Here is a 57,671-nt window from a genome sequence, read left to right on the forward strand (position 1 = left end):
ATAGCCACTCGCTATGCAAAAAATAGCGCGTCTTTTCTTGCCGCAGTGCAAATCCGTTGCCTTGTTCTTTGGCTGAAAATCTCATGACGACATCGTCTAATGGAACATGCCGTGAATAAATCACAGCAATTAGGGCAAAAGGGTAAAGTAAAACTCATCCCGATAGATGGCGCTATTCCGGCATACATTAAAATGGGATTTTCTTCTACCGATTCGGGGTACTTGGTGCTAGATCCTGCCAACAGTAATAAATGGTGTGTTAGCAATGGTTGCTATAAGTATATATGCTGAGTGAATATTTTGGGTATTGCAAACTCGGTTTTTTGTTGGAAATTGTATCCTGCACACTAAAAAACCGAGTTTCAATAACACTGAAACTAATCTGTGGCACCCTGCAAAATAAACTCCCGCAGTAGCTTGTTCAGTTCAATATTGACTTTAGGTGGCGTTAGCTTTATGCCTAATTTATCTTCTAGATAGGCCTTAGCTTTGGCTTTATCCACCGTTGCCTTAAGCGCATCAAAGAAACTCAGTCCTGTCTATTCTATTCCCCCTGGCTGAACAAGATAGAACACTTATGGCACACGTTACATGAAACAGTAACGCGTAACCATTGTTGCCAATATAGGTGGCAACTCATTAGAAATACGGAGATTTTTTTGAGCGTGGGGTAAGAAGAGTTTTTCAGATAACCATGTGATAGGTGGTTCACTATTATGAAAACCTATTTAACCTGATATATGGACACCCACTTGAATTAAGTCGGTGTCATATATCGGGTTAATTAACCTCTTTCACTTCAACCCGTAACTCTTTTGGTACTTCGAAAACGATGTTTTCTTCTCGACCATGCAGTTCATTAACGGTTTTCGCACCGAAAGTTTTCAGGCGTTCAATCACCTGCTGTACCAGAATATCGGGCGCAGATGCCCCCGCCGTGACACCCACCGCGCTCATACCTGTGACCCACGCTTGCTGGATATCATCGGCAGAATCAATCAAATAAGCCGGTTTACCGACGCGCTGGGCAAGTTCAGCCAGACGATTTGAGTTGGACGAGTTTTTAGAACCGACGACCAAAACCACATCTGCCCCTGATGCCAAATCACGTACGGCTTCCTGACGGTTAGTTGTGGCATAGCAAATATCATCTTTGCGTGGGCCGACAATATTGGGGAACCTTGCATTAAGCGCATCAATCACTTCTGAGGTGTCATCGACAGAAAGGGTTGTCTGGGTCATAAAGCAGAGGTTATTTTCATCCTTGACTTGCAGTTTCCACACATCTTCCGGTGATTCCACCAGATACATGCCCCCGTTGGGGTTATTGTATTGCCCCATTGTGCCTTCCACTTCGGGATGGCCGGCATGCCCGATTAAAATCGCCTCTTTGCCTTTGCGGCTTGCCCTTGCCACTTCCATATGAACTTTGGTAACCAGCGGGCAGGTCGCATCAAACAGCATGGTTAGGTTTCGGGAGCGGGCTTCTGCACGAATGGCCTGGGAAACACCATGTGCAGAGAAGATTAAAATAGCACCATCAGGCACTTCTGATATTTCTTCAATGAAAATAGCGCCCCGCTTCCTAAGGTTATCAACCACATAACGGTTATGTACCACTTCATGGCGAACATAAATCGGCGCACCGTACAATTCCAGTGCGCGTTCTACGATGCTGATAGCACGATCAACACCCGCGCAGAAACCACGCGGGTTAGCCAGCAATATTTGCATGGGTTTCCTCCAACTGAGGGTCAACTTCCAACACTTCAATCTCAAAAGTGATGATTTGTTCAGCCAGCGGATGGTTAAAATCAACAGTAATGGAACCTTCAGCCACTTCTTTGACAAAGCCAGGCATTTCACTGCCGTTTATGGCCGTAAATAACATGATGGTTCCCTCTTCTGGGATACCGACGCCGGAAAAATCACGAGGCGTGAAGTACTGGACTAAGTCAGGGTTGTATTTGCCAAAAATAGCTTCTCCAGCCAGCGTAAATTGGTGTTTATCACCGGCTTTTAAACCAAGAAGTTGCTCTTCCAGTGGGGCTGAGAGACTGCCATCACCGAGGCGGAATAAGGCGGGCTTACCTTGACTGTAAGTCGAGTCTGCCGTAGAGCCATCATCCAGCTTTAGGGTGAAATGTAATAAAACTGCACTGTGCGCTTGCACCTGCATCGACATGTTGCTCAAACCTTTTAATTAAAAATGATTGCAAGTATACCAATCCAACTTCAAGTTGCAGTTTGCAAGCCAATGAGAGTGCTTATCTCTCCCCGCTACGCGGGGAGAGATAAGATGCATCTTGAAAGGCGACTGGTATAGATGAAATTATCCGCCCCAGTTAACAAGACTGGGGCAGATTTTTATCACGCTTTCAATGACTGGTTTTCGAGGCGGATTGTTTGCCCTTACCATCAGGGCTAATAAAGCTCTCTATGATAATGAGCGCCGCCCCGATGCAAATTGCAGAATCTGCAATATTAAAGGTCGGCCAGTGCCACTCCCCGACATAAAAGTCGATGAAATCGACAACAAAGCCATGTACCAGCCTGTCGAACAAATTTCCCAAAGCCCCACCAACCACTAAGGCGTAGGCAATATTGCTCAGTTTTTGCCTGGCGCTGGAACGATACATCATGACCAGCAGTACAACTGTAATGGCAACCGCCACCAAGGCAAAGAACCAACGCTGCCAGCCACCCTTATCAGCCAGAAAACTGAAAGCTGCCCCTAAATTCTGGGCGTAAGTCAGATTGAAATAAGGTATCAATGGAATGGATTCATACAGCGTGAAATGCTGCAACACTAAGTGCTTACTTCCCAAATCCAGTATTAATACCACAACAACCAGCCAAAGCCAGCGAAGTCCGGTGGAACAAATGGGTTTACTCATCAGGCAAATTTACGCTCTTCACCGTTACCGGCAACGTTAGTGACACAGCGGCCGCAAAGTTCTGCGTGTTCCGCCACCAGCCCCACGTTTTTAGCATAGTGCCAGCAACGTGGACATTTTTCTCCATCGGCTTTGCGCAAGGCCACTTTCAAGCCTGCAATTTCGCTTTGCAGCGCATCCTCACCCGCGGCGGCGTAAGCAGCAACATCAACCTGGGAAGTCAGCAGTACAAACCGCAGTTCATCAGACAACTTGTTGAGTTTTTCCGCCAGGGCTTCATCGGCATAGAGTGTCACTGCCGCTTCCAGTGAACTGCGGATATGTTTGTCGGCACGAGCCTGCTCCATAACCTTGTTCACTTCACCACGTACGGCAAGCAGATCTGCCCAGAAAGTATCGTTCATATCTTCGCCATCTGCCAGACCAAACAGCCCGTCATACCACTCTTCGGTAAAGACATATTGAGCGTGTTTACCGGGCAGTTCGCGCCAAATTTCATCAGCAGTAAACGACAGGATCGGCGCCATCCAGCGAACCAATGCTTCTGCGATATGGAACAGTGCTGTCTGGCAGCTACGACGAGCGATGCTGTCACTTTTTGCGGTGTACTGGCGATCTTTGATGATATCCAGATAGAACGAACCCATTTCCACGGAACAGAATTGCATCAAGCGTTGCACTACAGAGTGGAAATCATATTCCTCATAGTGTTTGAGGATATCTGCCTGAGCTGCCTGAGCACGACCGACTGCCCAGCGATCCAGAACAACCATATCCTCCGCTTTTACCCTGTGCTCTTCTGGGTTGAAACCGTTCAGGTTTGCCAGCAGGAAGCGAGCGGTGTTGCGGATACGACGGTAAGCGTCAGCAGAACGTTTAAAGATCTCGTCAGAAACCGCAATTTCACCGGTATAGTCGGTGGAGGCCACCCACAACCGCAGAATATCGGCACCCAATTTATTCATCACATCTTGCGGACTAATGGTATTGCCGATGGATTTGGACATTTTACGCCCTTGTTCATCAACGGTGAAACCATGAGTCAGAACTTGGCGGTAAGGGGCTTTGCCTTTAATCGCCGTGGATAGCATCAATGAAGACATGAACCAGCCACGGTGCTGGTCAGAACCTTCCAGATAGAGATCGGCGGAATTGCCGTGGAATTCTGGACGTGCATCCACAACCGAAGAATGGGTACTTCCTGAATCAAACCACACATCCAGCGTATCAGGCGCTTTGATGTAATCGGCTGCTTCATCACCTAACAGCTCTGCTACGTCCAGATCCCACCATGCCTGAATGCCATCGACTTCGATGCGCTTGGCGACTTCTTCAATCAATTCAACAGTGCGAGGATGCGGCTCTTGTGTCTCTTTATGAATGAACAGAGACATTGGCACGCCCCAAGTACGCTGGCGAGAGATACACCAGTCTGGACGGTTTTCGACCATGGATTCAATACGTGCCTGTCCCCAACCGGGTATCCACTGAACGCCTTTGATCTCTTTCAGGGATTGGTCGCGCAAACCATTTTTGTCCATGCTGATGAACCATTGCGGCGTTGCACGGAAGATGATCGGTTTTTTGTGGCGCCAGCAGCAAGGGTAACTGTGTTGGATTTTTTCCAGATTCAGTAATGCCCCTTTCTCTTTTAGCAACTCAACGATGGTGTCGTTAGCTTTGAAGACAAATTGTCCATCCAAAGCAGGGTGAGTGCCTGAGAGGAAACAGCCATTTGGACCAACGGGGTTGGCGATTTCAAGGCCATATTTTAAGCTGATTGCGTAATCGTCTGGACCGTGGCCACCCGCGGTATGGACTGCCCCTGTACCGGCTTCGAGGGTGACGTGATCACCGAGGATAGCAGGAACATCATAGCCCATGAACGGATGGTTAAAGCGAACCCGTTCCAGAGCGGCACCCGTGCAATCACCTAACACTTGCCATGAAGTGATACCGGCGCGCTGCATCACGCCCTCGACCAGTTCAGCCGCCAGAATGACGCACTCGTCATGGATTTTGACCAACTGGTAGGTTATTTCCGCACCCAAGGCAATCGCCCGGTTTGCCGGCAATGTCCACGGAGTGGTAGTCCAGATGACTAACGAAACCGGCAGCCCTTGTGGTTGTACACCAAATTTGGCGTACACGGCATCGGCATCAACGGCCGTGAAGCGCACGTCGATGGAAGGGGAGGTTTTATCGTAATACTCCACTTCCGCTTCGGCGAGGGAAGAGCCGCAATCCGTACACCAGTGAACGGGTTTTACGCCTTTCAGCAAATGCCCATTTTTGATAATACGGCCGAGTGCACGGATGATGTCAGCTTCAGTTTTGAAGTCCATGGTCAGGTAAGGTTTATCCCAATCGCCCAGTACACCCAGACGTTTGAAGCCCGCCTTCTGTGTTTCGACCTGAGTCATGGCATATTTGCGGCACTCAGCACGGAATTCAGCGGCGGAAAATTTTTCCCCTGGCTTACCGATAATCTGCTCAACCTTGAGTTCAATAGGCAAACCGTGGCAGTCCCAACCTGGAATATAAGGCGAATCGAAACCTGATAGTCCTTTGGACTTAATGACAATATCTTTGAGAATTTTATTAACTGAGTGACCAAGATGAATATCGCCGTTTGCATAGGGAGGGCCATCATGCAAAATAAACGTTTTCTTGCCAGATTTTGCTTTTCTAATTGCCTGATACAAACCTTCTTTGTACCAACGTTTTAACATATCTGGTTCGCGCTTAGCTAAATCCCCGCGCATAGGGAACCCTGTTTCTGGTAAATTCAGGGTGTCTTTGTAGTCACTCATTATAGATTCTCAGTTCCAATTTTCCGCTAAATACATGATTCGGATCGCTGTAAGAGATAGTTCCTCGCAGCAACCACATCTTTTGCGATTTGCTGCTTAAGCGCATCAAGCGAAGCAAATCGCTGTTCACTACGCAATTTTTTGCGTAATACGACATCAATATGACGCCCATACAGATCCATTTGGGTATCAATCAAATGCACTTCAAGTTGCAGGCCGTGACCTGCAACGGTGGGGCGATGACCTATGTTAGCAACACCCGGCAGGGGGGTATCGCCCAGTCCGTGGACTTCGACAGCATACACGCCCTGAACAGGCGCAACTAAACGTTTCAATGGTAAATTCGCAGTAGGGAAACCGATGGTGCGCCCCAATTGCTTACCGTGAACCACTCGGCCACTTATGCTGTAAGGATGCCCCAATAATATTTCGGCCAAAGCCAGATCATCATCGTGCAGTGCCTGACGAATAGCTGTACTGCTGATCCGAAGACCGCTGTCACAAAAACTGTCTGTGCTGGCGACATCAAAACGGTATTGTTTACCGGCTTGCTGCAAATAGTGGAAATCCCCGCGGCGATTTTTGCCAAAACGGAAATCATCGCCTATTGCCAGAAACTTAACACCCAGTTTTTCAACGAGCAACTGGGAAACAAAGGTTGCAGGAGAGTTGGCTGCAAAATGTTTGTCAAATTTCACACATAACAGATAATCAACGCCATTTTTGGCCAAATACTTTATCTTATCTCTCAGCCTGGTTAGGCGGGCTGGCGCTTTATCTGCCACAAAAACTTCCAGAGGCTGCGGTTCGAAAATCATGACCATCGTCGGTAATCCGAGACGCTGCCCTTCTTGCTTCAAGTGTTTTAATAAGGCTTGATGCCCACGATGGACACCATCAAAATTACCAATCGTCAGCACGCAACCATGGTGACGCGCCCGGATATTGTGTATACCGCGAATTAGCTCCATAGCTGGCTCAATACCGTGGAAATTGCCGGATTATACCTTGTACAAAGCTCAAGGTTAACCCACGATCACAAAGGGTTTTAATTAATAACCTGATTCATACAATAAAAATAGGCTAGATGCCCGAAAAATATTTAATTTATCGCATTTCTCTGTGATTCATTCAGTTTTTTATCGTGAAAGACTATATTCCCTCTGAGTAAGCTGATAAAATCCCGCACCATCACAACGTAAGCAGCGTCGCAGTACAACGACGTTTATTTGCACAAATCCATTGACAAAAGAAGGTTGAACAGGCATATTCCTCGGCCTTTGAATTGTCATCGATAGAATATATTTGGGAGTTGGACCTTGGCTAATATCAAATCAGCTAAGAAACGCGCCATACAGTCTGAGAAACGCCGTCAGCACAATGCAAGCCGTCGTTCCATGGTGCGCACTTTTATCAAGAAAGTATACGCGGCTATCGCTGCTGGCGATAAAGAAGCTGCACAGAAAGCATTCAATGACATGCAACCAATTGTTGATCGTCACGCCTGTAAAGGTCTGATCCACAAAAATAAAGCAGCACGTCATAAATCTGCTCTGGCAGCACAAATCAAAGCAATGTAATTATTGGTTTTGATTATGCTAAAAAAACCGGCTTTAAGCCGGTTTTTTTGTTCCTGTTAATTTCCGTGGGCTGATTTTGAAACAACGGTTTTTACGTACCCTTAACGCAATTTTTCAGGGCGGCTTTTTGGTGGCGAGCGGAATAAAGCAGAGAAATCGTTGTTACACACACGCTGGACAGCCGGATGTTGGATCATGCGTTCTGCAAAGATGACATAATATTCTTCCTGTACCGTATCCAATCGACCTATCTCAACAATATCGCTATCCGCGAAGATATCATTAGCATAAAAAGTGGGCGCGATGAAAATGGCATTGTGATACATACCGAATGCTTTCATCAATGCTGCGTCGTCAAATTCCCCTAGCACTTCAACAGCAAGGTTTTTATTGCGTATCCATGTCAGCAGCTTTCTGCCGAGCATTGAACGGCGGCCTGGGATCAACAAACGTCGCTCTTCCAGACACGCTGGAAACGGTTTTTGCGGGATGGGTTGACGGCAGTAGAAACTGATACTGCATTCCCCTAGCTTCACTGAAAACAGCCCTTCTTGTTGGGAAGAGTCAACCGGGCAATCAGACAGGATCATATCCAGCTTATGTTGGCTAAGTTGTTCAAGCAGCATTTCATGTGTCGATTCAAAACAACGCAAGTGGATTTTTTCGTGTTCCACAACAGTTGTTTCCAGCACTTTACTCACTAAACGTTTGGACAGCGCGTCAGCGACACCTACGTCAAACAGCAAGTTTGATTCTCGGCTGTAAGTCACGATGTCCATCATTTCCTGGCTGAGCGTAAACATCTTATCCGCATAGCGGAAAATTAATTGCCCCAGTTCTGAGGGCATTAAACCTCTTCCCTGGCGTTTAAATAACTTCCCACCCAGACGCTCTTCCAACGCTTTTATCTGCCCTGTGATGGTTTGTGGTGTCAGATATAGCGCTTCCGCTGCCCCCACAACCGATCCTTCCTTGCAAACATGCCAAAAATAATAGAGATGGTTAAAATTTAAATGTGAAACCCGCATATATTTATCCTTGTGTATTGCCTCACATCTGTACAACAGCCGTGACCATACATTTCAGGTCGCCAGATTAATGGCGTGCTCCTATTTTTTATTGGTGTGAAATATTCGGGCTACAACCGGTAAAAGTGCTATACCGCGAATATTAAGAGGATGAATTACTTCGGAATTTGCTGCTAATTTTGTGCTTAAATTAGTCTATTCATGTGCGTTTGGCTATCCTTTTTTCTTCGGTAATAGCTTATTCAATAATCCATATCCCATGATGGCCGCCGTGGTTGAACCAATCAATATTCCCAGACGAGAGTAGGTACTGAATGCTTCACCCAGCCCTTCAAATGCCAGACCAGAGATAAAAATAGACATAGTAAAACCGATCCCACACAGCACAGAAACCGCGAAAATTTGTCTCATGCCAATTTTTTCTGGCAACTTGGCCATGCCCAGTTTTACGGCACCCCAGCTAAACAGGAAAATGCCCACTGGCTTGCCAATAAACAGGCCAAGTGCAATACCTGTAGGCAAGATGCTGGTTAAGCCATCGAATGTGACACCGTGTAATGCAATACCCGCATTGGCAAACGCAAACAGGGGCAAAATTAAATAAGCGACCCACGAATGCAATTCATGCTCCAGGGTTTCAGAAGGGGATTCGCCTTTTTCATCCCGAAGGGGGATCAAAAACCCGACAATCACGCCAGCCAATGTGGCATGGATACCAGATTTCAAGATACACACCCATAAAACCCCGCCGACCATCAGGTAGGCGGACGTTTTAGCTATTCCTTTCCAATTCATCCAGGCCAGCAGCATCACCATGATGGCGGCCAGGCTTAATGCGGCTAAAGATACTGTTTTGGTATAGAACAAAGCGATAATGATGATCACACCTAAGTCATCAATAATCGCCAGCGCAAGTAAGAATACTTTTAATGCCGTAGGAACGCGTTTCCCCAATAATGCCATGACCCCTAAGGCAAAAGCGATATCTGTTGCGCAGGGAATCGCCCAACCTTGTCGTGTAACCTCGTTGTCGCCATTAAACACCAGATAGATTAGCGCAGGAACCAACATCCCCCCAAGCGCGGCAATGGCGGGAAAAATGGCTTTGTCACGACCAGCAAGCGAGCCTTCCATGAGTTCCCGCTTGACTTCCAGACCGACAATGAGAAAAAACACCGCCATTAACCCATCATTTATCCAGAGTAATAATGGCTTGTTAATTTCTAATGCTGCGAATTGCACCGCAACAGGAAGATTGAGGAATTGATGATAAATACCTTGCAATGGCGTATTCGCCATAACCAGCGCAATAATGGCTGCAAGAATGAGCAGAAGTCCCCCGGCAGCCTCTAACTTCAGGAATTGGCGAATAATTGCAGTCATAAATAAATTAACCTATGAAATTGATCAAGGTCATGGATGTTATGATAATTATGGTATCGGAAAAAGCAGATTATTGGTGCTGGATAGATCGGCATATTCGAATTGTAATATAATGTAATAATGTTTTTTGAAATATTGATAAATTACACTGTATAACAGAGTCAATTTTAATCATTATTTGTGCTAACGATATGAGTAAAAATACCCCATGACAACGTTACTTTTCCTGTTTGTCCTTGGCGCTGCTTTGCTACATGCCAGTTGGAATGCTTTAGTTAAGATTAGCGCAGATCGATTTTTAGGTATTTCAATTATTGTCTTTTTTGCCGGAATTATCGCAACCTTGGGGTTAATTTGGGTCGGATTGCCGACATTATCCTCTTTGCCGTGGCTAATCTTATCGGCGGTTTTACACACGGCTTATTGCCTGTTTTTAAGCCGTTCTTATGCTACGGGAGATTTGGGGCAAGTGTACCCCATTGCCAGAGGCTGTGCGCCACTCATTACCGCTTTATTGAGTTGGATAATTTTGCAGGAAACGTTGCCGCCTTTCGCTATGCTGGGAGTGGGGTTGATTATTGTGGGGATTCTGTTAATTGCTGTTCCACAAGGGAAAAATTCTCTTCACCTGGATCGCAAAACGTTAATTGCAGCAATCACAACATCTGTATTTACCGCAGGTTATACCTTATCTGATGGTGCAGGCTCCCGTGCCAGTGATCATACCTTGACCTATATCTTATGGCTGTTTGCGATTAATGGCTGGAGCATGGGTGTGATTATGTATTTCAAATATTGGAGCACGGCCGGAAGGAAGTTGCTCCAATACTGGAAGAAGGGATTGCTGGGCGGGCTGATGCAATTACTCAGTTATGGCATCGTGATTTGGGCGATGAGTTATGCCCCTATCGTGCTGGTTGCCGCATTGCGAGAAACCAGCGTGTTATTTGCGATGTTATTGTCTGTCGTCATCTTGCGAGAACCGTTTAACAAAATGCGATTATTGGCTTGTGTTGTGATTGTAGCTGGGGTGATTGGGACGAAGTTAGGATAGTGCTTTATTAAAATGATAAATCCCGCCTGATTATCTTTTTAGTTATTGATAATCAGGCGGGATTTATGAGAGATCTCACAAAAGTATTAAATTACTTAGTCAGATCATCAAAAAATTTCTTCACGCCATCAAGGAAACTCTTGGAGCGAGGGCTATTGGTTTCACCGCTTTTTCCACCAAAAGATTCACCCAGTTTACGCATCAGCTCTTTTTGTTCTTCATTCAACTTAACCGGTGTTTCTACAACGACACGGCACAGTAAGTCGCCCTGAACACCGCCACGGACGGATTTAACCCCTTTACCTTTCATGCGGAACAGCTTGCCTGTCTGGGTTTCCGCAGGGATTTTCAGGCTGACGCGACCATCAAGGGTTGGGACTTCAATTTCGCCACCCAGTGCTGCGGTTGCGAAGTTGATCGGCACTTCGCAGTAAAGATTGCTGCCATCGCGCTCAAAGATATGGTGCGTTTTGACCTGAACCTGAACGTACAAATCGCCGGCCGGTGCTCCGTGTTCACCCGCTTCACCTTCACCGCTCAGGCGAATGCGATCGCCAGTATCAACGCCCGACGGAATTTTAACGGACAGGGTTTTATATTTCTCAACCCGGCCATGTCCATGACATTTACCGCAAGGCTCTTTGATGATTTTGCCGCGGCCATGACAATGAGGGCAAGGCTGCTGAACGGTGAAGAAACCCTGACGCATATGTACTTGGCCTGCACCGTGACAGGTTGAGCACGTTTCTGGGCTGGTGCCCGCTTTTGCACCACTGCCATGGCAGCTCTCACAAGATTCCAGTGTTGGAATGCGGATCTCTTTGGTCACACCCCGGACAGCTTCTTCCAAAGTTAATTCCATGCTGTAACGCAGGTCTGAACCACGGCTAGGACGCTGCTGACGACGGCCACCACCGAAAATATCTCCGAAAACGTCACCAAAGATATCGCTAAAGTCAGCTCCGCCACCGAAACCGCCGGCACCGCCACCCATACCGCCTTGTTCAAAGGCAGCGTGACCATATTGATCATAAGCGGCACGTTTCTGAGGATCTGTCAGGATCTCATACGCTTCTTTAATTTCTTTGAATTTACTTTCTGATTCTTTATCACCCTGGTTGCGGTCAGGGTGATGTTTCATTGCCAGCCGTTTATAGGCTTTTTTGATCTCTTTTTCGTCTGCGGTTTTGGAAACGCCCAAAACTTCGTAATAATCTTTTTTTGCCATTGTATTGTCTACCCTTAACACGCACGCACGGGCGTAGAGTTACCTCAACGCCCGTGCCAGTTAACAAGTAACAGGCGCCCTGTTACTTTGCCCGCTAAGGGCTATTATTTTTTGTCTTTCACTTCTTCGAATTCAGCGTCTACAACGTCGTCTTCTTTCTTCGCGTTGCTTGCGCCAGCATCGGCAGCACCAGCCTGGGCTTGCTGTTGGGCAATTTCCAACAGTTTCTTGGAGGCTTCAACCAGGGCTTGGATCTTCGCTTCGATTTCAGCTTTGTCTTCGCCTTTTGCCGCAGTTTCCAGTTCAGACGTTGCTTTCTCGATGGCTGCTTTGTCGTCTGCAGTCAGTTTGTCGCCAGCTTCTTCAACTTGTTTACGAGTACCGTGGATCAGTTGGTCGGCCTGGTTACGGATCTGAACCAGCTCTTCAAACTTACGGTCAGCTTCTGCGTTTGCTTCTGCATCACGTACCATCTGTTGGATCTCTTCTTCGTTCAGACCAGAAGAGGCCTTGATGGTGATGTTCTGCTCACGGCCAGAGTTTTTGTCTTTTGCAGAAACATGCAGGATGCCGTCAGCATCGATATCGAAAGTGACTTCGATCTGTGGCGTTCCGCGTTGCGCTGGCTGAATGCCATCAAGGTTAAACTGACCCAGAGATTTGTTATCGCCGGCACGTTTACGCTCACCCTGAAGTACGTGGATAGTCACCGCAGATTGGTTATCTTCCGCTGTAGAGAACACTTGACTATGTTTAGTTGGGATAGTGGTGTTCTTAGAAATCAGGGAAGTCATCACGCCGCCCATGGTTTCAATACCCAGGGACAGTGGCGTAACGTCCAGCAGCAGAACGTCTTTCACGTCACCTGCCAATACACCGCCCTGAACTGCGGCACCGATTGCAACGGCTTCGTCTGGGTTCACGTCTTTACGTGGCTCTTTGCCGAAGAAATCGGCAACGGCTTTCTGTACCATTGGCATACGAGTCTGACCACCCACCAGAATCACATCGTTGATGTCAGATACAGACAGGCCTGCATCGTTCAGTGCAACTTTCAGTGGCTCGATTGAACGCTTAACCAGATCTTCAACCAGCGATTCCAGTTTTGCACGAGTCACTTTGATGTTCATGTGCTTAGGACCGGTCGCATCGGCGGTGATGTAGGGCAGGTTTACGTCAGTCTGTTGTGCAGAAGAAAGTTCGATTTTCGCTTTTTCTGCGGCTTCTTTCAGACGCTGCATTGCCAGTGGGTCATTACGCAGGTCGATGCCTTGTTCTTTCTTAAACTCGTCAACCAGATAGTTGATCATGCGGCTGTCGAAGTCTTCACCACCCAAGTGGGTATCCCCATTGGTTGCCAGAACTTCATACGTTTTTTCGCCATCAACTTCATCGATCTCGATGATGGAGATATCGAAAGTACCACCACCCAAGTCATAAACCGCGATGGTGCGGTTGCCCACTTCTCTGTCCAAACCGTAAGCCAGAGCAGCCGCCGTTGGTTCGTTGATGATACGCTTAACTTCCAGACCGGCGATACGGCCCGCATCTTTCGTTGCCTGGCGTTGTGCATCGTTGAAGTAGGCAGGAACGGTGATAACAGCTTCGGTTACGGGTTCACCCAAGTAATCTTCCGCTGTTTTCTTCATTTTTTTCAGAACCTCAGCAGAGACCTGAGGTGGTGCTATTTTTTGGCCTTTCACTTCCAGCCACGCATCGCCGTTATCCGCAGCCATGATTTTGTATGGCATGATAGATTCATCACGCTGTACTTCTTCATCCTGAAAACGACGGCCAATCAAGCGCTTAATAGCAAACAGCGTGTTTTGCGGGTTAGTAACAGCTTGACGTTTAGCTGGTTGACCAACCAGAGTTTCACCATCCTGAGTATATGCGATGATGGAAGGTGTAGTACGGTCACCTTCGCTGTTTTCAAGCACACGCGTGGTTGTGCCGTCCATAATTGCTACACAAGAGTTGGTAGTTCCCAAGTCGATACCAATGATTTTACCCATCTAAACGCCTCCACAAAGAATTCATATATTCGGTCAAGTTACTAGGCTATATGAGGACGAATGTTTGCTTTTCAATGGCTCTGTATGCCAGAAATTCCTCATTTGTTTTTCAGCCAGTGCTGAAATATTCACTAGTAACTGTAGTTGAGACTTAGATGGGGTCATTCATTTCAGCATCAAGGGGGAAATTGAAAAAAAATTGAGATTTAATAAAAAAATTTTTCGAAGGCCATTGTGTAGTTGATGTCATCACATTATGATTCGCCGCCTTTTGTGGTTTCTTGGTGCTGGAAAGCACCACGATAACTTTTCTAATATTTTGTTTTATTTGTATTTTTAGGGGAATTATGCATTCTAATCAGTTGGCTAACCCAGGCCCACTGGGTTTAATGGGTTTTGGCATGACAACCATTTTGTTGAATCTGCATAATGCAGGTTTTTTCCCATTGGCATCAGCTATTTTGAGTATGGGAATTTTTTATGGTGGTTTGGCTCAGGTGCTGGCTGGCATCTTTGAGTACAAAAAAGGAAATACTTTCGCTGCAACCGCATTTACCTCTTATGGTCTGTTCTGGTTGAGCCTCATCGCGTTGCTTTTCCTGCCGAAAATGGGCTTGGCTGACGCGACTAGCCAGGAGTTCCTTGGCGTTTATCTCGCCCTATGGGGAATTTTCACGCTATTTATGTTCTTTGGTACGTTGAAAGCTAACCGTGTCCTGCAATTTGTGTTTGGCAGCCTGACGCTGTTGTTCGCATTGCTGGCCATTGGCAATATCACTGGTAATGCCAACATTTTGATCTTCGCCGGTTTTGAAGGCGTTATCTGCGGTGCGAGTGCTTTCTATCTGGCAATGGCAGAAGTTCTGAATGAACAATATGGCCGTACTGTTTTGCCAATTGGTGAAGTGAAACACGCTTAACCACGTTGAGGCAGGATGAGTGATTTATGCTCATCCTGTACTTTATGACAGAAAATTAATCCCTAATTTCCCCCACTGCTTTTTCAGATAGATTTTTTCCGCAAGTAAATCCCCAATACAAGGCCAACCGCCGATAAGACCAACATATAGTAGGCAGGAGCCAGTGGGGTATAGGCCAGCAATAAGGTGACGAAGATCGGTGTCAGTCCACCAAAAATGGCATAGGCCACATTGTATGAAAATGAGATGCCACTGAACCTGACTTCTGGGGGATAGCTATTCACCATGACAAAAGGTGTTGCGCCAATCACGCCGACGGTCAAGCCAGTGAGGGAATAGGTACTGAATAGCTTAAGTGGTTCATGGCTGATGTTGTGATAGAAAAACCAGGTTGTGGCGGCTAATAGAATGCAACCGACCATCAGTACGATACCGGCTCCCCATTTGTCGCATAAATATCCTGCGGTGATACAGCCAATCGCTAATGAGATGATCGCCAGACTGTTTGCTTGCAAAGTCAGTGATTGTTCCAGATGAAATACCGTTTGCAGATAGGTTGGGGTCATCAGGATGACAACAACAATGCCAGCGGAAAGGAGCCATGTCAGCAGCATGGAAATAGAGATGGCGCACTTGTGATGGGCGATGACGGATTTTAGGGGCAGCTCTTCGGCCAACGCTTTACGTTGCTGCATTTCCTTGAAGACAGGGGTTTCATGCAGCCAACGGCGCAGGTACATGGCACATAAGCCGAAAATGCCCCCTAAGAAAAAGGGCAGACGCCATGCCCAATCCAGGACTTCGTGTTTGGCATAAATAGAGGTAATAATGGTCGCGACGAGAGAGCCGAATAAAATCCCCAGACTCAATCCTGCCGTCAAAATACCACAGGCAAAGCCAATGCGTTTATGGGGAACATGCTCTGCCACAAAAACCCAGGCGCCGGGCACTTCTCCACCAATGGCGGCACCTTGCATGATCCGCATCAGCAATAGCAGTATCGGCGCAGTGATGCCGACGGTATCGTAGGTGGGCAACATGCCGATGGCCAGTGTGGGAACGGCCATCATCAAGATACTGAGTGAAAACATTTTCTTACGGCCAATGAGATCACCAAAATGCGCCATGATGATCCCGCCTAAAGGCCGAGCCAAATAACCCGCCGCAAAAATACCAAAGGTCTGTAGTTGCCTAAGCCATTCGGGAATATCCGCGGGGAAAAACCGTTCTCCAAGGGCAACAGCGAAAAAGACAAAGATAATAAAATCGTAAAATTCCAGAGCGCCGCCTAAGGCAGCCAGGGACAGAGTTTTATAATCCTGTTTATTTAACGGGCGATTGTGATGTTGTGACATAAGTTACCGATTTATAGTTATAAAATGGGTTTTTGGTGATTATTTCCAAATGTTCTGGTCAGACCCAAAATAGATGAAAATAAAACTTATGCTATATTAAAAGATATTTATTCTGCAATTTTTAATGGCAGCCTATTTTAGTGATATGTAGTTTATACGAATCCAACGTCAAGTTGCAGGTTGCAAACCCATGAGAGTATTTATATCTCCCCGCGGCGCGGGGAGATATAAGACGCATCTTGAAAGGCAACTGGTATAGATTCGAACAGAGGAAGCGTTTATCGCTATATATCAGGGAAAATTTGAAATAGGAGAGTACTCAGCCCAATGATTGGATAACGTTCATATCGAAATTTTATCAATGAAAGGACGGAATACTCTTGCACATCGCGATTAACCCCAGAACTGATTCGGGAGATGTTGTTTCAGCAGTGAAATGACGGTGTCAATATCCGGTAATGAGGGATGCCCAACCATGCGTTGGAGTGAAGCATCAAAATTTTCGTGCCACACGGGTTCAATAACGTGATAGCCATCATCACCTAATTGCGTGATATTGCGGCGTGTTGCTTTTTTTTCCCACATCACGTGCCCCATAACAGGAAAAAACAGCACAGGAAATGTGGAGGCCAGAATGACGGTGGTTAACCGATTGGTTGCGCCCCCACAAGCAACAGTTGCAAGCGTGTTAGCCGTGGCAGGCAAAACGGCCATGATGTCATGATCGGCGACAATGCGTGAAGGTTTGTCTGTTGGCCAATCGTGTGGCATTTCTCCGCTAATAACCCGATCGGCATAGAGGGCTACCGTTGAGGCGGGTAAAAAAGAGGTCGCAGGGTTTGTCATCAGTACCGTCAATGTGCAGTCGATCGTTGCCTTAATTGTTGAAAGATATTTGGGTAGCAGGGTGATATCCACAGATCCGGTTGCCCCAATTAAGATCCGAGGTTTTATCTGTGAATTTCTTTCATTGTTTTTCATCGGTCAATAAGCCTCTTATTATAAAAATAGATGATTAGCGATACTCGTTAGCGTGCTCCAGTAACCTGTCTAGTGGCACTAAGTAAGTATCCCGCCCATGCTCTTGCCATTCCCGCGGATAGCCTAAAGAGACCTCCAAATGAGCAACATCTTGAATATATTCGAGATTGGGAATATGCAAGTGCCCATATACCACCATACGAACCCCTTTTCTTGATGCCCATTGGTGCGTTTTTTCACTGCCACACCAAATGGAAAATTCGCTATTGCGTAGGGAGGCAAGCGGCTGACGGATAATGGGAAAGTGGCTGACAAGTACGATATCTTCCCCCTCTGGGATCGCGTTTAAGCGTTTTTCGGTATATTGGATACGCTCCCGACACCAATCGATAATATTTTTGTGAGGATAGGTTTTCAGGAAGAATTCGTCAGCACTCATGACACCACAACGACGGGCACGTGCTATGGCTTGTTCCGCCGTATAGTCATCATGTTTTCTGAATGAATAATCGTATAGGGTAAAAACAGGGGCAATGGTAACAGTCGTACCATTCCCCCTGCGGTAATGACGGAACTCATCTTCAGGAGTGAGTACATTATGCTGTCGGCAAATATTGACCAGATGTTCATAGCGTAGTACGCCAGGCAACTTTAATGGATCTTTGGGTGTACACCAGAGTTCATGATTTCCTGGCGTCCAGACCACTTGGGCAAAACGTTGGGAAAACGTCCTGATGACCCAGGTAAAGTCTGACTCCCGCTCTGCAATATCGCCTGCCAGCAGCAGCCAATCATCAGGTGTTGATGGCCTGAGTGATTCGACTATCGCCCTATTGGTCGCGTGAGAGACATGCAAGTCACTGATCGCCAACAGCATAGGCTCACCTCTTTATCGTTAAATTTCACCGAAAATTAAGGGGTTCCTGGAGGGGCTTCTCCCCATCCCCATTTGGGTACTGTTTCACGACGTGAAGGGGAGGCATCGGGTTGAGAATTGGCTTCAGCCCGGCGTGAACCCCATTCGATATAACCGGCAAATGCGGCACGAAATTCGGGATCAGAAGGCAACCCGATTTCATCGGCAGACGCCATCAACAACTCTACCCATCTTTTTCTCTGTTCTGGTTGGATACTTCGGCCTCTGTGGCGGCTTAGCATGACTTTGAAGCCACCACGATCTTCGGTATAGCGACTCTCTCCGCCGAGCACCTCTTCCAACCACATGGCGACATGACCAGGATGATCGGATTTCATGTTTTTAAACAGCGGGGCAAGCAGTTCATCTTTTTCAACCTTGGCATAAAAGGTGGACATGAGTTTCATGAGCACCTCGCGACCGCCCATCCATTCAAATAAGGTCGGTGTTTCATTTGCCATAACATAACCTCTCATAAATATATTAATGATGTTGCGATTCCAGGTAATGGCCAGTTGTTGATATCCATTACCCCAGCTCCAAAGACGCAATGGCCTTGACCTTATCCAGCCGCCCCTTTGGGATGAGATTGCCTTTGTACATTCTGTAGGTGTTAAACAGCCCGTTTAGGCCATATTCGTTAGCCAGTTGAAGAAAGTCGTTGTTATCGGTTTCGGGAACATCGGCCGATACCGGTAAACCATCCGGGATCTGCGCAAATGCGGTAAGGGCTAACGTCTCAACCGCGTCAGGGTCATCGGCAAGAAAAGGGCCTATTCGGTAGCCATTTTGGGATCGCCTCAGGCCGATGACGCCGGTGATCCCCGCCCTGGAATAAGTGCAAAATCCATAGCGTTCTTTGCCCCAAAACCAATTCGCCAGTAATGCGCTGCGATCAACGCCAGTGCATTCAGCGTCATACTTAATGACTTCATCAATATTGGCTGGGGTGATCAGAATGGCACCTTCTGGCGGTCTGATTTTGGGCTTGATGACACCTGAAAGCCGGACATTGCGGTAATGGATAACAAACCCTCTTTTTTCATAGAGTTCTGTTCTGTCCCAGTTACCATCACAGCCAATGGTGCGATGTTCAGCATGATCTATCGACCATTTCCATATCTTTCCTGCACAAACATGATGGCGGAATTCCGGTCGTATGATGAAATTGCCACCGAACGAATAAGCATCTGAATAATTCACCATTGACATGGAAGCGATAGGTTGAATGCCACGATAGGCAATAAAAAAAGCCGTTGGATCTACGTTAAAAAAACGGGCTGCATCGTCCGTATTCATATCCCAGTTTTCGGCATTTGCCCAAGTGAGAACGGTCGCGTTCCACTGACTGACATTGACTGATCGGATGAGACACGATGTACTGTTGTTCTTATGCATAACGAATATATCCTCTCCAGCCGCGTATCACGGTGCCTTAAAGCCCAATGGATTTGCTGATGATTTCTTGCAGCACTTCGCTGGTTCCACCGTAAATCGTCTGGGCGCGACTATTCAGCCAATTCTTGCCAGCAAGAGAATCACGCAAGTAACCCAGGCCGCCGTGCAGTTGCAGGCAACGATCTGCCACTTTCATTTGCAGTTCGGTCGTCCACCACTTGATGCGGGCGGCATCCACGACACTGAAAAGCCCCCGATTGAAGAGATCGACGGCGTGATCAAGGTAAACGCGGGCAATTTTTATTTCGGTATCTAATTGCGCGAGAACAAAACGGTTGTACTGAAAGGAGCCGATCGGTTGATGGAAGGCTGTCCTTTCTTTCACATATTCCAGTGTGCTCTGCAATATATGTTCTGCACTGGCAACCGCCACGGTTGAGATGCTGAGGCGTTCGCGGGGCATGGCTGACATAAAGTAATAGTTGCCGAGGTTTTCACGGCCAATCAGGTTGGTGACAGGGACTTTGCAGTCATGGAAAAAGAGTTCAGCCGTGTCGCTGCCATTCCAGCCAATTTTCTTTAATGGTTCCCCTCTGGTGAATCCAGGCATATCCCGCTCGATCGCCAGTAAACTGATCCCCTGTCCCTGTTGTCCCTCTGCTGTTTTTACCGCGACGACGATCAGATCTGCATTGATGCCATTGGTGATGTAAGTTTTGCTGCCATTGACCAGATAATAATCGCCTTGACGTTTAGCCACGGTTTTGATGTCTGCGGTATTGGAGCCGCCGCTGGGTTCCGTCATGGCAATGGCTGCGACCCGTTTTCCGCTACACAGTGCCGGCAGCCACCTTTTTTTCTGCTCCTGATGACCGAGGGCAAAAATGTAGCTGGCAACGATGTCATTATGGGCGACGATCCCCGGTACAGTGACACCGGCTTTGATGAGTTCTTCCGTCAGAATGACCGCGAACCGATAATCGTGTTTTTCCAGCCCCCCAAACTCAGGGCTGACCCCCATGCCTAACAACCCTGCCTGACCGAATTTCTCCCAAAAGATGCGTTCAACCCGCCCGTTCTCTTCCCATTTTTGATGCTCAGGGACGATTTCACGTTCAAGAAATTCACGGCAAGATTTGCGGTAATTATCAAAATTATCTATCTCAATACACATATTCACTCCAGGTTTTTTGTCAGCCCATTGCCTTATTCAGCAGTATTTTTTTGATGACATCCCAGTGGCGGTACACAGCAAAGTGATCCCCGGCAATATGGGTGAGTGAAATATCGTCAGAGGTGTAATTTTGCCAGGCTTCCATGTCTGCCAAAGTGACATGAGGGTCGTGAGTGGCGGAAATTAGCACCAGTGGATAATTCACCTGTATATTGCCAAGTCGGGGAAATTGGCTACGTATCAGGTAATCACTGCGCAGTTGCCGGATGATGGGTTTTATCAGCGCAGGTTCATTCAAGATTGCTTCGGGTGTCCCTTGATCTTCTCTGGTTTTCTGTACCCATTGTTCATCTGTCCATTTGTGTCGCTCATCGTTGAGTTGACGATGAGGGGGAACCGCGCTGGATACCACGCCAAATAGGGGAGACGTGGCATAGTTTTCCATTAATGCCCGGCCTACCGCGACACTCAGCACTCCCCCAAAGCTATGGCCAAAGGTGATCCACTCCGTGATGCCCTGTGCTTGTTTTTGTCGGAAATCCGCCCAGATATCGGAGGCCAGTCGTTCAACCAGTAAATCGAGATCGGGAATTTCCGGCTGTTTAGCCAAATAACCACGGCCTGGGATCGCAACGGGTTGTAAGATCGCAGACTTGGTGGTCATAAGATCCTGTAACCAGGGGCGATAAATGGCGGTGGTTGCGCCAGCATGGGGAAAGGCATAAATCACCCGTTTGCAATTAGTGTCCATGTGTTCCTCGCTCGCGAGTGGCTTCGCCCTCGATCAAAAAACTGACAATGCGTTCAGCTATCATGATGGTTGTCAGGTTCGTTGGCATCGAGGGAATGGTGGGGAACAGGGAAGCATCAGCAACGGTCACACCCGTAATGCCATGCACCTGGCCATCTTCTTGGGTCGCGCTAGCAGGATCACCACGGCGCCCCATTCTGAGCGTGCCAGAGGCATGCCAGCCTGGATTGACAAGGTTTTTGATGGCACTGTTCATGATTTCGTCGTTATCAATCATGGAGTGAGACCAAAATTGTATGCCATCAAGGAATGCTTCCACTTCTGGATGGTGTAAGACCTGCCAAATTTTACGTACTCCGCCGACAAGGCGAGCGATATCTGTTGGCGTACGGGTCAATGGCAGATCAATTTGCGGCAACGCGGTGGGTGACGCCGACGTGATGAAGACCTGCCCTTGCATCTCTGGACGCATCAACATGACGGAAGCGCCAACCAGCATAGGATACGCCACGCGATCCCTGAATCCGGGGACGGTGTCACTGGCAACATTGTTCAGTAAGCCAATTTGGACATCGACTTTGTCGTCGTAACCGCTATTGATACGGGCAGCAATTTGTCGCCACGGCAGGCCGGTTGTACAGACGCCCGCTTTAGGCAGCGCCCACAGCACCACGGAAGCATGATCAGTCAGGGCTCTGCCCACGGCGGGCACTGGCGCAACAACAGGGATACCTAATCTGCCCAGATGTGCCGGATCGCCCACCCCTGAACGCTGCAATAACGCCGCCGAACCAATTGCGCCAGCGCAAAGGACAATCTGTCTGGCCTGATAAACGCGTTCTTCTCCCGCCTGAATGATTGTTACCCCAGCGGCAACCGTGCCGTTAAACATAATCTGCGTGACCAGTGCATCCGTCATCACATGCAAATTTTTTCTATCCAGGATCGGCTCAAGGTATGAACGATAAACATCCACCCGTTCCGCGCCATGAATGACATTCGCGGGAACAGGGCCAACCGCGGGATCTTCGCCGACATTGAGATCATCAACGTAAGGCACCCCAGACTGTTCGCAAGCACGGGCAAAAGCCATATCAAGGGGATGGATTTCGCTCTTTGCAGGCCTGCGCAGACACATCGGCCCTTGTGAGCCGTGGTTATCATCACCGAGATAATCGGTATCATTCTCCAGATGCTTAAACCACGGCAGAACCTGCCCCCAACCCCAATTGGGGCAACCCATTTTGGCCCATTGATCGAAGTCGCTCGGAAATCCTCGCAGGGCAATGGCACCGTTGACTGCGGAAGAGCCGCCAAGTACTTTTCCCACACGATAATTGAATGGCTTGCGCGCCTTATGCTTGCGAGACTGTTGTGGGTTCTCCATATGGACGGGGGGAGCAATCAACGCGGCGAACCGATCATCATTGCGCACATTAGCTTCGTAATCCCAGTTATATCCTTCCAGCACCAGCCTTGACGCATCTCTGAGTGGGCTGGCCGGGTTGTGTACATCAGATGCGTGGCCTGCTTCAATCAGTAGTACGGATTTTGCGCTATTTTCAGACAGGCGGGCGGCCGCCACGCACCCGGCTGAGCCACCGCCCACCACGATATAATCGTATGTTTTGGTCATAGTTCATTCACCGCTTGAGATTGGACAATAGTTTCGATGATGCGAGAGAAAGACTGGATATTCGAATTCATAAACAGCCCTTCGATGATGTCCTGCTCGCCAACGGGCGTAATATTAAATTCTTGCCGCAGAGCACTGAGTAAACCAACGGCATGCAGTGAATCGCCACCGATATCAAAAAAGCCATCGGTGACATCAAAATCGTCATGCTGGAGTTGGGCTTGCCAGAGTTTCAGGATCTTTGCCTCTATCGCATTAGCGGGTTTAACCGGGGCATTGGCATGTTCTTCACTCTCCGACCAAGGGACAGGCAACGCTTTACGGTCAATTTTGCCATTACTGGTTAATGGCATATGGGGCAACAAGATGTAATAACTGGGCACCATGTAAGAGGGTAACGTTTTGCGGGCAACTTCTCTTAATTGCGCCTGAAAATGGGTTGGATCATCCAACGTTTCTGGTGCCTCCGGCACAATATAGGCGACAATATGTCGTTGCCCGGTTTTGGCATGAACAGGAGCCTCAATGACGACATGGCTGGCATTTTCGTGGCTCAGAAGGCAGGCTTCAATTTCCCCTAATTCAATCCGGTAGCCATTGATTTTGACCTGATTATCTTCGCGCCCTAGAATTTCGATTAAACCCTCTGCAATGTATCGCCCCAAATCGCCGGTTCTGTACAGCCGCTCACCCGTGGCAGGATGAGTAATAAAGCGCAGTGCCGTTTTTTCTGCGTCGCCCAGATAACCTTGAGTCACCCCGTCTCCGCCAATATACAGTTCACCGGTTACCCATTTGGGGCAGGGAAGGAGCCAGTTATTCAATACATGGAAAGTCTGGTTTGCCAGCGGCTTGCCATAAGGAATGCTTTTCCAGTTTTTGTTAATTTTCTCAATGGGATAATGTATCGACCAGATAGAACCTTCCGTTGCCCCACCGAGACTGATGATTGCCGTATCGGGCAAACTTTCTCGAATACGTTCAGGCAGATCGACCGGTATCCAGTCCCCGCTCATCAGGATCAGCCTTAATGGGGTTTCAGACAGCGCAGAACCGTTTCTGTCTATCAATACTTTCACGGGCGCAGGGACACTATTCCAGAGAGTAATGTGATGTTTGATCAGCATGTCCAGCCAGATTTTGGGGTCATTGGCGGTTTCTGGCATGGCAAAAACCACTTTTCCGCCCACACCCAATAGCCCGAAGTAGTCATAGACGGACAAATCAAACCCGGCAGGTGCGACAGACAACACCGCATCTTTTTCTGTGACGCGGAACTTCTGATTAATATCAAGTACCGTATTGGCTGCGTTACGCTGGGAAGCCATTACCCCTTTCGGTTCCCCTGTCGAACCGGAGGTAAAGATGACATAGGCCAGATCATCCAATCCCTGAATTGACGACATGGCAGCCCCATGTGCCGTCGCGATGGGTTCGGTATTCATGGCCTTGTGCGTAGGGCACTCATCCAGATTGATGCGAAGCAGATGGGTAAATTCATCATGCCCAAAAATGGTGCTATCCGTCACAATCCCTTTGACTGAACAGCGGTTGAGTAAACTCATTCTCCGTTCCGCCGGAAGCTGGGGATCAATGGCTACGTAGGCAGCGCCAGACATCAGCACACCCAGCAACCCGATGACCAGTTCCGGGCTTTGTGGCAGGGAAACGGCGACAATATCGTTGGGATGAATGGGGGCAGCGGTGCGTAGCTGCTGCGCTATTGCACAAGCCCTGTTGACCATTTCTGCATAGGTAAATTGTTTTTCGCCCTGAATCAGCGCAATGGCATTGGGGAATTTTTCGGCGGCCTGTAAGACCATTTCATGTAGCAGCTTGAGATCAAGTTCCGTCTTCGTGGCATTGGCTGTTGCTCGTTCCATCAGATCGGAGGCTGGCAATTGCACCAGTGAGGTGTTTTTATCCCATACTGAATCATCTTCTGCACAAGTGGTTATCAGCGCCATATACGCATCCAACATGGCTTCCACCATGTCGTCGGGGAATAGCTCATTAACGGTATTCCAGTTGATTTGGATAAGATCATCAACACGGACGATTTGGTTCTCCAGCCAGACTTGTGGGGTTTGGTTACTGCTATAAACGGGGATCGCCTCCACCCAACCGATATCGGTGACGACATCATCCAAATTGGCTGTCAGGGTATTGCTAAATACGACGGGGGCGGTTGCTGCCCGGTTGCCATGATTGCGACGGGTCAGCTCTCTTAAAACTTGAATCCCATTGTAGGAACAGTGCCAGCGGTTCATCATTAAATCTGTCTGGATCTGTACCAAACGATCATTGAGACTTTCTTCTCCTGTTCCGCCAATACCCAGCAACATGGGTTGAAGGAAATTACCGACAACATTTTCAATTCCCTCAAAATAGGGGCGACGCCCAAATTGAGTGATCGTCAGTGTAAAAGTTTGACGTTTAGACCATTGACGAAGCACTTCTGCGTACATACCGAGAAGTACCGTTTCTAATGTCAACTTGCGTAATTCCGCTTTTTTTCTAAGCGCCGATAATGTTTCAGGAGAAATTTGCCGGCTGTAACGTTTGAATACCGGTGGAGAAAGGATTTCAGGCGCATTTTTTAGCGGTAATTCAGGGGGAGGAGGTAAATGTTCTAACTGTTGTTCCCAATAAGTTTTATCACGTAATCCCTGTGGTTGCCCCTGTAGATAACGTTCTAATTGGATATAGCGGGGGAAATGAAGATTATCCGGTAAGTCCGGCAGATTATGGCCCTGATAAACTTGCCACCAGTCACGTAATACTAAACGGACACTATGAATATCGACAAACATCAGGTCGAAATAAATATGCAGGCGGGTAATATCATCATTAAGGATTGTTGCCCGTATATCGAATGTCGGTGTTTTATCGACAGGCAATAATTGCGTTTCCATTTCCTGGCGAAGTTTTGCCAACCTGTTATCTTTTTCTGATCCTGACCAAATCCGGCCATCCTGAATAGGAATGGTATAGATCAACGGGGAAGGTGAAATTTTCTGCTGACCATCCAAAGACAAGGTCGCCCGTAACATAGGGTGATATTCAATAATCTTATTCAAAGCATTATTGAATAATTCTATATTTAAAGATTTAATATCCCATTCGGTATATAGGCAGCTTGTCAATCCACCCAGTTCTAGCCGAGGATTACGTCCAATCAAATAAGCATATTGGATATCTGTTAATGGAAAATCTTCTGTCTTAATCGTATCTTCTTGTAGAGTGATGATATTTATTAATGGTAATCTGTTTTGGAATATCCCATTAACCTGTTCTTTCAATTTTGATGGCTCTATTTCTAAATTTTCAGTTTCTGATTTATATAATTTAGAGGGATTAGAGGTTTTTAATCCGAATTCTTGTAATGCTTGGAGAAAATTTTGCATGCATGATCCCTTGTGTTTGATTGATAAATTAATTTATATTTTTTTAAGGTTATCTTTTATCTTTGAAATAAAATAGATTGGGAATAGGGTTGAAATTCTTAACAAAGGGTCTTTTTACATTTCACCCATTTATTTTGGTGAAAATAAACATCATTGACTATCGGAACAATATATTGATTCACGGGTTTAAAATAAAAGCAGTGCATATTCAGATACCTCATTAATCTTAGTCGGGTGTTGGTTTTATTTGTTGGTGTGCTTTTGTGCAAAAATAACATGTTTATAACTAAATGTAATATCAAATAATAATATGTTATTAACTATTCTTGTTATGTGAAATATACCAGTCGCCTTTCAAGATGCGTCTTATATCTCCCCGCGCAGCGGGGAGATATAAGCACTCTCGTTGGTTTGCAAACGGCAACTTGAAGTTAGATTGATATATAGGGATTCTGTCCATTTCACCTGAATTGATGTGATTTATTTTAAGGATTTTAATCACTGACTGTTATTAATGGATAGCCTATGCCCATCGCCTTTCAAGATGCGCCTGATATTTCCCCGCGCAGCGGGGAAATATCAACACTCACATTGTCTTGCTGGCTGCAACTTGATGTTGGATTGGTATATGCCAGTCTCCATTGATAGGTTACGCCTATCTTTCTGATAGGAAAAGATCTGTTGATCTAGCTATAATGTTCAATATAATAATTGAATAAAGGGTGTCGAGTATGCTGCGTTAGCGGTTACCTTACATGGATTCATAAAATGAATGTTCCAATACTAAAGTCAGCAAATAGACATGCGCATACCCCACATTTCATTGATGAGCTGTATTTTAGTCACTTAAAAATTTTACTGAGGATCCAATATGAGTACATTAATTGAGTTAACTGAAGATAATTTTGATCGTGTCGTCGGGACGAAAGGGATCTGTGTTGTTAGATTCTGGGCGCCATGGTGTGGCCCGTGCCGTGCAGTCGCACCAACATTTAACCAGTTATCAATCGATATGAAAGAGAGTGCCACTTTCGGGGAAATCAATATTGATGATGCCCATAATGTCGCCATGAAATATGGCATTCGCAGCATACCAACGACATTAGTATATAAAGATGGTCAGCCTGTCGATTCTCTTGTTGGCGTCGCTTCATTATCACAATTTAAGAATATGGTTTCTCAAAATTTGTAGTTCAGGTTGAGTGAAATGTGAGGGTTTGAGGAGCCGGCCTTACCTGACAGTCCAAACCAATATCATCATTTGCTTTTAATCGATAAAACAAAGGTAACTCCATTTAATACTGTTCTTCATCAATTAAATTTCACATTTCTGCCAAAATTAAAGATTTTCTGGCTAATAAAATAAGCTAAAACGTCATTATGCCAGTATATAAATACTGGCTTTTATCATTGAATAACAGAAATCGCTAAGTGAGTTAGAAAATCACTCCCTAGAACTCCCCTTGAAAAGAAAGGGTTTACTTGACGAACGATCAAAGGATATCGGTTGTAAAATTGACAATCAGGGTATGAGTCAATTAAACCTAATATTGCTTATACCCGTCGTCTTTCAAGTTGCCGCTTTGTTGGCTGCGCTCATTCACCCCAGTCACAGAGTTATCTATGCTCCTGGGGGTTCATTCCCTTGCCGCCGCGCTGCATCTTGAAATCCATAGGGTATATTATGAAAATAGGCATCAAGCAGGATTGGAATAAGGGCGACTATTGCCAATAGTGCTCCAACCCAACCCACAGAAGGTAATCCATAGCCTGCGTTTATCGCTAATCCACCCAATAAGGGAGCTAATGTAATCCCAAGTTGGAAAGCAGACACATTGGTTGCCCCGGCTAGCGTTGGAGCATCTGCGGCGATCGTGTAAACCCTATTCATCACCGCAGGGTTAACAACAAAGCCAAACATACCAAGTAGAAATACCAAACAAATTGTCGCTATCAAATGTTCTGCCCAAAAAGCCAATGCAAAAGAGATAACAATTACGCCAAATGTCCCAATAACCAGCGTCTTGAATGGGTATCTATCCGCTGTCCTCCCACCAATAGTTAACCCGATAAAAGCCCCAATACCAAAAAGGGAGAGGGCGGCAGGAAGCCAAGTAACAGCTAATTGACTCGTATCAATAAGCAATGCGCCTAAATAGCCAAATGTCGCCATGTAAGCTGCCGTTGTCAATATGGTTGTACCATAGGCAATCCACAGTTTAGGTTGAACCATGACTTTTAATTCAGTATGTAATGTCAACTCCTGATTCTTACTTTGCATGTCAGGTAACATGAACCACAAAGCAAATGCTGTAATCGAAGTTGCTACTGCAACGGCCCAAAAACCGGCACGCCACCCAGCGATATCACTGATCAGGGTTCCCAACGGCCCTCCGACAACCATTGCCAAACTTAATCCACTTACCACGATGGATAATGCCCTGCCAGTACGATCCTGAGTCACTAAATTGACGGCTGTCGTTGCAGCAACCGCCCAAAATCCAGCGTAAGCTACACCGCTTATAATACGTGCAACCAAAAATGACCAATAGTCCGGTACAAGCATCCCAATCGCAGTGGCTGCAACAAATAATGCCTGACTTACCAACAAAGTTGCACGTTTAGGCCAGCGCAGGGTTGCCACAGCCAGCGGTGGCGCCCCCAACAAAACACCAATGGCAAAGGCTGAAATCAACATGCCTGCTGATGGTAAAGAAACCTGTAAGTCTTCGGCAATCTTCGGTAACACGCCCGAAATTAAAAATTCAGAGCTTCCCATTGCAAACAGACTTAAACCAAGGAGATAGACGGCCATAGGGATACTTGACTGAGTAACATTTGAGATAGACATAGTGAATTCCAGAGTTGTTGGCTAAAAAATGTCTATGCCGTCGATAAATAATATAAATTTATCGACGGTTATTCAGTCATGAGATCAAGAAAATAATGTTAAGAATAACGCCGCCAAATACAAACCCACACCATAAGAAGTATGCGCCATCAGGCTTCTTAATCTGGCGGTAGTGGGAGCCGGTGTTTTAGATGCGGCAAAGCCCATTCCCATACCAGGCTGCATAATGAAGAAAGGGGCAACTAAGGTAACGATACCGATAATTAAAGCCGGCAGAAAAGTTGGGTTTTTTGCCCAATCTAATCCGCAAATAAGTAACAGCAAACCCGCAAAAATAATCCCAATCAAATAGTGAGCAAACCAACCCATCCCAGTTTCACCTTTCACTGGTTCAGCTTGTAGAATGGTTGTATGAATAAATTTCCCCTTGGGAATGTGTCCAATCCAGCGCCCTACCATGCTATAGTTCAGGGAAGGAATGCCGAAACAGCGTTTCACAAAAACCGCCCAAAGATCCATAACAACGGTTGCGCCAGCACCAATTAATACAGAATAAACAATCAACTCCAATCCTTCATTCATCTGTTGCGATCCTCCGAATTGTGGCTATCTATCATGGTTAATCAATTAGCGGGTACTCGAAATAGCGAAAAAACTTTGATACCATAATAATCAATTAATTTATTGAATATAATAACTCTGGAAGTGGAAAGTCAATGTTTGATAAACAAATTCTTGTCGAGATCGCGGAAATTGCTAAAGTGTTGGGAAATATCCACCGATTGATACTGCTTGAATGCCTGATCGATACCGAACAATCCGTGGAAAATTTGTCGGCGCTTTCCGGCTTGTCGATTGCCAATACTTCCCAACATCTCCAGCATCTTAAACGTGCCGGGTTGCTCCAGTCTCGCAAATCGGGCAAGCATGTGCTTTACCGCCGGAGCGAAGGGCCGATTATGGACATTCTCTCTGCACTCCAGCAATATACCGAATTCAACCGCAAAGAAATGCGTAGGCTGATCGATGACTCAAGTAGTCAGGAAGCCATTTCATGGGAAGAGCTGCTGGAGCGGATCAAAGCAAAAAGTATGACCTTGCTTGATGTCAGGCCAAAAGAAGAGTTTGAGCAGGGCCACTTACCCAATGCTATTAATATTCCGGTTGATGAACTGGAACACCGATTGGATGAATTGGCATCCAACCAGGAATTGATCGCCTATTGCCGTGGCCCTTATTGTGTCCTTTCTGCCAATGCTCTCGCGTTGCTTCATGCCAAAGGAATTCAAGCCCGTCGGTTTAAAAAAGGCTTTTCGGGTTGGAAAGAGGCCGGCATGCGCATCGAAACGGACTCTTGATTTGAAAACATAAACAGTGTGGAAAACGCGGGGGTGGCATGAACTACCAGATACTATCTCAAGACATTATTGCAGGTGTTGGTGGTAAAGGAAATATTGCCAGTCTTGTTCACTGTGCGACCCGGCTGCGTTTTAAGCTAAAGGATCGTACCCTTGCCGATATTGAACAACTCAAATCTCATCCTAATATCATTACGGTTGTTGAAAGTGGGGGGCAATTTCAGGTTGTGATTGGTCAGCAAGTCAAAGAGGTCTATCAGGCCATTCAACAAATATCGACACCTCCCGATGAACCACCCCCAATGACAAATCCTACTGGTAAACGGGATAACGTATTTAACCATTTTATCGATATCATTTCGGGTATCTTTACCCCATTTTTAGGGGTGATGGCCGCTTCGGGGATCTTAAAAGGCTTACTTGCTGTTGCTATTGCATTTCATTGGCTGACGCCGGCGAGCGGTACTTATCGTATCTGGTATGCAGCCAGTGACTCGCTGTTTTATTTTTTCCCTTTATTACTGGGCTATACCGCAGGTAAAAAATTCGGGGGCAATCCCTTTATTACAATGGGGATAGGTGGGGCGTTGGTACATCCCATGATCATTTCTGCTTTCGAAGCGTCAATGACGGCTGGCAGTACAACGGAATATTTTATGGGGGTCCCGCTCGTATTTTTGAATTATAGCGCTTCTGTGATCCCCATTATTTTTGCCTCCTGGATAAGCTGCAAGATAGAAAAAAAGCTGGATGCACACCTGCCTGCCACCATCAAAGCCTTTGTTACCCCTCTTGTCTGTTTGATGTTAATTGCTCCACTCGTATTTATTGTGATTGGGCCAATAGCAACATGGCTAAGCCATTCATTGGCCTATGGTTATCAAGCCGCATATGGCTTTGCTCCGGCTCTGGCAGGCGCAATTATAGGCGCGATTTGGCAAATTTGTGTCATTTTTGGTCTGCATTGGGGATTAGTGCCCATTATGTTAAACAACTTAACGGTTGTGGGGCATGATACGTTAATCCCTCTGCTATTGCCTGCCGTCGTGGGGCAAACGGGCGCCACACTGGGTGTTTTCCTGCGTACCCGTGATGCAAAATTAAAAATGCTATCCGGTTCTGCGGTCACCGCCAGTATATTTGGCATCACTGAACCCGCAGTTTATGGTGTTACCCTGCCTTACCGTCGACCGTTTATCTTTGGCTGTATTGCTGGTGCGATTGGCGGCGCTGTGGTGGGTTATTACCAAAGTGCTGTCTACTCAATGGGGTTGGGCAATATTTTTACTTTCACCCAAATGATCCCACCATCAGGGATCGATAATACCGTATGGGGGGCAATGATTGGCACGCTGTTGGCATTTATCATTGCGACCCTTTTAACGTGGATGTTTGGTTTGCCTGCTGTTACCAAACTGTCTACAGAAGACAACACCGATAAAAACCCACCTGAATTCCCACAGAAGTCTTAAGTGTCTAATGAAAGGAGATTTGCATGAAACAGTTTCCAGCGCATTTTCTATGGGGAGGTGCGATTGCCGCTAATCAAGTTGAAGGCGCTTATTTGACGGATGGAAAAGGTCTCTCTACTTCAGATGTTTTGCCGCAGGGGATCATTGGCCCTGTTGTTGAGCGTGATCCTTTGGATGAAACGCGATATCTCAAAGACATTGCCATCGATTTTTATCACCGTTACCCCGAAGATATCGCCTTGTTTGCAGAAATGGGATTTAAATGCTTACGCACCTCGATTGCCTGGAGCCGAATTTTTCCTCATGGAGATGAAAAGCAACCCAATGAAGCGGGACTGGCATTTTATGACCGGTTGTTTGACGAAATGGCGAAATACGGCATCCAGCCTTTGGTTACGCTATCTCATTATGAAATGCCGTGGATGTTGGTCAAAAAGTATGGCGGGTGGGGGGATCGCAGGCTGATCGTCTTTTTTGAACATTATGCGCGCACGGTATTTACCCGCTACCAGAGTAAAGTGAAGTTATGGCTGACATTTAACGAAATCAATATGTCGCTGCACGAACCGCTGACCGGTGTCGGGTTGCCAAGAAACAGCAGTCAATCAGCGATTTATCAAGCTATTCACCATCAATTGGTTGCCAGCGCCAGAGTGGTGAAATTGTGCCGGGATATCATTCTTGATGCCCGGATTGGAAATATGTTGCTTGGCGGTTTGATGTATCCATTAACCTGCAAACCAGAAGATGTTCTGGCAACGCTTCAACAAAATCAAAAATGGTTATTTTTTGGCGATGTCCAAAGCCGCGGGAATTATCCGGGCTATATGTTGCGTTATTTTCGCGAAAATGGCATTGAGCTCATCATGACAGAGCAGGATAGGCATGATCTGAAAAATACGGTTGATTTTATCTCATTTAGTTATTACTTGAGTGGTTGTACGACAGCGGATGAAGCGGAATATCAGAAACAGCAAGGCAATATCCTGCGAATGGTGGCTAACCCTCATTTACCGAGTTCAGAGTGGGGTTGGCAGATAGATCCCCTTGGTTTACGTACTATATTGAATGGGTTGTGGGATCGCTATCAGAAGCCTTTGTTCATTGTGGAGAATGGGTTGGGGGCGAAAGATGTACCAGAAGCGGATGGCAGTATTCGGGATGATTACCGTATTCAATACCTCAAAGACCACCTGATCCAAGTCAGGGAAGCGATCGACGATGGCGTGGATGTGATGGGGTACACCAGTTGGGGGCCGATTGATTTGGTCAGTGCTTCAAAAGGTGAGATAACCAAACGCTACGGTTATATCTATGTTGACCAGAATGAACAGGGAACAGGTACATTAGAGAGGCGCCGTAAGAAGAGTTTTTATTGGTATAAGCAGGTGATTGAAACTCATGGCGGTAGCTTGGGTGAATAGTGTTGTTTCTGATCCATCAAGGTGCTGGGTTTGTCCGGAACCTTGATGGCATTCATTAAGGTTATCCATCAATGATAGCAATAAGCAGTATGCGGATGGTTAACGACGTGCACTTTTCGGCCTGAATGCGGTGACAACGCTTTCATTCGTTTCCACATAAGGGCCATCCAGCAATTGGATGCAGTAGGGAACACTGGCAAAAATTCCTGCGACTAACACTTTGCCACTTTCGTCTTTTAACCCTTCCAGTGTTTCTGCGATCGCTTTTGGTTGTCCGGGAAGGTTCAGGATCAGGGCTTGATTGCGGATCACGCCGACTTGTCGGGATAAAATTGCTGTTGGTACAAATTGAAGGCTGATTTGGCGCATCTGTTCCCCAAATCCTGGCATTTCACGATCCGCAATTGCCAGCGTTGCATCCGGCGTGACATCGCGACGTGCTGGCCCTGTTCCCCCAGTGGTGAGTACCAGATGGCAGCCTAATTCATCGACCAATTCACACAATGTTTGTTCAATCAGGATTTGCTCATCAGGGATCAGGCGGGTTTCTACGCTAAAAGGTGTGGTAATCGTTTTTTTCAGCCATGTTTCCAGTGCGGGCAGCCCCTTATCCTGATAAACACCAGTGGAAGCGCGATCAGAAACAGACACGAGGCCAATGCGCAATATATTCATATAAACCTCAATTACTTTATGAAAAATAATAAAATTTGTTGGCTGCAACTTGAAATTTATTGGGGATAAGTTATAGCGGAGTCGATGGTAGCACGGCTGCAACGTCGTTGCAGCTCCTGCTATTCATCTGCATGATATTGTATATTTCATCGTCCACATCCATCCCCAATCAACCTTTTCACTGGCGGGTTGGCTATCGCTTTCATCATAGCCTGAGGAACTCACCGATTTTATTTTTTTAACAAAAACGGTGATTATACCTCAGGCTCTTTCTTAAGCAGAGTTCGGGTTATTTCATCAACTTTATGTGATCAAAAAGTCGCTGTTAGACCTAACCTGAATGTACGGCCAGGAGAAGGAATATAACCCACATTAATTGGCTGTATATAATATCTGTCAAAAACATTATCTACAGTAAAATCGGCTATTATATTTTTGCTGATAATTAATGAGCTTCTAAGATCAACAATGGTTGCGGGTTTATAGTCAACCGGTGCTAACAATGGCGCAGAACCTCGTGCAACCCCAGCGGTTGGTATTGCTCTTTTATCAAAGTAAGATATTCGTCCACCAATAGACAGTTTGTTGTTAAAGAACCCCTGATTGACATCGAGTGAGTAGCTTTTTTTAGGTGGAATGTGGTTTGTTGCATAGTCAGAGGGAAGATTCTCATTAACACATCCCATTTCTTTTTTACAAAACTCAATATTTATATAGTAATTTGCGGATGCTTTGACTGTAAAATCCTTAATCTTATAGCTGGTTTCCAGTTCAATCCCTTCAAATTTTGCTTTATTGATATTATCAATATGCATTGAAAATTTATTCCATTGCCAGCTACGACTAATATAATTATCAATATTGGAGTTAAAATAACCGATGCCCAGTTTTAACTCATCATCTGCTAGTAAGTTTTCAAAGCCAAACGAAGATCCTATTTCAATATTTTTCATCGTTTCATGCTGTAGATTATTATCAGCTTTCATGAAAAAGCCATTTGTCCCTTCAACTAATGAAGGAAATCTTGGGCTTTGCGAATAGCGGCTATACAGCATGATTTGCTTTATTGGCCTATATTCAACCCCGAAACTGTATCCATAAGCTGTGGCATCTTTAGGTATTGATGGGGTATCACCTGTATCTTTTAATGAATAACCTTTATGCTCAAGAGAGGATAATAAATTAATTTGATCGGTTAATTCATATTTTCCATTAACAAAAATACGGTATTCTTGTCTTGTTCCTTCTCGCTGGTGAGGGTTCTGGGACCAAAAACCTTTGGCGGGTCCCGTTTTTTCGGTAAGATAACTCCCGCCCAGAAGGACACTTGTTGGCCTATGATATATATCAAATTCTAAGTTATTAGAAAGATTCACTCCCCATGTGTCAGATTTCTTTTCATCACCTAATGTATTTTGGGATGTTTTAGGTCTGTCTTTTAAATTTAAATGCCACAGAGAAACGTTAAAATCAATCAATGGATTGCTTGATTTCCAATCATAACCCAGTTTATATCTTGCCAAACGAACATAAGCATTGGGTCCTTGTGAAACAGAAACCGTTGTTCCTTTATCTATCGTTGTTGTATCTGCAACATAGGTCTCACCAAAGGTACTGTCATATAGACTGTAAACAGCACTAACCCGGTGCTCATCATTAATCCATGCGCTGGCTTTTAACAAATAAGAATTTGTATTTTCTGAGGTATTAGGTACTGCTGCACCTTTAGGATAAATGGTATAACCCGCATCTTGGACAGTATTGGTTGTGACGGGGCAAGGCGCTATCTCGTCATTATCATCATAATATTCATCAGGGCATAAATAGCCGGGTAACTTATCATTAGTTGCACCAAATCCTTTTTTTCCTGAATGATAATTCCCCCTGATGCGCTTTGATATCCCAGCTAAAAGCTCTAAATTTTCATCTGCATAAGCAATCACCATACTTCTGGTATTGTTTTTTCCATTAAATAGGTTTTCTTTTATTGGCGACGGTTCATCATTCCATGTGTAGTTATTATAGTTTGAATGGTTGCTCAAAATACTGCCTTTTAGGCGTATACCAAAATTCTCCCCTGGAATTAATATATCAGCGGGAGTAATGGTTTTCATATTTACAGTCCCCCCAATCCCGGTCATACCAGAACCGCCATAAAATCCTTTTTTTATACCGACTTCACCGATGAAATCGGGATCAATATAAGTCCGATTAGATACCCCTTGATAGCCGCGATATAAGGCTGTCTGATTGATCGTATCATCCACGCTCGTCGCAATTCTTCCCTGGCCTTGTAAACCTCGAATATTGACATCGATTGCGCCTGATGATCGAGATTCACCCGATAGAACGCCCGATGTACTTTTAAATATATCAGCAGGGTTAATGATTATTTGTTTATTTAATTCCTGGCTATTGAGTAAAATTTCATTACTCTTCTTTAAATCTAATGAAGAATGAACATAGATAGTATCGTTTGAATGATCGGGAGTTAATTCATTAGCAGCGAAAGAGTAAAGTGGGCTGACTGCAAAAAGAGTGATAAAAAAGTGTGGGTTATTCATAAAATGACTAAAATTGTTGATAATAATAACTATTATCATTATGCATTAATAAAGTTCTTTGAACAACTTATCTTTAGGTTTTTTCATAAGGAGCGAAGCGTCACGATGATCCCGTTGTGCTCGTGAGTGGTTACCTGTGGCAGCTAACAGCAGGGCTGCTATGTATGTATCCACGGGGCGAGCGCGGAGCCAAAAGGCAAGCGTATAGACCTCCCAAAATGTAATAAGCCGCCACAATCACGCATACGATCCGCATATGCCTCATACTCGGCCACTTGCAAATAAATCCCGCCGACATCATCTGATTGGCTTTTTTGTATGTCCCTGGGCGCAGCCCTGACCCAATGTTTTATAGCAACGACTGCGTGTAGGCGGTGCTACAAAACACATCTGGTCCCGAATTTGACCTTAAACTTTCTGAAATTTATTCCCAACTCCACAGTCATCCTGACTGACCAGAGTATCCCAGTCTGATGCATTTCTAGGTTTTTGTTTTGTCATGCGTCCCCTTATATACCAATCTAACTTCAAGTTGCAATTTACAACACTATATGAAACCTGATTTCTCCCCGCGAAGCGGGGAGAAATCACACGCATCTTGAAGTTAGATTGGTATATACTTTATCACCTTTTTTACCTATTGTTTAAATTGCTTTATAAATTTATTTATTAAAAAACATTCTATCTTTTTTTTAATTTAATCCAGATAAACGATATTCCATTTAAATTATTCAAGTTAAAATTAATTGGCTTAGTTTAAATTTCCAAAATTTATTTTTTTCGCAACCGACAACGGTTCAATCCCCGTCTTATCAAAATACTAACAATTTTAATAAGACGGGCTATCTGTATCACACGTCATCAATTACGTCTTTTACCGTCTCGTTCTGGCGAGCGACGATAACGGCGCTCATTGACTTTCCAACCGAATGCCAACCGCGAGCCATCAGCAGGGTTAATGTTTCCCTAAATTTTCAATAGAACGGTTACGCACTGTCAGTGTCAGGAACATCCAGTGGGAATCAGGATAATCTGCCACAATACGGGCAGTGATGGATAAAAACGGGCTTGCCACATAAGCGATCGCCTCCACTGACAGACAGGACAATGCCGAACACAGCAGAAATGCGCCTCATGAAGCCTCAGGCGCGTTTCTCCAGTATCTGCCCAATAAAGGGGAGGATCAAATCGGCCTGATGGCGAGGCAAAAAACAAACCCCATTAATTTGAATGGGGTTTGTCTGTGGTTTAAGTCGCCTTTGGGCAAGAAAAAATGGCCTATCGCTTGGGGTTACAGCAGATCAGCGATCATGCTCTCAAGTTTGCCTTGGTCTATGGCAAACTTACGGATCCCTTCCGCCAGTTTTTCAGTTGCCATGGCGTCCTGGTGGTGGTTCCAGTAGAACTCGGCTTCCGTCATTGGGGCTGGGCGCTGTTTGATTTCGCCTTCATAACCCAGTTTGCGCTCGACTTCACCTTCTGCTTCTGACAGCTCTTTCAGCAGTGCAGGGGAAATGGTCAGACGATCACAACCCGCCAGTTCCAGAATTTCACCCGCGTTACGGAAACTTGCCCCCATAACCACCGTGTGATAACCGTGCTCTTTGTAGTATTGATAAATCTCAGCCACAGAAATCACACCGGGATCTTCATGTGGGGCGAATGCTTTCTGGTCACCGTTTGCTTTGTACCAGTCAAGGATACGACCCACAAATGGCGAAATCAGGTAAACCCCGGCTTCTGCGCAAGCACGTGCCTGGGCGAAGGAGAACAGCAGAGTCAGGTTACAGTTGATGCCTTCTTTTTCCAGTTGTTCCGCTGCCCGGATGCCTTGCCAGGTGGAAGCCAGTTTGATCAGAATGCGATCGTTGCTGATACCCGCTTCGTTATACAGTGTGATCAGGCGTTTTGCTTTCGCTACGCTCGCTTCGGTGTCATAAGACAGGCGAGCATCAACCTCAGTGGAGATACGGCCAGGGATCAGTTTCAGAATTTCCAGACCAATGTTGACCGCCAATTTATCGCCGGCATCAATCACTTGCTGTTCACGGGAGTCGCTTTGACCACGCGCCCATTCAATGGCTTCATCAATCAGTTGGCGATATTCTGGGATCTGAGCTGCATTTAAAATCAGGGAAGGGTTAGTGGTCGCATCTTGCGGCTGGTACAGTTTCATTGCCGCGATATCCCCGGTATCTGCTACGACTGTTGTCAGATTACGCAGGGAAGTCAGTTTATCGGTCATGTTTAATATCTCATCGTTATACGTAAAATCGTTGGCAACGTTGCCTCGCCGCCTCGCCATCCGGTGATAATAACATGGTCAAGCGCGGCTGTAAGGTAGGAAAATTCTATCACTGAGATTCTCCTCTTTTTGCCTTTTTTGCTAAAGTGAGGGAAGTCTGGATTATTAGGAAAAAATGATGCTTATTATTATTTCACCGGCAAAAACACTCGATTATGCAAGCCCACTCGCCACAGAAAAGTTTAGCCAACCGCTGTTATTAAACAAATCTCAACAACTGATCGAGATTTGCCGAACCTTAACCCCCGCGCAAATCGGCAGTTTGATGGGGATCAGTGATAAGTTGGCGGGGTTAAATGCCGCTCGTTTTGGTGAGTGGCAACCAAATTTCACGCCAGAAAATGCGCGTCAGGCGATTTTGGCATTTAAAGGCGATGTTTATACCGGTATGCAGGCTGAAACGTTCACTGCTGGCGATTTTGAATTTGCCCAAACACATTTAAGAATTTTATCGGGTCTGTATGGGGTGTTGCGTCCTCTCGATCTGATGCAGCCTTATCGTTTGGAAATGGGCATTAAACTGGGAAATCCACGCGGTAAAGATCTGTATCAGTTTTGGGGTGATTGCATTACGGAAAACTTGAATGCCGCACTGGAACAGCAAGGTGATGACGTTCTGCTCAATCTGGCATCCGATGAGTATTTCAAATCAGTCAATACCAAAAAACTGGCCGCCAAGATGATCAAACCTGTTTTTCTGGACGAAAAAAATGGCAAATACAAGGTCATTAGTTTCTATGCCAAAAAGGCGCGTGGCTTGATGAGCCGTTTTATTATTCAGAACCAACTGACCGATCCCGCGCGGCTGGTGGAGTTTAATTTGGAAGGATACGCTTTTGATAGATCGCTCTCTAAAGGGGATGAATTAGTATTTAAGCGTTCTCTGGCAATGTGATGCCTATTGGCGCCGTAAAAAATCATCGATCTTATTCATGTCACTCCACCAAAATGAGGGAGTGACAAAAATGAGGTTATTTCGGTGCTTGTTCCATCAAAAACTGACGCAACGCTGAAAAATCAGCGGGCATAAAGTGGGATAACACGTCCAAATCTGCGCGCTCAGCCAGCGCTTGTGGTAAAGGGAGTGGCTGGCCGAGAGTGGCTTCGACACTTTCCTTGAATTTGGCCGGATGCGCAGTGCCTAAGAACAGGCCAGATTCCCCTTCCTGTAATTGATCACGCAGTACACGATAAGCGATGGCTGCATGGGGTTCGGAAATATAGCCTTTTGCCGCCAGCTCGCGCAGGGTGCTTTGGGTGGTTGCGTCATCTACAACCCCATTTGCCAGCTCACTCAGCGCCCAGCCTTGGCGTTTGAAGAGTTCTTCAATCCGCGGCCAGTTATTGGGCTGGCTGACATCCATGGCATTGGACAGCGTCGGAATCGTTTGATGGGGCTGCCACTCGCCTTCTGCTAAATAACGCGGTACGGTGTCATTGACATTGGTTGCCGCGATAAAACGTTTTACCGGCAATCCCAGCGATTTTGCCAATAGCCCCGCGGTTAAATTACCGAAATTGCCGCTTGGGACAGAAATCACCAACTGCTCACGTTTTTCTGCGGGGATCTGTGCAACGGCTTCAAAGTAATAACAGATTTGTGCCAGCAGGCGGCTGATATTAATGGAGTTGGCTGAGTTGAGGTATAAGGCTTGTTTCAACTCTTCGTCATCAAAAGCCTGTTTAACTAATGCCTGACACGCATCGAAATCCCCCTTGATCGCAACGGTATGGATATTACCACCCAGCGTACAAAAGAGTTTTTCCTGCAATGGGCTGATCTTGCCTTCAGGATAAAGGATCACGACCTGTACGTTATTCACCCCATAGAAAGCATGGGCGACAGCGGCGCCAGTATCACCGGATGTTGCCGTCAAAATAGTGACGGGCTGTTCTCTTGCGATCTGGGAAAGAATTTGCGCCATGAAACGGCCGCCAAAGTCTTTGAAAGCCAGTGTCGGGCCGTGATAAAGCTCCAGTGAAGCGATGTCATCTTCGACAGTCGTTACGGGGGCAGGGAAGGCAAACGCATTTTTCACACGGGCTGCCAATTGTGCGGCGGGAATTTCATCGCCAATAAAAGCAGAGAGAATGCGTTGGCTGCGGCTGACAAAATCCAATTGCAATAAGTCGTCAATTTCATCACGGCTGAACTTTGGCAAATCTTGCGGAAAAAAAAGGCCTTGTTGTTGACCTAACCCCTGTTTTACCGCCTGTGAAAAACTGACCTGCTCGCTGTTGTCTTTTAAGTTATATAATTTCATGGTTACTTTACCTGTCGTGCGCCTGCGAGATCCAGACGGCAAATGTGTACAAAGCCTTCATCATTCTGTACGTAATGCTGTTGCAGCCAGTGGGCAACGTCGTTTGCTACAGTCATTTCATTACAAATGGCAAAAAGTGTGGGGCCGGAGCCGGAAATGCTGCACGCCAGTGCCCCTAATTTTTTGACTGCTTCACGTGCGTCGGCAAATCCGGGTAAGAGTTGTGTGCGATAAGGCTCTGCCACAACATCTTGCATTAATTTGGCCGCCAGTTCGGGTTGCCGGGTATGGCAAGCGTGGATAAAACCTGCAAAGTGACGCCCGTGTTCAATGATGTCCTTACGGGCATAGTGTGTTGGCAAGATCTCACGGGCTTCTGCGGTTGAGACTTTAATGCCGGGATAAGCCATAACCCAGAGCCAATCATCAAATGTAGGAACGGGCAAACAGGTGGTATCTTCCTGAGATAATATCAATTGCAATCCCCCTAAATAGCAGGGAGCAACATTATCATAATGAACACCACCGGAAATGCGTCCTTCTAACTCCCCCATCATGTCCAGTAACTGGTGTTGGTTAAATGGGCGGCCTGCATATTCATTTAATGCCACTAAACCGGCCACGACGGAACAGGCACTGGAGCCTAATCCCGAACCGATCGGCATGTTTTTCTCTAATGTCATGGTAACGGGAAGCGTTTTCCCCAACCGTTGACAAAAAAGTTGCCAGCACTGGTAGACAATATTTTGTTTGGGATCGGCAGGTAATTTGCCGACAAATTTCCCTTCATTATTCAGGCTGAAACTTTCAGCTTCACTGACGGAGACACAATCTCCCAGCAACGAGCCATCAACAGGAGAAACCGCTGCGCCGAGTACATCAAATCCGACGCCAACATTCCCGATAGAGGCAGGCGCATAAACCCTGACAACCATTAAACCCCCAATTTCCATGATAAAGTGCGTAATATATCAGCAAAAACCCCGGCTGCCGTGACATTATTTCCAGCGCCATAACCGCGCAATACCAGCGGGATGGGTTGATAATAACGGGTGTAGAACGCTAGTGCGTTTTCACCATTCTTGACTTTATACAGTGGATCATTGCCATCAACAGCAACAATTTTTACGGTACAACGGCCTTGCTCAATCAAGCCAACATAACGCATGACTTTCCCTTGTTTTGCCGCTTCTGCTGCACGTTGACTAAATTCTTGATCCAGTAGTGGTAAACGTTGCAGGAAACTCTCGACATTGCCGCTGCTGTCGAATGATATAGGTAAAACGGGTTCAACATGGATATCTTCCAGCTCCAGTTCATAACCCGCCTCTCGCGCCAGGATCAGCAATTTTCGGGCAACATCCATGCCAGAGAGATCGTCTCGTGGATCGGGCTCAGTAAAGCCTTTCTCTTTGGCTAACATCGTTGCTTGTGACAGCGTCATCCCCTCATCCAGCATACCGAAAATATAGGATAGGGAACCCGACAAGATGCCACTGAACTGGACTAATTCATCACCGGCATGAAGCAGATTTTGTAAGTTTTCGATGACCGGCAATCCGGCGCCGACGTTAGTGTCATACAGGAACTTGCGTTTCGATTTCTCAGCCGCCTGGCGGATTTGGCGGTAATAATCCATTGACAAGGTGTTGGCTTTTTTATTGGGGGTGACAACGTTAAAGCCGTCGCTGAGGAAGCTGGCATATTGTTCCGCAATCGACTGGTTGGAAGTACAGTCCACAATAACCGGATTGAGGAGATGGTACTCTTTTTCAAAGCGGATCAGACGGCTCAGGCTAAAAGGCTCCATGGCTTCTGAAAGTGCCTGCTGCCAGTTATCCAGACAGATGCCTTGCACATCAGTCAACAACGCGCGGGAATTGGCGATACCACAGACACGTAAATCGATATGTTTTTGTTTGAGCCAGACCTGCTGGCGACGTATTTGCTCGATCAAGGCATTGCCTACGCCACCCACACCGACAACGAAGACTTCAACAACTTGGGCGGTGTTAAACAGCATCTGGTGGCAGAGACGAACCGCTGTAGTCGCGGCATCATTGTCAATGACGGCGGAAATGGAGCGTTCAGAAGAGCCTTGTGCAATGGCAATGATGTTGATATTGGCCCGTGTCAATGCGGAGAAAAAGCGGGCAGAAGTGCCTGGCTGAGTACGCATGCCATCGCCAACAACAGAAATAATGGCAAGATTGTTGATCACATCAATAGGATCAAGCACACCGTCTTTTAGCTCCAGATAAAATTCTTCCGTCAGTGCTTTCTGCGCTTTTACCAGCTCTTTTTGGGGGACACAGAAACTGATGCTGTACTCCGACGAGGACTGGGTAATTAACACAACAGAAATCCCTTTGCGTGACATGACGGAAAAGATCCGCGACGCCATCCCGACCATACCTTTCATGCCGGGGCCAGAAATGTTGATCATCGCCATGTGGTTCAGATTGGTAATCCCCTTAATCAGCATGTCCTGATCTTTTTGTCCATCATCAATCTGGGCATCGCCAATAAAAGTCCCCGGCGCAGCAGGATTAACGGTATTTTTTATCAGGCAAGGAATTTGAAACTGGGCAATCGGGGCGATAGTGCGGGGATGAAGCACTTTCGCACCAAAATAAGACAACTCCATCGCTTCTTGGTATGACAGGCTTTTCAACAAGCGGGCATCTTTAACTGCCCTTGGATCACAAGTATAAACCCCGTCTACATCCGTCCAAATTTCACAACACTCTGCCCGCAGGCATGCCGCCAGTACTGCGGCTGAGTAATCAGAACCGTTGCGTCCCAGTACGACCAATTCACCATTTTCATTGCCCGCAGTGAAGCCCGCCATCAGGATGATGTGGTCAGCAGGAATGTTCAGTGCCGCGATGCGTTTGGAAGATTCATGGATATCTACTGTAGATTCGAGACAAGATCCATGTGCCAACAGGTTTTTGACCGGATCGATGACCGTTACTTTATGCCCACGAGCCTGCAATACGGCTTCCATAATGACAATCGACAGTTTTTCGCCACGACAGATCAGGGAGGCATTAATGCTATCTGGACACTGCTTTAATAAGGAAATGCCGTGCAGAGTTTGGTGAAGACTGGCTAGCTCACGCTCGACTATCCCTTTCAGGCGCTCATAATCAAACCCGGGTTGTTGCTCTTTTAATCCTGACAGCAAATCAGCAAAGATTTGGGTTGCATCACTGATATTGGAAACAATATCTTGCCCTGCGACGGTTTTTTCGATCATTGCCACCAGATGGTTGGTGATCTTTGCCGGTGCAGAGAGTACCAGGGCGACTTGCCCAAGGGATAACTCGTTCTCGGCGATCTCTGCAACACTCAGTACTCGCGGGTGATTCGCAACTGAGGTTCCGCCAAATTTCAATACTCGCATGAACATTCTTCTCCTGATTTCTGTCCAAAAAAAAGCCCGTATCTTGTGGGATACGGGCTTGTTGTTATTTTGTGTGTATGCGTCAGCCCGCACCGCAACTCATGGTTCCGGTGGTAATCGTGATGGTTGTATTCATGGTTGTAAGAACCATTTTTTTCGAGTTGATGCAGTACATAGTTTCCTGTCTGTCTTTTGGATTCATTTGACCCCCTATTGGTTAAATTAAATTGTGGTCAATGTCAAATATTTTTTATGGCGAAAGAAGAAAAAAGCGTCATTTTCCGTATCGAAATTATTCAAAATATAACGCAATAGGCAAATCATTATTTGGCTAGTTGGCTTATTTATTAGCATTTAATTTTACAAAAAACATATTTTGTAATTATTTTGTCTTTATGATAAAAACATGTTGTTTGAATATCTTAGTGTCGAGCCAAACTTTTCGACCGTTCACAGTATTTTTATATCCATTAACATAACTTATTCAAGTTAATAACAAATGGCATAAATTAAAATTAACAATTACAATGAATGTTAACGTGCTACAATTGATTTTGATATGTATCAACAAAAGTTAGTTTTTTTAGAAGGCAAATGCATTACTGGCTGTTATATTGCTGTTAATAGACTAATATAGAAGCCTCGTTTTAATCGGGTTTTTCAGGTATGTACCCTCCAGGAAAGCAACGCTAGCTTTGAGCGTAAAACATATCAAAACATTTATTTTGGGCATAAGCTGGTTTTCTGTCACTCAGAACAAGATCAGCGATTTTCTTTTAATAATAACAGCTTGTGTCATACAGATTCTATTTTTAGCGATTTTAGGTAGCAACCATGCAAACCCCGCACATTTTGATTGTTGAAGACGAAATTGTCACACGCAATACCCTTAAGAGCATTTTTGAAGCTGAAGGGTATATTGTTTATGAAGCCAATGATGGTTCAGAAATGCACAACATTCTGTCAGATAATGATATCAATTTAGTGATTATGGATATCAATCTGCCAGGTAAAAATGGGTTACTGCTTGCCCGTGAATTACGTGAGCAGGCAAATGTCGCGTTAATGTTCTTAACAGGCCGTGACAATGAAGTGGATAAAATCCTTGGTCTCGAAATCGGTGCTGATGATTATATCACTAAGCCATTTAACCCACGTGAATTAACTATCCGTGCACGTAATTTGCTTTCACGGACAATGAACCTCAACCATTCAGGCGAAGAGCGCCGCCAGGTTGAAAGTTATAAGTTCAATGGTTGGGAGCTGGATATCAATAGCCGCTCTTTGGTTAGCCCAATGGGAGATCATTACAAACTGCCGCGTAGCGAATTCCGGGCGATGCTTCATTTCTGTGAGAATCCAGGAAAAATCCAGACCCGTGCAGAATTGTTGAAAAAAATGACGGGTCGCGAGCTGAAACCTCACGATCGTACTGTGGATGTAACTATTCGCCGTATTCGTAAGCACTTCGAGTCGATACCCGATACGCCAGAAATCATTGCGACCATTCACGGTGAAGGTTATCGTTTCTGTGGTGATTTAGAAGATTGATTGATACCTTTTTATAGGTATGTATCTCTATCATAGCGTATAAAAAGCCCCGTATGTCTTTATGACATCGGGGCTTTTCTTTTGGTCGGTATTTAGCTTAGAGAGGATTTACGCTTTCCACGGCATAATGGGGACGGCACTGATTGCATTTTTAGGCGAACCATCGATCACTTTGTCAGAATAAGTTAAATAAATCAGTGTATTACGATTCTGATCATAGAAACGTACAACCTGCAATTTTTTAAACACCAAAGAAGTGCGTTTTTGGAAGACAACTTGCCCCTTTTTGGGGGATTTTTTTATCTTATCTGCCAATTCAATCGGGCCAATTTGCTGGCAGGATATTGCGGCATCCGATGTATCTTCTGCCAATCCTAATCCTCCCTTGATCCCTCCGGTTTTGGCTCGGCTCAAATAACAAGTGACATTTTTAACGTCGGGGTCATCAAAGGCTTCTATCACAATCTTGTTATCAGGGCCAAAAAGTTTGAACACGGTATCAACAGAACCAATCTCTTCAGCGTGCAAAACCACAGGAGAAAAGAGTAAGGTAGCGGCTATCACTATTTTCTTCATTGTTGCCATATTTAGTCCATTTGAATTAAATAAATACAGTGAAAATATCTATCATTAACATATAATGTAACCCAATGAATTTAATTAAATCATTTTCACTGTGAATGTGTCTGTGATGGAAAATCACGGCATTATACACCCAAGACGAGCAAGTAATGACCTTTAACTTTATACTTCATTGATGATTCTATTTTCTTGAAGGCGTTAAAAACAGGCGATATATCAAGCAAAAAGTGATGCCATTGGGATTAGGCTGACATCCGGCACATCAGAGGTAAAAATATTTTATCCTATAATTCATATCATTAACTTATTTTCCAAGACAATGCTTGACATATTACTAAATCTACTATTAATTTATTCCAAGCCAAAACTTGGTTAATTTTATTGATGACTTATTTATAACATTAATGCAACAATCAATATACTGATGAAATAATCCTGGCATATTGTACTCATAGAATAAATAACAAAAAGTTATAGTAAACGTTGGTAATTAATGGTCAGGATAGGTGTACTGCAACAACACTCAGGGAAATTGAAATCTAGGTTTATTTTGGGGAAAAGATAGATGTTGACTATTGACCAAACTACATAATATCTGTTTTAGGAAAAATGTCTGTTTTCAATCTAATAAATTATTTTATATTTATATGATTTTCTTTTTGTCTTAATGACTTAGGGAGATGTATGGATCAAACCAACATCATTCGAGACTTGCTGCGTTGGGTGGATAATAATCTGGATCGTCCATTGTCTCTTGATAACGTTGCAGCAAAAGCAGGTTACTCCAAGTGGCACTTACAGCGCATGTTCAAGGAAGTAACAGGTCAGGCAATCGGTTCTTACATTCGTGCAAGAAGATTATCCAAAGCCGCCGTTGCATTACGCCTAACCAGCCGCCCTATCCTGGACATTGCCTTGCAATATCGTTTTGATTCTCAACAAACGTTTACCAGAGCTTTCAAGAAACAATTTGACCGAACGCCAGCAGCCTATCGCCGAAGCGAAGAGTGGTGCGCGACGGGAATATGCCCTCCCATCTTGCTGGATAACAAGCCCCTGCCGGAGCACAAATTTGTCACGTTGGAAGAGAAATCACTTATCGGCACTGAGCACACTTGCAGCTACACGCTTGAGCAGTGGTCAGAAGATTGCAAGAATATGCGCCATGATTTTTGGATTAACTATCTACAGGATGCTGAGGTATTACCACCCAGACTTTATGGATTACACCATACAACCCCTTGTATGGAAAATGAAGATGAACAGACGGTATTCTATACCACGGCCATAGAACCAGAATATGCGACTTTTGATACCAAAGATAGCCGTCCGGTCGTCCTGCCGGGTGGGGATTATATTTCATTCAGTTATTTTGGTGATAAAGGGCAGCTACAAGAGTTTCTCTTCACAATTTATGGTGTTTGTCTGCCGACACTAAACATCACCCGCAGGAAGGGATACGATATCGAGCGATATTACCTCACCAATCTTGAATGGAAAAATATTGAGGATGAGACCCAAAATCACGTTGTGGAGTTTGAGTATCTCATCCCAATTGAACGTTAGCCTTGTAACTCATCTAAGGCGGGCATATCCAAGTGCGTGATATCGCCCGTTGTTTCAACTATCCAACCTGAAGCCAGCCAAGGACTATCCTGATAATCCACCCGCGAGATAGAACAGTTTCTCAATCGTAGGCGACGTTCTGTGTTAGCGGGAAGCCCCAGAATAGAGCCGATCAAACTGACGAGTGCTATTCCATGACTGACTAACAGTGGACGGCTACCCGCAGGCAGATTGAGGCAATTTTCCAGTGCGGCGCGCATACGGGTAGATAATTCGTGCATCGATTCACCTTCTGGGATACGTCCATTTGGTGTACCATCAACAAGACTTTTACGCCAGAATTCTTCCTCTGACGTAAGGGAACAGAGTTCGCGATTTTCCAGAACACCCATGTGTAATTCTCGCAGGCGTGGTTCCAATATGACGTCGCAGCCACAGGCTTTCGCGATGATTTCTGCCGTTTGGCGTGTCCGACCAAGGTCACTGGTGATAACATGGGTAATGTTTTCTGATTTAACTCTTTGCGCAACCCGGTGAGCCTGGTGCCGACCAGTTTCAGTCAAAGGACTGTCAGACTGCCCCTGAATACGATGAGCCACATTCCATTCGGTTTCGCCATGACGAACAAGATAGACCTGTAACATAGTTATTTTCCGTTATACTGCATCATGAAATAATTCAAAGGATAATTTATTTATATGTATCACGTTATTGCAGCAACAACTAACCCTGCGAAAATAAAAGCGATTAGCCTTGCATTCGATGATGTTTTTGGCCCAGGCACCTACCACATAGAAGATGTCAATGTAGATAGCAGCGTACCTCAGCAACCCATAGGTAATGCCGAAACCCGTACGGGTGCTCGTCATCGTGTTATGGCAGCACGCCAAGTCCGGCCAGAAGCTGATTTCTGGGTTGGCGTTGAAGCAGGGATTGAAGATGACATGACGTTCGCCTGGATGGTTGTTGAACACAAACAAATTCGGGGAGAATCGCGCTCCGCTAGCTTGATGTTGCCTGAAAAGATCCTGGAAGGCATTCGTAAGGGACGCGAACTTGGCCATGAAATGGATGATGTCGCAGGCATCGATAATATCAAGCAGAAAGGTGGTGCGATCGGCTTTTTCACCAATGGTATTCTGACGCGCACCAGTGTTTATCATCAAGCCCTGATACTGGCTCTTGTGCCTATTCATCATGAAATTTACAAAGAGTTGAATAACCAACCTTAACGGTACATAGTTGCGTTGCTTGGGGGCACGATGAGATAGCCCCCCACTGCATGATTGAAGTCGCTATTTTCAGTCAGTTAATAACTGCTCCTCCAGCCATTTCTTAACATGAGCTGGCGCATTCTTCAAACTGTTGGAACCACGTGTAATTGTTGCAATACCAACGCCTAGCTCATTTTTCAGTTCGCGCTGGCTCATTTGCCCACGTATCAATTCCTGAATAATCCGAATCCGTGTTGATAAAGCGGTACGTTCATCGGGAGTCAATAATAGCTGCAAAATAGAATGTTGCAAATTTTGTTCAAATGCTATTTTTAACAACTCAACAAAAGTGAGCCAGTCATCGCCATTTTCCGAAGAAAGCGCCGGATCAATCAAATGATTTTGTGCCATAATTCACTGCCATACTCTTTAACTAGTACGGCAGCATACCATATTTATCTGAAATTAATAACGTCTTTGCCATTCAGCATTTGTCAGCACATTTGGCATTTTTCCCATAAAATTGTGGTAGAACATATCGTAAGCAAGAACATTTTTGACATAAGAGCGTGTTTCTGCAAAGGGAATGCTCTCAATAAAGGCGATGGGATCGATGTTCCCAGAGGTGTTAGCCAGCCAACGCTCAACATTTGTAGGGCCGGCATTATAAGCGGCACTGGCAAGAATGCGGTTATTGTCAAAACGTTGATAGACCGAATCCAGATACGCCGTGCCAATTTTTATATTCGTAATCGGATTCATTAATTGGCTGCTACTGACATAACCCTGGATTTTTTTACTCTTCACCGTATGTTCAGCGGTTTTGGGCATGATCTGCATTAATCCACTGGCACCCTTAGAAGAACGGGCCTGTGGGTTCCAGGCGCTTTCCTGACGGGCAATCGCCATGGCATAGCTTTGTGAAATATTCTTATCCGACGTGAAGTTTGCAAATTCGTTTTTCCACGCCATTGGGAAACGTTCTTCAAGGTGATCCCACATTTTTCCTGCAATGGTTGCTTGCACACTGAATGCGTGCCAGTGTTGCTCAAGTGCATAACGCGCTAACTGCTCTTGTTTCAAACGCGCTTGTGAAGAAACCAGAAGATCCCATTCTGAACGCGCCAACCCATCCATATTCCAATACAGTAACTCCTGTATCCGTTTAATTGCCGGCATATTGGCAATGGCGCGGTCGGGTTTCTCTGATTTATGGATGATCAGAGAATAGGGGATATGTAATTTTTGGGCGGCCACCATGGGGTAAAAACCACGATGTTTGGTCAGCTTATGCAAAATGGCATGACCTTCTGCGCTTTTCCCTTGGTTGAGCAGAATAACGGCACGCCAATATTGCCACTCATCTTGTTGCTCCGTTTTTTGCGGCAGCAACGAAATCCATTTTTCAAGCCCAGAATAATCGCCATCCCTCAATGCCAGGCGAGCACGTCTCTCAATCAATTTGCTGGCGTGTGAATTGCGGATGGCCTCATCCCGCCATTTTGTTTGCTCTGGTGTAACGTCTCCCATCAATTGCCATGCAACAATATCTTTTAATTGCTGTTGTTCGGCATCATTCATCTTTTGCGAGCGGACAAGGGCAGGAATGCTGACTCTGGCAAGTTCAGCATGGGTGCGGGCAAATCGGGGAAAAGCGGTCAGGATCACTGATCGGGTGAAATGGGTTGGTGTAGTCGTTGTGGCAAAGTGTTCAATTAGCGTTGGGTCATGTTGCAGCTTCAATAAATTCGCCCCCAATCCCTGATAATGCGATGGCAAACGTTTAGCCAGATAGGTAACCAGTGTGGCGTTATTGGCTTTCATTGCCAATTCGATACGCTGCAACATTAAATTGGCAGAGAGATATCCAGCCTGCTCCCAGTGAGTGAATAGCTTATTGCAACTATCCGGTAATGAGCTGCCGTTGAGCCAAATTTCCTGGGCGCCTTTCCAGGCAACTTGCTGATGCCCCGTAGCCCATTGCGCAAAGTAATAATCACAGCGCGCGGCGACTGAACTTGGAGGGGTAGGGCTAAATGCCAGAATGCCGCTCCAATCCTCCTTGTTGGCCAGTACATTGATAAAGCGGGGTGCCAGCGAACGTGCTGGTGGCAGGGTAGGGTGAGTATGAATAAAGTGTTGAACTTGCTGAGGCGTGGCCGTTGCCAGATCCTGAGATAATTGACGATATTCGAGATAGGGATACAGGGGATAATTTTGCAGCGTTGGCATCAAACGTGCCACTTCCACCCTATTTTTGGCATCCCATGCCTGCTTTATTTCTTGATATCGTTGACGTTGGGCATCCAAAGAATCAGCATACGCCGCGCCAGCAACAACAAAAATCCCACTTACAGCCATGACGAAATGCTGCCATTTACTCATTGCTACATACTCCTTCGGAAGACGATGACCAGTGCCCAAATGCTTTGCTCGGATGGATGGTTAAAATGCTATGCAATTATAATCATATTATTGATATGGATTATTACAATTGGTAAGACTAAACAGCAGGGCGCAATAGAATCAAAGACGGAAGGACGCATTTCTGCCCATGCAGGCTTATGTTAGACTCGTCAAGCACGAGCTACAGGGAGGCTTTGTCCGATAAGGCAGGGCGAAGTCATGGTGAAATACGCCATCTAAGCTCTATAAATGCAAATAATTTTTAAAATTTACTGGTTAATCAAAAGGTAAACTACATTGGCTCAATATGTTTATAGTATGCATCGGGTGGGAAAAGTTGTTCCCCCGAAAAGGCATATTCTGAAAAATATCTCTCTGAGTTTTTTCCCCGGAGCAAAAATCGGTGTGCTCGGCCTCAATGGTGCCGGTAAATCTACGTTACTGCGCATCATGGCAGGCATTGATAAAGATATTGAAGGGGAAGCTCGCCCACAACCGGGTATTAAAATTGGCTATCTGCCACAAGAGCCTAAGCTCAATCCTGAACATACTGTTCGGGAAGCCGTGGAAGAAGCCGTTAGCGAAGTGAAGAATGCGCTGACTCGTCTTGATGAAGTGTATGCCGCTTATGCTGAGCCGGATGCGGATTTCGATAAGCTGGCAAAAGAACAAGGGAAGTTGGAAGCGATTATCCAATCTCATGACGGGCACAATCTGGAAAATCAGCTTGAGCGAGCGGCTGAGGCTCTGCGCCTGCCTGAATGGGATGCCAAAATTGAACACCTGTCTGGTGGTGAACGCCGTCGTGTGGCTATTTGTCGCCTGTTGCTGGAAAAACCAGACATGCTGCTGCTTGACGAACCGACTAACCACCTTGATGCTGAGTCCGTTGCATGGCTGGAACGTTTCTTGCACGATTACGAAGGCACTGTCGTTGCGATCACCCATGACCGTTACTTCTTGGATAACGTGGCGGGTTGGATACTGGAACTTGACCGTGGTGAAGGTATTCCATGGGAGGGCAACTACTCTTCATGGCTGGAGCAAAAAGATGCACGTTTGGCACAGGAAGCGGCAACAGAAGCGGCTCGCCGTAAATCCATAGAGAAAGAACTTGATTGGATCCGCCAAAATCCGAAAGGGCGTCAGGCAAAAGGCAAGGCGCGTTTGACTCGCTTTGAAGAACTCAGTAGCGTCGAGTACCAAAAGCGTAATGAAACCAGCGAATTGTTTATTCCACCAGGCCCACGTTTGGGTGACAAGGTGCTGGAAGTAACCAACCTCACCAAATCTTACGGTGATCGCGTTCTGATTGATAACTTGAGTTTTTCCCTGCCGAAAGGGGCGATAGTTGGGATCATTGGCCCGAATGGTGCAGGTAAATCAACCCTGTTCCGTATGTTGTCTGGCCAAGAGCAGCCTGATTCGGGTTCAATTTCACTGGGTGAAACCGTTAAATTGGCTTCTGTTGATCAGTTCCGCGATAGCATGGATGACAGCAAGACCGTTTGGGAGGAAGTTTCTGGCGGCCAGGACATCATGCGAATCGGCAACTTTGAAATTCCAAGCCGTGCCTATGTTGGGCGCTTTAACTTCAAAGGCATCGATCAAGGCAAGCGTGTTGGCGAATTGTCTGGTGGTGAGCGTGGTCGTCTGCATCTGGCTAAACTGCTGCAAGTTGGCGGTAACATGTTACTGCTTGACGAACCCACCAACGATTTGGACATTGAAACTTTGCGTGCTTTGGAAAACGCCCTGCTGGAATTCCCAGGCGGCGCGATGGTGATTTCCCATGACCGTTGGTTCCTTGACCGTATCGCAACCCATATCATTGATTATCAGGATGAAGGCAAGGTTTCCTTCTTTGAAGGGAACTTTAGCGAATACGAAGATTACAAGAAGCGGACGATGGGGGCGGAAGCACTGGAGCCTCACCGGATTAAATATAAAAAGATCAGCAAGTAAGTTGGACAGAAAAAACGGCCTGATATCAGGCCGTTTTTTCTTAATAACAACTAATTTATTGTCATTACTTCACCATTACGACACTAAAACTCGTTGATCCAGCATAGATTCATAAGTTTTAACGGCTTTTCCACTGGCTAAAGTGATAATGCTATCTGCATGTTGCCTCAAGCGTCTGTCTTGGGAAGCAATGACAACCGTACCTTTCTGCTCATGGGCAATAAATTTGAAGATATTAATGAACGTCTGAAATGCCTGATGATCTAAATTGCGTGTTGGATCATCTGCAAATAAATATTCAGGCCTTTTGGCGATGGCTTTTGCCATTGCAGCCAGTTGCTTCTCGTTTTCAGACAGTTCTCCTGGATAGTAACGGCTTTTATCGCCTAATTTCACGATATCCAATGATTTTTGCGCGATCCTTTCTGCTTGTTGGCGAGAAAGAGATAATCCATAAGACGTTGATAATAACAAGTTATCTAATAGTGTGAGTTCACTAAATAAGTTGAAATCCTGGAAAATAAACCCACTATTTTCATGATGAAACTTTCCTAATTCTACATCATTCATTAATTTCAACTTGTTATTATTAATTAATACATCTCCTTGGTCTGGTTGTAACATACCCGATGCAATCGACAATACTGTACGGTTAGTCAATGCCTTCGGCCCTGTTATCAAAGTAATTTCACCTGGTATAATAGAAAATGTGATATCTGAAATCATTTCATGATTAACTGTAACATCAGTTAAACCATATGAAATATTGATAACCTCAATCGATTTAAATTGATTCAAGTTCATATTCTCAACACAATTAGGTTAAAAGATTAAAACTTTTTCCTTAACATATGCTGTCTAAGTCCATGAGTAAAAACACTGATATCTTTGTGTTATTGTACGAATGAAAATAGTCTATATGTGAAACATCCTCACCAAGTATATACTCATCTTATGTCAATTATTATTTACAACGACTATCTAATAAATGAGATGTTTCTTAATCTTGGAATAAAAAATCAAGAATATTAATAAATTACGTTTAAAACAACAGTTAAAAAAATAAAAATGGTATAAATTCTTCTATTTTTATTCCACTTTTATAATAAGGAAAAAGTCATTTGATGTTTCATTAATATTTTAATGTTACTTTTCATTACCTCCGTTATTGATAAAAACACCCAGAATATTTGTGGGTTTATTAGTGGTTAATAAATTTTATATAAATCAATCAATAGTCCCATTCATTAAATGACTTATTTCTCTGTAATTCAAGTCAAAACAGTAAAATTAAAGTATCAAAAAATATTATTATCACAATTTATTTTATTACATTTGTTAAAATAACCAAAGTAAACATTTAACTCATTGTTAAAATGGGATAAATAAAAAATAACAAAGATTACACTGAATAATAAATTACTATCAATTAATTGTGATAATAATATAAGTGTAATCTATTTTATAGATAAAAATGAGTTATTCCATTAGCATATGTTGAACCAGTTCAACGCAACGTAGAAAACGTTGATCATAATCCGGTGAGTCAACACAGACGTATTCGATATTATTTTTCTTCAACAAATTTTCAAGCAAATGTTGAAATTCTTTGCGATCTTTTTCACTGCCCAGACTTCTCAAACCATCGGCAACCCACGGTGTGTTGTTTTCTAAAAGAATAACTAAATCAAAGCGATACTCATCAATCATTGCCTGGACAAAAGGATGCTCTTTTCCTTCGTAGCGTTTGCAAAATGCCTGGGTTGTCACAAAATCTGTATCGACAAAGGCCACTTTATTGGCATATTTAACTGCAAAATCAATATATTGTGCATGACCTAAAGCGATTTTATCGTAATCTGAATATTGCAAAGCCATTTCATCGCCTCCCAGATGGGAAAATACATACTCACGCCCATATTCCCAGACGCTAGTCGTATTAAACATGTTGGCCAGTTTATTCACTAATGTCGATTTTCCGCTCGATTCCCCACCCAGAATGGCGACAGTACGCACAAAGAAGGGCTTCACTTCTGTAGGGATATATTCCCAATAATGGAAAGGCGCCTGACGGATTTGGCTACCACTAATATTCATAAATGAGCGTTGCGGGTCGATAAGCACAGTTTCAATGTCGAAATATTCTTTATACCGAGGTGCATCCTGTGTTTCGCTGGAGTAGATATATTTAGGGTTAATGTTTTTTGCTGCCAGAAACGACTTAACGCCTTGACTCCATGTTTCCCAGCCATTGGGGTAAGGCTCCATCCCATGTTCATCAAATGCATGAATATGAATATTTTTCTGATACTTGAATGTTTGCAATAACCATCTCAGGCGATCACTGACCGTCGGTTGTTGGGACATCGAACTGTTGATAAATAACTCGCGATCACGCACTTCGTCATAACAAAGAATAACATGTAACTCATCAACTTGGCTGGATGCTCGTTGAATCAAATAAATGTGCCCGGTATGTAATGGGTAAAATTTACCAAACACAATACCGACAGTTTTCTTTTCCATGGGATAGGCTAATCCTAGATATTGATGAAGAGAGGCCAGTTTCTGTGCACTGGGGCTTTTTATTTTGTCATTAATAAGTTGGCTTAGATAGCCTTTTGTCATTCCGCTGGCATCGGCAACCTGTTGTAACGTGTAACCAGCTTGTTTGATCGCTTCTTTCAAATAGTCAAATTGAGCCATAAAACCTCCGTGATGTTTAGTATACTAAACAAAATAGCATGTCAGTCGTGAAAGGTAAAAACAAAATTGGCTGTTTATTGCTTCTTTGGGATTAAATACTGTTATTCTGATTGCCATAAGCATTTCACATTGGATAATCGGCTATCTTCATAAAATAAAATAGCCAAATGTTAAACTGGCAGTTAAATAATAAAAATAAGCGATAACAGCATGGGCTGAATTTTTATAGAGCAGGTTGCTGAATTTTATTCGTTATATAAATATCTACATAACCATTTGTGCTGTAAATTTAACCAATATTAGATCGCCAATCAAGAACGGCGTGTAGTAAGCATAGGAAAAACTTAAATAATATAGCGATTAACTAATTGAGTTTTTATTTAAATAGAATGAATAAAAATAGTTCTCCAAGCTTCATTGGATTATTTACCTTAATTCAGAAAAATCTGAAAATTTCTTCTGGCATGTGAAACTTAAACAGATAAAAGGAGGTTATTGATTCTATTATCTGCCTCATTTGAAATGTGATAGTCGGCAGAAAATATTGTGACTAAATTAAGAAAAATACCTAGATTGTTGTCTAATAGATTTCAAGCAGTAACTTGAAATCTATTGGCTATTATATACCTGTCGTCTTTCAAGATGCGTCTGATATTTCCCCGCAGCGCGGGGAGATATCAACACTCACATGGGTTTTGCAAGCGGCAACTTGACGTTGAGTTGGTATAGATCTAAAAGAAATAAAAGCTCGTTTCTTAATCCAGATCATCCAGAACAGATAACGCATCGGCTAGCTTCTTGACCCCAAATACTTTCATATCCG

The 57,671-nt window shown here is 45.1% G+C and carries 44 protein-coding genes, 4 pseudogenes and 1 other annotated feature (1 of these 49 running past the window's edge); of the genes and pseudogenes, 14 read left to right on the forward strand and 34 right to left on the reverse strand.

Annotated elements, in window-relative coordinates; all coding sequences use genetic code 11:
* Positions 1-87, forward strand: a pseudogene (locus tag Xkoz_RS14030) (IS5/IS1182 family transposase); the annotation flags it as partial.
* Positions 88-545: 458 nt separating this feature from the next.
* A pseudogene (locus tag Xkoz_RS14035) lies at positions 546-674 on the forward strand (IS630 family transposase); the annotation flags it as partial.
* A gap of 106 nt (positions 675-780) precedes the next feature.
* Here the strand turns inward: Xkoz_RS14035 and ispH are convergent.
* The 5 genes from ispH to ribF all read right to left on the reverse strand — a co-directional run bounded on the left by ispH (position 781) and on the right by ribF (position 6,681).
* Positions 781-1,734 carry a 4-hydroxy-3-methylbut-2-enyl diphosphate reductase gene (gene ispH, locus Xkoz_RS14040; RefSeq protein ID WP_099142759.1) on the reverse strand — a complete coding sequence of 318 codons (954 nt, stop codon included), beginning with the start codon at positions 1,732-1,734 and terminating at the stop codon, positions 781-783.
* Positions 1,715-2,185, reverse strand: coding sequence for an FKBP-type peptidyl-prolyl cis-trans isomerase (fkpB, locus tag Xkoz_RS14045; protein ID WP_099142760.1), 471 nt, complete (start codon positions 2,183-2,185; stop codon positions 1,715-1,717). The genes ispH and fkpB overlap by 20 nt, the downstream gene beginning before the upstream one ends.
* A 193-nt stretch (positions 2,186-2,378) precedes the next feature.
* Positions 2,379-2,897, reverse strand: coding sequence for a signal peptidase II (gene lspA, locus Xkoz_RS14050; RefSeq protein WP_099142761.1), 519 nt, complete (start codon positions 2,895-2,897; stop codon positions 2,379-2,381).
* Positions 2,897-5,710, reverse strand: coding sequence for an isoleucine--tRNA ligase (gene ileS / locus Xkoz_RS14055; RefSeq protein WP_099142762.1), 2,814 nt, complete (start codon positions 5,708-5,710; stop codon positions 2,897-2,899). The genes lspA and ileS overlap by 1 nt, the downstream gene beginning before the upstream one ends.
* A 26-nt stretch (positions 5,711-5,736) precedes the next feature.
* Positions 5,737-6,681 carry a bifunctional riboflavin kinase/FAD synthetase gene (ribF, locus tag Xkoz_RS14060; RefSeq protein ID WP_099142763.1) on the reverse strand — a complete coding sequence of 315 codons (945 nt, stop codon included), beginning with the start codon at positions 6,679-6,681 and terminating at the stop codon, positions 5,737-5,739.
* A gap of 348 nt (positions 6,682-7,029) precedes the next feature.
* Between ribF and rpsT the strand changes: the two genes are divergently transcribed.
* On the forward strand, positions 7,030-7,290 hold the full coding sequence (gene rpsT, locus Xkoz_RS14065) for a 30S ribosomal protein S20 (RefSeq protein ID WP_099142764.1): 261 nt from the start codon (positions 7,030-7,032) through the stop codon (positions 7,288-7,290).
* 101 nt (positions 7,291-7,391) lie between these two features.
* On the opposite strand, the gene nhaR is transcribed toward rpsT, so the two are convergent.
* Together nhaR and nhaA are read right to left on the reverse strand one after the other, a co-directional pair.
* On the reverse strand, positions 7,392-8,318 hold the full coding sequence (gene nhaR / locus Xkoz_RS14070) for a transcriptional activator NhaR (protein ID WP_099142765.1): 927 nt from the start codon (positions 8,316-8,318) through the stop codon (positions 7,392-7,394).
* 213 nt (positions 8,319-8,531) lie between these two features.
* Entirely contained in the window at positions 8,532-9,701 is a 1,170-nt protein-coding gene (gene nhaA, locus Xkoz_RS14075; RefSeq protein WP_099142766.1) for a Na+/H+ antiporter NhaA, read from the reverse strand.
* A 208-nt stretch (positions 9,702-9,909) separates the two neighbouring features.
* Here nhaA and Xkoz_RS14080 point away from each other — a divergent pair, with 208 nt between their 5' ends.
* Positions 9,910-10,755, forward strand: coding sequence for a DMT family transporter (locus Xkoz_RS14080; protein WP_099142767.1), 846 nt, complete (start codon positions 9,910-9,912; stop codon positions 10,753-10,755).
* Positions 10,756-10,846: 91 nt separating this feature from the next.
* Here the strand turns inward: Xkoz_RS14080 and dnaJ are convergent, their stop codons facing one another.
* On the reverse strand, positions 10,847-11,983 hold the full coding sequence (gene dnaJ / locus Xkoz_RS14085; RefSeq protein WP_099142768.1) for a molecular chaperone DnaJ: 1,137 nt from the start codon (positions 11,981-11,983) through the stop codon (positions 10,847-10,849).
* A 104-nt stretch (positions 11,984-12,087) separates the two neighbouring features.
* Positions 12,088-13,998 (reverse strand): molecular chaperone DnaK, encoded by a 1,911-nt coding sequence (dnaK, locus tag Xkoz_RS14090; protein ID WP_099142769.1) that lies wholly within the window; start codon positions 13,996-13,998, stop codon positions 12,088-12,090.
* A 347-nt stretch (positions 13,999-14,345) separates the two neighbouring features.
* Between dnaK and satP the strand changes: the two genes are divergently transcribed.
* Positions 14,346-14,918 carry an acetate uptake transporter gene (gene satP / locus Xkoz_RS14095; protein ID WP_099142770.1) on the forward strand — a complete coding sequence of 191 codons (573 nt, stop codon included), beginning with the start codon at positions 14,346-14,348 and terminating at the stop codon, positions 14,916-14,918.
* A gap of 83 nt (positions 14,919-15,001) precedes the next feature.
* On the opposite strand, the gene Xkoz_RS14100 is transcribed toward satP, so the two are convergent.
* The 9 genes from Xkoz_RS14100 to Xkoz_RS14140 all read right to left on the reverse strand — a co-directional run bounded on the left by Xkoz_RS14100 (position 15,002) and on the right by Xkoz_RS14140 (position 26,536).
* A complete protein-coding gene (locus Xkoz_RS14100; protein ID WP_099142771.1) occupies positions 15,002-16,273 on the reverse strand; it encodes an MFS transporter in 1,272 nt (423 codons plus the stop codon).
* Between the two features lie 393 nt (positions 16,274-16,666).
* Complete coding sequence (locus Xkoz_RS14105) at positions 16,667-17,254, reverse strand: flavoprotein (protein WP_099142772.1); 588 nt, start codon at positions 17,252-17,254, stop codon at positions 16,667-16,669.
* 34 nt (positions 17,255-17,288) lie between these two features.
* Positions 17,289-18,131 (reverse strand): metallophosphoesterase family protein, encoded by an 843-nt coding sequence (locus tag Xkoz_RS14110; protein ID WP_099142773.1) that lies wholly within the window; start codon positions 18,129-18,131, stop codon positions 17,289-17,291.
* Between the two features lie 35 nt (positions 18,132-18,166).
* Entirely contained in the window at positions 18,167-18,631 is a 465-nt protein-coding gene (locus Xkoz_RS14115; RefSeq protein ID WP_099142826.1) for a group II truncated hemoglobin, read from the reverse strand.
* Between the two features lie 67 nt (positions 18,632-18,698).
* Positions 18,699-19,568: a GNAT family N-acetyltransferase gene (locus Xkoz_RS14120; protein WP_099142774.1), complete on the reverse strand. Its 870-nt coding sequence runs from the start codon at positions 19,566-19,568 to the stop codon at positions 18,699-18,701.
* 37 nt (positions 19,569-19,605) lie between these two features.
* Entirely contained in the window at positions 19,606-20,742 is a 1,137-nt protein-coding gene (locus Xkoz_RS14125; RefSeq protein WP_099142775.1) for an acyl-CoA dehydrogenase family protein, read from the reverse strand.
* Between the two features lie 19 nt (positions 20,743-20,761).
* A complete protein-coding gene (locus Xkoz_RS14130; RefSeq protein ID WP_099142776.1) occupies positions 20,762-21,493 on the reverse strand; it encodes a thioesterase II family protein in 732 nt (243 codons plus the stop codon).
* Positions 21,483-23,129 carry a GMC family oxidoreductase gene (locus tag Xkoz_RS14135; protein WP_099142777.1) on the reverse strand — a complete coding sequence of 549 codons (1,647 nt, stop codon included), beginning with the start codon at positions 23,127-23,129 and terminating at the stop codon, positions 21,483-21,485. The genes Xkoz_RS14130 and Xkoz_RS14135 overlap by 11 nt, the downstream gene beginning before the upstream one ends.
* Complete coding sequence (locus tag Xkoz_RS14140; protein WP_099142778.1) at positions 23,126-26,536, reverse strand: non-ribosomal peptide synthetase; 3,411 nt, start codon at positions 26,534-26,536, stop codon at positions 23,126-23,128. The genes Xkoz_RS14135 and Xkoz_RS14140 overlap by 4 nt, the downstream gene beginning before the upstream one ends.
* 871 nt (positions 26,537-27,407) lie before the next feature.
* Between Xkoz_RS14140 and trxA the strand changes: the two genes are divergently transcribed.
* Positions 27,408-27,728, forward strand: coding sequence for a thioredoxin (gene trxA / locus Xkoz_RS14145; RefSeq protein ID WP_099142779.1), 321 nt, complete (start codon positions 27,408-27,410; stop codon positions 27,726-27,728).
* A gap of 429 nt (positions 27,729-28,157) precedes the next feature.
* Here trxA and Xkoz_RS14150 read toward each other — a convergent pair whose 3' ends face one another.
* Both Xkoz_RS14150 and Xkoz_RS14155 read right to left on the reverse strand, forming a co-directional pair.
* Positions 28,158-29,387, reverse strand: coding sequence for a Cmx/CmrA family chloramphenicol efflux MFS transporter (locus Xkoz_RS14150; RefSeq protein ID WP_099142780.1), 1,230 nt, complete (start codon positions 29,385-29,387; stop codon positions 28,158-28,160).
* 84 nt (positions 29,388-29,471) lie between these two features.
* Positions 29,472-29,969: a DUF2938 domain-containing protein gene (locus Xkoz_RS14155; protein WP_099142781.1), complete on the reverse strand. Its 498-nt coding sequence runs from the start codon at positions 29,967-29,969 to the stop codon at positions 29,472-29,474.
* A gap of 134 nt (positions 29,970-30,103) precedes the next feature.
* Here Xkoz_RS14155 and Xkoz_RS14160 point away from each other — a divergent pair, with 134 nt between their 5' ends.
* The 3 genes and pseudogenes from Xkoz_RS14160 to Xkoz_RS14170 all read left to right on the forward strand — a co-directional run bounded on the left by Xkoz_RS14160 (position 30,104) and on the right by Xkoz_RS14170 (position 33,641).
* Positions 30,104-30,745, forward strand: a complete 642-nt coding sequence (locus Xkoz_RS14160; protein WP_099142782.1) for an ArsR/SmtB family transcription factor — start codon at positions 30,104-30,106, stop codon at positions 30,743-30,745.
* A 38-nt stretch (positions 30,746-30,783) separates the two neighbouring features.
* Positions 30,784-32,157: pseudogene (locus tag Xkoz_RS14165) on the forward strand (PTS transporter subunit EIIC); the annotation flags it as partial.
* 83 nt (positions 32,158-32,240) lie between these two features.
* On the forward strand, positions 32,241-33,641 hold the full coding sequence (locus tag Xkoz_RS14170; RefSeq protein ID WP_099142784.1) for a glycoside hydrolase family 1 protein: 1,401 nt from the start codon (positions 32,241-32,243) through the stop codon (positions 33,639-33,641).
* Between the two features lie 99 nt (positions 33,642-33,740).
* On the opposite strand, the gene mog is transcribed toward Xkoz_RS14170, so the two are convergent.
* From mog to tal, 4 genes and pseudogenes are all read right to left on the reverse strand, one after another.
* Entirely contained in the window at positions 33,741-34,316 is a 576-nt protein-coding gene (gene mog / locus Xkoz_RS14175; protein ID WP_099142785.1) for a molybdopterin adenylyltransferase, read from the reverse strand.
* Positions 34,317-34,627: 311 nt separating this feature from the next.
* Positions 34,628-36,880: a TonB-dependent receptor domain-containing protein gene (locus Xkoz_RS14180; protein ID WP_099142786.1), complete on the reverse strand. Its 2,253-nt coding sequence runs from the start codon at positions 36,878-36,880 to the stop codon at positions 34,628-34,630.
* 961 nt (positions 36,881-37,841) lie between these two features.
* Positions 37,842-38,044 (reverse strand): annotated as a pseudogene (locus Xkoz_RS20875) (protein rep); the annotation flags it as partial.
* Between the two features lie 127 nt (positions 38,045-38,171).
* Positions 38,172-39,125, reverse strand: a complete 954-nt coding sequence (gene tal, locus Xkoz_RS14195; protein ID WP_099142787.1) for a transaldolase — start codon at positions 39,123-39,125, stop codon at positions 38,172-38,174.
* A gap of 178 nt (positions 39,126-39,303) precedes the next feature.
* Here tal and yaaA point away from each other — a divergent pair, with 178 nt between their 5' ends.
* Complete coding sequence (yaaA, locus tag Xkoz_RS14200; RefSeq protein WP_099142788.1) at positions 39,304-40,080, forward strand: peroxide stress protein YaaA; 777 nt, start codon at positions 39,304-39,306, stop codon at positions 40,078-40,080.
* 76 nt (positions 40,081-40,156) lie between these two features.
* On the opposite strand, the gene thrC is transcribed toward yaaA, so the two are convergent.
* From thrC to thrA, 3 genes are read right to left on the reverse strand one after another with little or no spacing between them, the layout of a single operon-like run.
* Positions 40,157-41,449 carry a threonine synthase gene (gene thrC, locus Xkoz_RS14205; RefSeq protein ID WP_099142789.1) on the reverse strand — a complete coding sequence of 431 codons (1,293 nt, stop codon included), beginning with the start codon at positions 41,447-41,449 and terminating at the stop codon, positions 40,157-40,159.
* Between the two features lie 2 nt (positions 41,450-41,451).
* The gene (gene thrB, locus Xkoz_RS14210) at positions 41,452-42,402 is read right to left on the reverse strand and encodes a homoserine kinase (protein ID WP_099142790.1); all 951 of its coding nucleotides are present in this window, start codon (positions 42,400-42,402) and stop codon (positions 41,452-41,454) included.
* Positions 42,384-44,858: a bifunctional aspartate kinase/homoserine dehydrogenase I gene (gene thrA, locus Xkoz_RS14215; protein WP_099142827.1), complete on the reverse strand. Its 2,475-nt coding sequence runs from the start codon at positions 44,856-44,858 to the stop codon at positions 42,384-42,386. Before thrA ends, thrB begins: the two co-directional genes overlap by 19 nt.
* A gap of 25 nt (positions 44,859-44,883) precedes the next feature.
* Positions 44,884-45,002 (reverse strand) — a sequence feature (Thr leader region).
* A gap of 690 nt (positions 45,003-45,692) precedes the next feature.
* Here thrA and arcA point away from each other — a divergent pair.
* Positions 45,693-46,409 carry a two-component system response regulator ArcA gene (gene arcA / locus Xkoz_RS14225; protein WP_099142792.1) on the forward strand — a complete coding sequence of 239 codons (717 nt, stop codon included), beginning with the start codon at positions 45,693-45,695 and terminating at the stop codon, positions 46,407-46,409.
* A gap of 108 nt (positions 46,410-46,517) precedes the next feature.
* Here arcA and creA read toward each other — a convergent pair whose 3' ends face one another.
* On the reverse strand, positions 46,518-46,994 hold the full coding sequence (gene creA, locus Xkoz_RS14230) for a protein CreA (RefSeq protein ID WP_099142793.1): 477 nt from the start codon (positions 46,992-46,994) through the stop codon (positions 46,518-46,520).
* Between the two features lie 681 nt (positions 46,995-47,675).
* Here creA and robA point away from each other — a divergent pair.
* Positions 47,676-48,557, forward strand: coding sequence for an MDR efflux pump AcrAB transcriptional activator RobA (gene robA, locus Xkoz_RS14235; protein ID WP_099142794.1), 882 nt, complete (start codon positions 47,676-47,678; stop codon positions 48,555-48,557).
* On the opposite strand, the gene gpmB is transcribed toward robA, so the two are convergent.
* Positions 48,554-49,201 (reverse strand): 2,3-diphosphoglycerate-dependent phosphoglycerate mutase GpmB, encoded by a 648-nt coding sequence (gene gpmB, locus Xkoz_RS14240; protein ID WP_099142795.1) that lies wholly within the window; start codon positions 49,199-49,201, stop codon positions 48,554-48,556. The genes robA and gpmB overlap by 4 nt on opposite strands.
* A gap of 54 nt (positions 49,202-49,255) precedes the next feature.
* On the opposite strand from gpmB, the gene yjjX reads away from it, so the two are divergent.
* A complete protein-coding gene (gene yjjX, locus Xkoz_RS14245) occupies positions 49,256-49,789 on the forward strand; it encodes an inosine/xanthosine triphosphatase (RefSeq protein WP_099142796.1) in 534 nt (177 codons plus the stop codon).
* 69 nt (positions 49,790-49,858) lie between these two features.
* On the opposite strand, the gene trpR is transcribed toward yjjX, so the two are convergent.
* Entirely contained in the window at positions 49,859-50,182 is a 324-nt protein-coding gene (gene trpR, locus Xkoz_RS14250; RefSeq protein ID WP_099142797.1) for a trp operon repressor, read from the reverse strand.
* 54 nt (positions 50,183-50,236) lie between these two features.
* Positions 50,237-52,156 (reverse strand): murein transglycosylase, encoded by a 1,920-nt coding sequence (gene sltY, locus Xkoz_RS14255; protein ID WP_099142798.1) that lies wholly within the window; start codon positions 52,154-52,156, stop codon positions 50,237-50,239.
* Between the two features lie 318 nt (positions 52,157-52,474).
* Here sltY and ettA point away from each other — a divergent pair, with 318 nt between their 5' ends.
* Positions 52,475-54,142, forward strand: a complete 1,668-nt coding sequence (gene ettA, locus Xkoz_RS14260) for an energy-dependent translational throttle protein EttA (protein ID WP_099142799.1) — start codon at positions 52,475-52,477, stop codon at positions 54,140-54,142.
* A gap of 75 nt (positions 54,143-54,217) precedes the next feature.
* On the opposite strand, the gene Xkoz_RS14265 is transcribed toward ettA, so the two are convergent.
* The 3 genes from Xkoz_RS14265 to radA all read right to left on the reverse strand — a co-directional run.
* Positions 54,218-54,946: an ATP-binding cassette domain-containing protein gene (locus Xkoz_RS14265; protein WP_099142800.1), complete on the reverse strand. Its 729-nt coding sequence runs from the start codon at positions 54,944-54,946 to the stop codon at positions 54,218-54,220.
* 675 nt (positions 54,947-55,621) lie between these two features.
* Complete coding sequence (nadR, locus tag Xkoz_RS14270; RefSeq protein WP_099142801.1) at positions 55,622-56,848, reverse strand: multifunctional transcriptional regulator/nicotinamide-nucleotide adenylyltransferase/ribosylnicotinamide kinase NadR; 1,227 nt, start codon at positions 56,846-56,848, stop codon at positions 55,622-55,624.
* A gap of 755 nt (positions 56,849-57,603) precedes the next feature.
* Positions 57,604-57,671: the final stretch of a DNA repair protein RadA gene (gene radA, locus Xkoz_RS14275; RefSeq protein ID WP_099142802.1), read on the reverse strand. The gene runs 1,315 nt beyond the window's last position; only the last 68 of its 1,383 coding nucleotides appear in the window; its start codon lies off the right edge, out of view; it ends in the stop codon at positions 57,604-57,606.

Source organism: Xenorhabdus kozodoii (assembly GCF_002632875.1).
GTDB lineage: Bacteria > Pseudomonadota > Gammaproteobacteria > Enterobacterales > Enterobacteriaceae > Xenorhabdus > Xenorhabdus kozodoii.

Bases quoted from the DNA above. Each gene is read 5' to 3' on its own strand.
- lspA (WP_099142761.1), bottom strand. From the start codon at position 2,897: ATGAGTAAACCCATTTGTTCCACCGGACTTCGCTGGCTTTGGCTGGTT.
- Xkoz_RS14115 (WP_099142826.1), bottom strand. From the start codon at position 18,631: ATGGCAAATGAAACACCGACCTTATTTGAATGGATGGGCGGTCGCGAG.
- Xkoz_RS14110 (WP_099142773.1), bottom strand. From the start codon at position 18,131: ATGCTGTTGGCGATCAGTGACTTGCATGTCTCTCACGCGACCAATAGG.
- ispH (WP_099142759.1), bottom strand. From the start codon at position 1,734: ATGCAAATATTGCTGGCTAACCCGCGTGGTTTCTGCGCGGGTGTTGAT.
- robA (WP_099142794.1), top strand. From the start codon at position 47,676: ATGGATCAAACCAACATCATTCGAGACTTGCTGCGTTGGGTGGATAAT.
- arcA (WP_099142792.1), top strand. From the start codon at position 45,693: ATGCAAACCCCGCACATTTTGATTGTTGAAGACGAAATTGTCACACGC.
- thrA (WP_099142827.1), bottom strand. From the start codon at position 44,858: ATGCGAGTATTGAAATTTGGCGGAACCTCAGTTGCGAATCACCCGCGA.
- Xkoz_RS14150 (WP_099142780.1), bottom strand. From the start codon at position 29,387: ATGTCTATCTCAAATGTTACTCAGTCAAGTATCCCTATGGCCGTCTAT.
- tal (WP_099142787.1), bottom strand. From the start codon at position 39,125: ATGACCGATAAACTGACTTCCCTGCGTAATCTGACAACAGTCGTAGCA.
- nhaR (WP_099142765.1), bottom strand. From the start codon at position 8,318: ATGCGGGTTTCACATTTAAATTTTAACCATCTCTATTATTTTTGGCAT.
- yaaA (WP_099142788.1), top strand. From the start codon at position 39,304: ATGCTTATTATTATTTCACCGGCAAAAACACTCGATTATGCAAGCCCA.
- Xkoz_RS14140 (WP_099142778.1), bottom strand. From the start codon at position 26,536: ATGCAAAATTTTCTCCAAGCATTACAAGAATTCGGATTAAAAACCTCT.
- Xkoz_RS14120 (WP_099142774.1), bottom strand. From the start codon at position 19,568: ATGCATAAGAACAACAGTACATCGTGTCTCATCCGATCAGTCAATGTC.
- satP (WP_099142770.1), top strand. From the start codon at position 14,346: ATGCATTCTAATCAGTTGGCTAACCCAGGCCCACTGGGTTTAATGGGT.
- Xkoz_RS14265 (WP_099142800.1), bottom strand. From the start codon at position 54,946: ATGAACTTGAATCAATTTAAATCGATTGAGGTTATCAATATTTCATAT.
- Xkoz_RS14100 (WP_099142771.1), bottom strand. From the start codon at position 16,273: ATGTCACAACATCACAATCGCCCGTTAAATAAACAGGATTATAAAACT.
- fkpB (WP_099142760.1), bottom strand. From the start codon at position 2,185: ATGTCGATGCAGGTGCAAGCGCACAGTGCAGTTTTATTACATTTCACC.
- Xkoz_RS14080 (WP_099142767.1), top strand. From the start codon at position 9,910: ATGACAACGTTACTTTTCCTGTTTGTCCTTGGCGCTGCTTTGCTACAT.
- Xkoz_RS14130 (WP_099142776.1), bottom strand. From the start codon at position 21,493: ATGGACACTAATTGCAAACGGGTGATTTATGCCTTTCCCCATGCTGGC.
- Xkoz_RS14180 (WP_099142786.1), bottom strand. From the start codon at position 36,880: ATGAATAACCCACACTTTTTTATCACTCTTTTTGCAGTCAGCCCACTT.
- Xkoz_RS14155 (WP_099142781.1), bottom strand. From the start codon at position 29,969: ATGAATGAAGGATTGGAGTTGATTGTTTATTCTGTATTAATTGGTGCT.
- yjjX (WP_099142796.1), top strand. From the start codon at position 49,256: ATGTATCACGTTATTGCAGCAACAACTAACCCTGCGAAAATAAAAGCG.
- trpR (WP_099142797.1), bottom strand. From the start codon at position 50,182: ATGGCACAAAATCATTTGATTGATCCGGCGCTTTCTTCGGAAAATGGC.
- thrB (WP_099142790.1), bottom strand. From the start codon at position 42,402: ATGGAAATTGGGGGTTTAATGGTTGTCAGGGTTTATGCGCCTGCCTCT.
- Xkoz_RS14135 (WP_099142777.1), bottom strand. From the start codon at position 23,129: ATGACCAAAACATACGATTATATCGTGGTGGGCGGTGGCTCAGCCGGG.
- creA (WP_099142793.1), bottom strand. From the start codon at position 46,994: ATGGCAACAATGAAGAAAATAGTGATAGCCGCTACCTTACTCTTTTCT.
- Xkoz_RS14125 (WP_099142775.1), bottom strand. From the start codon at position 20,742: ATGTGTATTGAGATAGATAATTTTGATAATTACCGCAAATCTTGCCGT.
- nadR (WP_099142801.1), bottom strand. From the start codon at position 56,848: ATGGCTCAATTTGACTATTTGAAAGAAGCGATCAAACAAGCTGGTTAC.
- Xkoz_RS14160 (WP_099142782.1), top strand. From the start codon at position 30,104: ATGTTTGATAAACAAATTCTTGTCGAGATCGCGGAAATTGCTAAAGTG.
- gpmB (WP_099142795.1), bottom strand. From the start codon at position 49,201: ATGTTACAGGTCTATCTTGTTCGTCATGGCGAAACCGAATGGAATGTG.
- trxA (WP_099142779.1), top strand. From the start codon at position 27,408: ATGAGTACATTAATTGAGTTAACTGAAGATAATTTTGATCGTGTCGTC.
- sltY (WP_099142798.1), bottom strand. From the start codon at position 52,156: ATGAGTAAATGGCAGCATTTCGTCATGGCTGTAAGTGGGATTTTTGTT.
- dnaJ (WP_099142768.1), bottom strand. From the start codon at position 11,983: ATGGCAAAAAAAGATTATTACGAAGTTTTGGGCGTTTCCAAAACCGCA.
- ileS (WP_099142762.1), bottom strand. From the start codon at position 5,710: ATGAGTGACTACAAAGACACCCTGAATTTACCAGAAACAGGGTTCCCT.
- ribF (WP_099142763.1), bottom strand. From the start codon at position 6,681: ATGGAGCTAATTCGCGGTATACACAATATCCGGGCGCGTCACCATGGT.
- dnaK (WP_099142769.1), bottom strand. From the start codon at position 13,998: ATGGGTAAAATCATTGGTATCGACTTGGGAACTACCAACTCTTGTGTA.
- Xkoz_RS14170 (WP_099142784.1), top strand. From the start codon at position 32,241: ATGAAACAGTTTCCAGCGCATTTTCTATGGGGAGGTGCGATTGCCGCT.
- mog (WP_099142785.1), bottom strand. From the start codon at position 34,316: ATGAATATATTGCGCATTGGCCTCGTGTCTGTTTCTGATCGCGCTTCC.
- Xkoz_RS14105 (WP_099142772.1), bottom strand. From the start codon at position 17,254: ATGAAAAACAATGAAAGAAATTCACAGATAAAACCTCGGATCTTAATT.
- nhaA (WP_099142766.1), bottom strand. From the start codon at position 9,701: ATGACTGCAATTATTCGCCAATTCCTGAAGTTAGAGGCTGCCGGGGGA.
- thrC (WP_099142789.1), bottom strand. From the start codon at position 41,449: ATGAAATTATATAACTTAAAAGACAACAGCGAGCAGGTCAGTTTTTCA.